Origin of the sequence: Ancylobacter lacus (assembly GCF_018390635.1) — a bacterium.
GTDB classification, from domain to species: Bacteria; Pseudomonadota; Alphaproteobacteria; order Rhizobiales; family Xanthobacteraceae; genus Ancylobacter; species Ancylobacter lacus.
The window spans coordinates 1-55,899 of sequence record NZ_JAHBGE010000011.1; the positions used below are offsets into that span (position 1 = coordinate 1).

The 55,899-nt window shown below is 68.8% G+C and carries 56 protein-coding genes and 1 pseudogene (1 of these 57 only partly in view); 25 read left to right on the plus strand and 32 right to left on the minus strand.

The window, feature by feature from the left end; all coding sequences use genetic code 11:
- Window positions 1–104: 104 nt before the first annotated feature.
- On the minus strand, window positions 105–488 hold the full coding sequence (locus tag KHC27_RS03125; RefSeq protein WP_213334926.1) for a response regulator: 384 nt from the start codon (window positions 486–488) through the stop codon (window positions 105–107).
- Window positions 489–719: 231 nt separating this feature from the next.
- Between KHC27_RS03125 and KHC27_RS03130 the strand changes: the two genes are divergently transcribed.
- Entirely contained in the window at window positions 720–1,388 is a 669-nt protein-coding gene (locus tag KHC27_RS03130) for a protein phosphatase CheZ (protein ID WP_343210819.1), read from the plus strand.
- A gap of 69 nt (window positions 1,389–1,457) precedes the next feature.
- On the opposite strand, the gene KHC27_RS03135 is transcribed toward KHC27_RS03130, so the two are convergent.
- The 24 genes from KHC27_RS03135 to motA form a co-directional block, all read right to left on the minus strand.
- A complete protein-coding gene (locus KHC27_RS03135) occupies window positions 1,458–2,024 on the minus strand; it encodes a lytic transglycosylase domain-containing protein (RefSeq protein WP_213334929.1) in 567 nt (188 codons plus the stop codon).
- Window positions 1,984–3,345 carry a flagellar hook-length control protein FliK gene (gene fliK / locus KHC27_RS03140; RefSeq protein ID WP_213334932.1) on the minus strand — a complete coding sequence of 454 codons (1,362 nt, stop codon included), beginning with the start codon at window positions 3,343–3,345 and terminating at the stop codon, window positions 1,984–1,986. Before fliK ends, KHC27_RS03135 begins: the two co-directional genes overlap by 41 nt.
- A complete protein-coding gene (locus KHC27_RS03145) occupies window positions 3,342–7,022 on the minus strand; it encodes a hypothetical protein (protein ID WP_213334935.1) in 3,681 nt (1,226 codons plus the stop codon). The genes fliK and KHC27_RS03145 overlap by 4 nt, the downstream gene beginning before the upstream one ends.
- A complete protein-coding gene (locus KHC27_RS03150; protein WP_213334938.1) occupies window positions 7,019–8,392 on the minus strand; it encodes a MotB family protein in 1,374 nt (457 codons plus the stop codon). Before KHC27_RS03150 ends, KHC27_RS03145 begins: the two co-directional genes overlap by 4 nt.
- Window positions 8,393–8,396: 4 nt before the next feature.
- The gene (locus KHC27_RS03155) at window positions 8,397–9,011 is read right to left on the minus strand and encodes a hypothetical protein (RefSeq protein ID WP_213334942.1); all 615 of its coding nucleotides are present in this window, start codon (window positions 9,009–9,011) and stop codon (window positions 8,397–8,399) included.
- Complete coding sequence (gene fliF, locus KHC27_RS03160; protein WP_213334945.1) at window positions 9,008–10,657, minus strand: flagellar basal-body MS-ring/collar protein FliF; 1,650 nt, start codon at window positions 10,655–10,657, stop codon at window positions 9,008–9,010. Before fliF ends, KHC27_RS03155 begins: the two co-directional genes overlap by 4 nt.
- Window positions 10,658–10,985: 328 nt before the next feature.
- Window positions 10,986–12,239: a flagellin N-terminal helical domain-containing protein gene (locus KHC27_RS03165; protein ID WP_213334949.1), complete on the minus strand. Its 1,254-nt coding sequence runs from the start codon at window positions 12,237–12,239 to the stop codon at window positions 10,986–10,988.
- A 283-nt stretch (window positions 12,240–12,522) separates the two neighbouring features.
- The gene (fliP, locus tag KHC27_RS03170; RefSeq protein WP_246518806.1) at window positions 12,523–13,215 is read right to left on the minus strand and encodes a flagellar type III secretion system pore protein FliP; all 693 of its coding nucleotides are present in this window, start codon (window positions 13,213–13,215) and stop codon (window positions 12,523–12,525) included.
- A gap of 74 nt (window positions 13,216–13,289) precedes the next feature.
- Window positions 13,290–13,799, minus strand: a complete 510-nt coding sequence (locus tag KHC27_RS03175; RefSeq protein ID WP_213334953.1) for a flagellar basal body-associated FliL family protein — start codon at window positions 13,797–13,799, stop codon at window positions 13,290–13,292.
- Between the two features lie 155 nt (window positions 13,800–13,954).
- On the minus strand, window positions 13,955–14,680 hold the full coding sequence (locus tag KHC27_RS03180) for a flagellar basal body L-ring protein FlgH (protein ID WP_213334955.1): 726 nt from the start codon (window positions 14,678–14,680) through the stop codon (window positions 13,955–13,957).
- The gene (locus tag KHC27_RS21490) at window positions 14,677–15,435 is read right to left on the minus strand and encodes a MotE family protein (protein ID WP_246518790.1); all 759 of its coding nucleotides are present in this window, start codon (window positions 15,433–15,435) and stop codon (window positions 14,677–14,679) included. The genes KHC27_RS03180 and KHC27_RS21490 overlap by 4 nt, the downstream gene beginning before the upstream one ends.
- 26 nt (window positions 15,436–15,461) lie before the next feature.
- Window positions 15,462–16,556 (minus strand): flagellar basal body P-ring protein FlgI, encoded by a 1,095-nt coding sequence (gene flgI, locus KHC27_RS03190; protein WP_213334956.1) that lies wholly within the window; start codon window positions 16,554–16,556, stop codon window positions 15,462–15,464.
- Window positions 16,556–17,137: a flagellar basal body P-ring formation chaperone FlgA gene (gene flgA / locus KHC27_RS03195; RefSeq protein ID WP_213334957.1), complete on the minus strand. Its 582-nt coding sequence runs from the start codon at window positions 17,135–17,137 to the stop codon at window positions 16,556–16,558. The genes flgI and flgA overlap by 1 nt, the downstream gene beginning before the upstream one ends.
- A gap of 14 nt (window positions 17,138–17,151) precedes the next feature.
- Window positions 17,152–17,940, minus strand: a complete 789-nt coding sequence (flgG, locus tag KHC27_RS03200) for a flagellar basal-body rod protein FlgG (protein WP_213334959.1) — start codon at window positions 17,938–17,940, stop codon at window positions 17,152–17,154.
- Between the two features lie 167 nt (window positions 17,941–18,107).
- Window positions 18,108–18,404, minus strand: coding sequence for a flagellar hook-basal body complex protein FliE (locus KHC27_RS03205; protein WP_213334961.1), 297 nt, complete (start codon window positions 18,402–18,404; stop codon window positions 18,108–18,110).
- A complete protein-coding gene (gene flgC, locus KHC27_RS03210; RefSeq protein ID WP_213335216.1) occupies window positions 18,404–18,823 on the minus strand; it encodes a flagellar basal body rod protein FlgC in 420 nt (139 codons plus the stop codon). Before flgC ends, KHC27_RS03205 begins: the two co-directional genes overlap by 1 nt.
- Before the next feature lie 2 nt (window positions 18,824–18,825).
- Window positions 18,826–19,209: a flagellar basal body rod protein FlgB gene (gene flgB / locus KHC27_RS03215; RefSeq protein ID WP_213334964.1), complete on the minus strand. Its 384-nt coding sequence runs from the start codon at window positions 19,207–19,209 to the stop codon at window positions 18,826–18,828.
- A gap of 84 nt (window positions 19,210–19,293) precedes the next feature.
- Entirely contained in the window at window positions 19,294–19,752 is a 459-nt protein-coding gene (locus KHC27_RS03220) for a hypothetical protein (protein ID WP_213334967.1), read from the minus strand.
- Window positions 19,739–20,815, minus strand: a complete 1,077-nt coding sequence (gene flhB, locus KHC27_RS03225; RefSeq protein ID WP_213334968.1) for a flagellar biosynthesis protein FlhB — start codon at window positions 20,813–20,815, stop codon at window positions 19,739–19,741. Before flhB ends, KHC27_RS03220 begins: the two co-directional genes overlap by 14 nt.
- 8 nt (window positions 20,816–20,823) lie before the next feature.
- Entirely contained in the window at window positions 20,824–21,849 is a 1,026-nt protein-coding gene (locus KHC27_RS03230) for a flagellar motor switch protein FliG (RefSeq protein WP_213334970.1), read from the minus strand.
- A gap of 10 nt (window positions 21,850–21,859) precedes the next feature.
- On the minus strand, window positions 21,860–22,147 hold the full coding sequence (gene fliN, locus KHC27_RS03235; protein WP_246518807.1) for a flagellar motor switch protein FliN: 288 nt from the start codon (window positions 22,145–22,147) through the stop codon (window positions 21,860–21,862).
- Window positions 22,148–22,209: 62 nt separating this feature from the next.
- The gene (locus KHC27_RS03240) at window positions 22,210–22,524 is read right to left on the minus strand and encodes a hypothetical protein (protein WP_213334974.1); all 315 of its coding nucleotides are present in this window, start codon (window positions 22,522–22,524) and stop codon (window positions 22,210–22,212) included.
- The gene (locus KHC27_RS03245; protein WP_213334976.1) at window positions 22,505–23,440 is read right to left on the minus strand and encodes a flagellar motor switch protein FliM; all 936 of its coding nucleotides are present in this window, start codon (window positions 23,438–23,440) and stop codon (window positions 22,505–22,507) included. The genes KHC27_RS03240 and KHC27_RS03245 overlap by 20 nt, the downstream gene beginning before the upstream one ends.
- Window position 23,441: 1 nt before the next feature.
- Complete coding sequence (motA, locus tag KHC27_RS03250; protein WP_213334978.1) at window positions 23,442–24,326, minus strand: flagellar motor stator protein MotA; 885 nt, start codon at window positions 24,324–24,326, stop codon at window positions 23,442–23,444.
- 155 nt (window positions 24,327–24,481) lie between these two features.
- Here motA and KHC27_RS03255 point away from each other — a divergent pair, with 155 nt between their 5' ends.
- From KHC27_RS03255 to KHC27_RS03365, 23 genes are all read left to right on the plus strand, one after another.
- Window positions 24,482–25,249 (plus strand): DUF1217 domain-containing protein, encoded by a 768-nt coding sequence (locus tag KHC27_RS03255; RefSeq protein ID WP_213334981.1) that lies wholly within the window; start codon window positions 24,482–24,484, stop codon window positions 25,247–25,249.
- Window positions 25,250–25,253: 4 nt separating this feature from the next.
- Window positions 25,254–25,976: a flagellar basal-body rod protein FlgF gene (flgF, locus tag KHC27_RS03260; protein ID WP_213334984.1), complete on the plus strand. Its 723-nt coding sequence runs from the start codon at window positions 25,254–25,256 to the stop codon at window positions 25,974–25,976.
- 1 nt (window position 25,977) lies between these two features.
- The gene (fliI, locus tag KHC27_RS03265; protein WP_213334987.1) at window positions 25,978–27,303 is read left to right on the plus strand and encodes a flagellar protein export ATPase FliI; all 1,326 of its coding nucleotides are present in this window, start codon (window positions 25,978–25,980) and stop codon (window positions 27,301–27,303) included.
- 83 nt (window positions 27,304–27,386) lie between these two features.
- Window positions 27,387–28,643: a flagellar hook protein FlgE gene (locus tag KHC27_RS03270; protein WP_213334989.1), complete on the plus strand. Its 1,257-nt coding sequence runs from the start codon at window positions 27,387–27,389 to the stop codon at window positions 28,641–28,643.
- Window positions 28,644–28,650: 7 nt separating this feature from the next.
- Window positions 28,651–30,105 carry a flagellar hook-associated protein FlgK gene (flgK, locus tag KHC27_RS03275; protein WP_213334991.1) on the plus strand — a complete coding sequence of 485 codons (1,455 nt, stop codon included), beginning with the start codon at window positions 28,651–28,653 and terminating at the stop codon, window positions 30,103–30,105.
- 1 nt (window position 30,106) lies between these two features.
- Entirely contained in the window at window positions 30,107–31,156 is a 1,050-nt protein-coding gene (locus KHC27_RS03280) for a flagellar hook-associated family protein (protein ID WP_213334993.1), read from the plus strand.
- Window positions 31,157–31,174: 18 nt separating this feature from the next.
- Window positions 31,175–31,522 carry a flagellar biosynthesis regulator FlaF gene (flaF, locus tag KHC27_RS03285; RefSeq protein ID WP_213334995.1) on the plus strand — a complete coding sequence of 116 codons (348 nt, stop codon included), beginning with the start codon at window positions 31,175–31,177 and terminating at the stop codon, window positions 31,520–31,522.
- A gap of 7 nt (window positions 31,523–31,529) precedes the next feature.
- The gene (flbT, locus tag KHC27_RS03290; protein ID WP_213334997.1) at window positions 31,530–31,925 is read left to right on the plus strand and encodes a flagellar biosynthesis repressor FlbT; all 396 of its coding nucleotides are present in this window, start codon (window positions 31,530–31,532) and stop codon (window positions 31,923–31,925) included.
- An 11-nt stretch (window positions 31,926–31,936) separates the two neighbouring features.
- Entirely contained in the window at window positions 31,937–32,356 is a 420-nt protein-coding gene (gene flgD, locus KHC27_RS03295; protein ID WP_213334999.1) for a flagellar hook assembly protein FlgD, read from the plus strand.
- On the plus strand, window positions 32,356–32,622 hold the full coding sequence (gene fliQ, locus KHC27_RS03300) for a flagellar biosynthesis protein FliQ (RefSeq protein ID WP_213335001.1): 267 nt from the start codon (window positions 32,356–32,358) through the stop codon (window positions 32,620–32,622). The genes flgD and fliQ overlap by 1 nt, the downstream gene beginning before the upstream one ends.
- A gap of 4 nt (window positions 32,623–32,626) precedes the next feature.
- On the plus strand, window positions 32,627–34,726 hold the full coding sequence (gene flhA, locus KHC27_RS03305) for a flagellar biosynthesis protein FlhA (RefSeq protein ID WP_213335004.1): 2,100 nt from the start codon (window positions 32,627–32,629) through the stop codon (window positions 34,724–34,726).
- Window positions 34,723–35,478 carry a flagellar biosynthetic protein FliR gene (locus KHC27_RS03310; RefSeq protein WP_213335006.1) on the plus strand — a complete coding sequence of 252 codons (756 nt, stop codon included), beginning with the start codon at window positions 34,723–34,725 and terminating at the stop codon, window positions 35,476–35,478. The genes flhA and KHC27_RS03310 overlap by 4 nt, the downstream gene beginning before the upstream one ends.
- Before the next feature lie 2 nt (window positions 35,479–35,480).
- Window positions 35,481–35,879 (plus strand): hypothetical protein, encoded by a 399-nt coding sequence (locus KHC27_RS03315; protein ID WP_213335009.1) that lies wholly within the window; start codon window positions 35,481–35,483, stop codon window positions 35,877–35,879.
- 39 nt (window positions 35,880–35,918) lie between these two features.
- On the plus strand, window positions 35,919–36,398 hold the full coding sequence (locus KHC27_RS03320; RefSeq protein ID WP_213335011.1) for a rod-binding protein: 480 nt from the start codon (window positions 35,919–35,921) through the stop codon (window positions 36,396–36,398).
- A complete protein-coding gene (locus KHC27_RS03325) occupies window positions 36,398–36,829 on the plus strand; it encodes a hypothetical protein (RefSeq protein ID WP_246518795.1) in 432 nt (143 codons plus the stop codon). The genes KHC27_RS03320 and KHC27_RS03325 overlap by 1 nt, the downstream gene beginning before the upstream one ends.
- Window positions 36,826–37,389, plus strand: coding sequence for a hypothetical protein (locus KHC27_RS03330; protein ID WP_213335013.1), 564 nt, complete (start codon window positions 36,826–36,828; stop codon window positions 37,387–37,389). Before KHC27_RS03325 ends, KHC27_RS03330 begins: the two co-directional genes overlap by 4 nt.
- A gap of 20 nt (window positions 37,390–37,409) precedes the next feature.
- Window positions 37,410–39,083: a methyl-accepting chemotaxis protein gene (locus tag KHC27_RS03335; RefSeq protein ID WP_213335015.1), complete on the plus strand. Its 1,674-nt coding sequence runs from the start codon at window positions 37,410–37,412 to the stop codon at window positions 39,081–39,083.
- A gap of 61 nt (window positions 39,084–39,144) precedes the next feature.
- Window positions 39,145–41,835, plus strand: coding sequence for a hybrid sensor histidine kinase/response regulator (locus tag KHC27_RS03340; protein WP_213335017.1), 2,691 nt, complete (start codon window positions 39,145–39,147; stop codon window positions 41,833–41,835).
- Window positions 41,832–42,302, plus strand: a complete 471-nt coding sequence (locus KHC27_RS03345) for a chemotaxis protein CheW (RefSeq protein ID WP_213335019.1) — start codon at window positions 41,832–41,834, stop codon at window positions 42,300–42,302. The genes KHC27_RS03340 and KHC27_RS03345 overlap by 4 nt, the downstream gene beginning before the upstream one ends.
- A 26-nt stretch (window positions 42,303–42,328) precedes the next feature.
- Complete coding sequence (locus KHC27_RS03350; RefSeq protein ID WP_213335023.1) at window positions 42,329–42,709, plus strand: response regulator; 381 nt, start codon at window positions 42,329–42,331, stop codon at window positions 42,707–42,709.
- The gene (locus KHC27_RS03355) at window positions 42,706–43,908 is read left to right on the plus strand and encodes a protein-glutamate methylesterase/protein-glutamine glutaminase (protein WP_213335025.1); all 1,203 of its coding nucleotides are present in this window, start codon (window positions 42,706–42,708) and stop codon (window positions 43,906–43,908) included. The genes KHC27_RS03350 and KHC27_RS03355 overlap by 4 nt, the downstream gene beginning before the upstream one ends.
- Window positions 43,905–44,756: a CheR family methyltransferase gene (locus KHC27_RS03360; RefSeq protein ID WP_213335028.1), complete on the plus strand. Its 852-nt coding sequence runs from the start codon at window positions 43,905–43,907 to the stop codon at window positions 44,754–44,756. The genes KHC27_RS03355 and KHC27_RS03360 overlap by 4 nt, the downstream gene beginning before the upstream one ends.
- Before the next feature lie 231 nt (window positions 44,757–44,987).
- Window positions 44,988–45,746, plus strand: a complete 759-nt coding sequence (locus KHC27_RS03365; RefSeq protein ID WP_213335031.1) for a DeoR/GlpR family DNA-binding transcription regulator — start codon at window positions 44,988–44,990, stop codon at window positions 45,744–45,746.
- A 41-nt stretch (window positions 45,747–45,787) separates the two neighbouring features.
- On the opposite strand, the gene KHC27_RS03370 is transcribed toward KHC27_RS03365, so the two are convergent.
- From KHC27_RS03370 to ptsP, 7 genes and pseudogenes are all read right to left on the minus strand, one after another.
- A complete protein-coding gene (locus tag KHC27_RS03370) occupies window positions 45,788–48,232 on the minus strand; it encodes a GcvT family protein (protein ID WP_213335034.1) in 2,445 nt (814 codons plus the stop codon).
- Between the two features lie 245 nt (window positions 48,233–48,477).
- Window positions 48,478–49,344, minus strand: a complete 867-nt coding sequence (locus KHC27_RS03375; protein WP_213335222.1) for a phosphotransferase — start codon at window positions 49,342–49,344, stop codon at window positions 48,478–48,480.
- 185 nt (window positions 49,345–49,529) lie between these two features.
- A complete protein-coding gene (locus KHC27_RS03380) occupies window positions 49,530–50,159 on the minus strand; it encodes a nitroreductase family protein (RefSeq protein WP_213335037.1) in 630 nt (209 codons plus the stop codon).
- A 108-nt stretch (window positions 50,160–50,267) separates the two neighbouring features.
- A complete protein-coding gene (locus KHC27_RS21495; RefSeq protein ID WP_343210820.1) occupies window positions 50,268–51,782 on the minus strand; it encodes a PTS fructose transporter subunit IIC in 1,515 nt (504 codons plus the stop codon).
- A gap of 77 nt (window positions 51,783–51,859) precedes the next feature.
- A pseudogene (locus tag KHC27_RS21980) lies at window positions 51,860–52,024 on the minus strand (PTS sugar transporter subunit IIB); the annotation flags it as partial.
- Between the two features lie 36 nt (window positions 52,025–52,060).
- Window positions 52,061–53,041: a 1-phosphofructokinase gene (gene pfkB / locus KHC27_RS03390; protein ID WP_213335039.1), complete on the minus strand. Its 981-nt coding sequence runs from the start codon at window positions 53,039–53,041 to the stop codon at window positions 52,061–52,063.
- Window positions 53,038–55,566: a phosphoenolpyruvate--protein phosphotransferase gene (ptsP, locus tag KHC27_RS03395; protein ID WP_213335041.1), complete on the minus strand. Its 2,529-nt coding sequence runs from the start codon at window positions 55,564–55,566 to the stop codon at window positions 53,038–53,040. Before ptsP ends, pfkB begins: the two co-directional genes overlap by 4 nt.
- A 174-nt stretch (window positions 55,567–55,740) precedes the next feature.
- On the opposite strand from ptsP, the gene KHC27_RS03400 reads away from it, so the two are divergent.
- Window positions 55,741–55,899, plus strand: partial view of a LacI family DNA-binding transcriptional regulator gene (locus KHC27_RS03400; protein WP_213335043.1) — the start only. It continues 831 nt past the right edge of the window; the window shows 159 of its 990 coding nt (coding positions 1–159); the start codon lies at window positions 55,741–55,743; its stop codon lies off the right edge, out of view.

A 55,899-nucleotide genomic window follows, 5' to 3' on the forward strand; every position in this document is an offset into this window, starting at 1 on the left:
CACCTCCGAAGCAGTGCCTCAACCTAGCATAATCAGGGGTTTTCACACAGCCTCGAGCCCGAAGAGGCCGTGGCGCGCGGGCAGATGGTGGCAGGGCCGTAGGCTCAGTTCTCGAAGACCGTCTCGATCTTGCTTTTGAGTGTCTGCGCGTTGAACGGCTTGACGATGTAATTGTTCACGCCGGCTTTCTTGGCGGCGATCACGTTTTCCGACTTGGCTTCGGCCGTGACCATGATGAAGGGCAGCGCATTGAGGCTGGCGTCGTCGCGGACCTGCTTCAGAAGTTCATAGCCGGTCATCGGCTCCATGTTCCAGTCCGAGATCACCAGGCCGTATTGCCGCTCCTTGAGCTTGCTGAGGGCTTCGGTGCCGTCGGCGGCCTCGTCGACATCCTCAAAACCGATCTGCTTGAGCAGGTTGCGTATGATACGCACCATGGTCTTGTAATCGTCGACCACAAGAACCGGCATCGACAAATCCACAGCCATAGCAAGCTCCGTCCTTATGGCGCATCTGATTTCTATGACGAGTTGATCCTCGCCATGATTCCCGAAGTTTGTAGCAATTCGTCCCTTGCGTGAAGCTTGCACGCCTACTAGGGGGCTACTTTCAAAATAGACTTGGCTTGGCCTATATAAGCTGAGTGATTATTCCTCAGCATGGGGTTGTCCATGTCCATGAACCGCCGGCCCTTTCGTATTGAAATCTGTGACCGCAAGGTGGCCGCGCTGCCTCAGGGCGCGGCTCCACCCACCGAGGGCGGCATGTCCGCCCATGTCGACCGCATCGTCGCGGAGCTGCACGACCTGCGCAGCGCCGTCTCCAAATTCGACCGCCGATGCCCGGAGATGGACCCGCAATGCGCCCGTCAGGCCCTGTGGGTCGGCATCGAGGCCATCAAGGAAGCGATCGACAACACCAAGATCGAGCTCGCCACCATCCACCATGGCAGCTCCAAGGGCGCCAAGATCGACCAGGCAACCGACGAGCTCGGCGCCGTGGTGGTCGACACCGAAGCCGCGACGGAAGAAATTCTGCAGGCCGCGGAATTCATCGACGCCACCGCGATCAGCCTTGCCAAGCAGCTGGAAGGTGAGCAGCGGCAGATGCTGCTGGAGCTGCACGCCCGGGCGACGCGGATCTTCGAATCCTGCAATTTCCAGGACATCACCGGCCAGCGCATCCGCAAGGTGGTGGACCTCATCCAGTTCGTGGAAGAGCGCGTGGCGCGCATGGCCGACATCTGGGGCGGGACGGAAGAGGTGCAGCGGATCGCCACCAGCCTCTCGAGCGAGCGCAGCGGCGACAGCGCCCTGCTCAACGGCCCCGCGCTCGCGACCGACGAGAATGTCGTGTCGCAGGACGATATCGACTCCCTGTTCGCCTGACGGCGATCCGGTCCGCGGCGGCGGACCGGCTGCCCCGGGGTGCCGGATCGCGCAGCCGGCGCCTGCCCTTCAGCCGCAAAAGGCCTTCGACGCCGGCGTCCAGCTGCCGAAGCCCGAGCGCACCAGATTGCGCATCACAGCACATACATATTTCTTCTGGGCGGGATCGTTGTCCGGTCCGGCGTTGTAGCGCGCCGCCGCCAGGGTCCAGCTTCCATGCTGCCGCTTCAGCTCGGCGAGAAAGCGGGCGGCGTAATCCACATTCTGCTGCGGGTCGAACATGTCCGCCACGGAGCGGAAGCGCTCGCCGTGCCAGCGATGGTTGATCTGCATGCAGCCGAGATCCACCAGCTGCACGCCCTGCTGCCGAAACTGGGCAAGCCTGCGTATGCCGTCCTGCACGCTGGTCGCGACATAGCTGCGCCCGGCCGCGTTCATCGCGAGCGGCTGCAACGTGCCGGCGCCGCCGGTTTCCGTCAGCCCGACCGCATAGAGGATGGCCAGCGGCACGCCATAGCGGGCCGAGGCCGCGGCCATGGCGCTCTCGCACGGCCCGTTCGGGTTGACGGCGAAGGCCGGTGTCGCAAGGCTCAGGCTAGAAGCGAGAGCGGCGATGATCGTGCGGCGCAGGGTCATCCTGTCCTCCCTCATCCGGGGTGCCGGCAAGGCCGGCGACGTCAAAATTGCGGCCCTGCACGGGCTCGGGGCGGCGGACACGCCAGGCCACGGCATCGTGGCCGGTCAGCGTCGCGGCCGGTCCGGCCCCGGCGATGACGAGATCGACCGCGCCGAAGCCATCGCCGCCGAGCTGGGCGAGCAGACCCTCGCGGTCGTCTTCCAGCAGGCGCGCGGTTTCCGGCCGCACCGCCCGCACCCGCACCTCCAGCCCGTCGCGCCCGCTGCGCAGCCGCACGGTCACCATGCCGAGCTCGACCGGGTGGAGCTGGATTTCAAGAATGCGCACCGGCCCGCCCACGGCGCCGAATTCCGCCGCCGCCGGCACGGCCGCGCCGCTGCGCGCGATCGCCTCGCCGAGCTGGGCGGCCGGGGTCGCGGCGGCGAGATCGACCACGAAGCTGCGCGGCTGGGCCGCCAGCGGCGGCAGAGCCGCGCCCACAGGGCCTGCGGCGCCGGACAGCGGGGCCATTCCGTCGAGCGCCCGCTGCGTCGCCTCGGCGTCGATCCGGCGGCGCACGGCGTGCAGATCGGCCGGTCGGCCCGGCACCCCTTCGGGTGGCGCGCGCCCGGGGGAGCCGGCACGCGGTGGGGGCGAGGGGAGCGCTGCGGCAAAGGCGCCGGTGTCGCTTCCCACCGGGGCGAAATGGGTTTCGCGCGTCACCACCGTGGCGCGCAGCGGCATGAGGGGCTCCTCCGCCTCCGGCGCTTCGGCGGTGTCCGCGACGGGAATATCGTCCGCCTCCGCCGGATCGGCCGGCTCGGCGGTGTCGGGTAGCGGGGCGGGCGTGCCGCGGGGCCGGCCGCCCTCGGCGAGGGCCATTGCCGCGGCCTCCGCCGCGCGCTGGAGGTCGTCCGGGGGCGGCTCGCCGGCCGCCGGGTCCGCCTCTCCGTCGTCGGCAGCGGACATGTCGCCCGCACCCTGCCCCTCCTCCTCCGCGCGCCAGAGGTGGCCCGCCGGCCCGGCCGCCGCGGCGGCGGCCTCCCGCGCGGCGGGGGAGAGACCGGCCGGGGAGGACGGACCCCGGTCGAGCCGATGCTCGCCGCAGCGCTCCGCCAGAAGCCCCGCGCACACCGAGGCCCGGCTGTGGGACAGCCGGCGCAGCATGTCGCCCGTGGCGCCCTCCTCCGGTTCGGCGGCGGCGGCGGTGTCCGGTCCGCCCCCGCCGGCGATGTCGTCGAGCAGGCGGTCGAAGTCCCGCCGGGCGCGCCCGTCCGGTTCCGCCGTCACCTCGCCGTTCCCCGGCACCGGACGGGCGCCGGACGAAACCACCGGGATCATTGCGGCGCCTCCTGAAGCAGGGTGTCGATCTTCTGCAGCATGCCCTGCGCCTTGGCGAGGCTGGGCGGCAGCGGTCCATCCGCGGCCGAGGCCACGGTGGCAGGCGGCACGGCCGCGGGGGCGGGCGCCCCTGCCGCGGATGCCGGCACCACGGGGGGAGCGCCCGGCACACCCGGCACGCGCGGCGCGGCCGGCGTCACGGGCGCCGGTACCGCCCGAGCCAGGGGAGGCGGTGAGGGTGCAGGCGCGGCCGGCGCGGCAACCGGCGGCGGGGAGACGACGCTGACCTCCGGCGCGCGGCGGATCGTCTCCGCCGAGGCCACGGCGGCCGCGAGGAGGGCCGCGTCGCTGCGCGACAGCCGCTCGACCGCGATGGTGCCGAGTTCGGCCAGCGCCTGGTCGAAACCCTCCGCCGAGGTGGCCAGCGCCGCGCCGTGATAGAGCCGCGCCCGGTCCGCGACGAGGCTTCCGGGCACCGCCTCCTGCGTCACCCGGTCGGCCACCCGCTGCGCCGTGCGCGTCTTGCCCTGGACGATGGACGCCTTGGCGATCATCAGCGCGATATCGAGCCGGCTGTCGACATCCAGCGGCCCCAGCAGGTCCTCCAGATGTGCCATACCGTCATCCTCATGCACGAAGTTCATGCGGGTGATGGCCGAAGCGAAGCGCTGGCGGAAATTGCCGGCATAGACGGAGTGACGGAAGCGGATGAGATAGGCCGAGCTCAGCCGCTCGAAGGTGCGCACGTCGTTGGCCTGCGCCGCCACCAGGATCTGGCGGCGCAGCGCGCCCTCCTCCACCAGCGTACCGGGCGCGACCAGCCGGGCCTCGGTCAGCAGGTTGCCGGCCCGGGCGGGATCGCGGCGCACCCACAGCGCGGCCTGGGCCAGCGCGACATGGCCGGCAAGGCTCGGCGGCAGTTTCTTCACGTCGATCTCGCCGAGCAGCTTGATGGCGTCGCTCTCGCGGCCTTCGAGAAAGGCGAGGCTGCCGAGCAGCAGCCGCTCGTCGATCGCCGGCAGCGGCGTCTGCTTCAGCACCGCGCGCAGCACGCGGGGATTTCCCCCGCTCAGGGCGAAGATGACCAGCGCCCGCGCGTTGCGCGGATCCTGCCAGGCTGACGGATCGGCCTTGAGGAACTGGCGCTGGATCTGCGCCAGAAGCTCGTTCTGGGTATCGACGGCATAGGTCTTGCCGGTGGCGATGCGGTCCTGCAGGCGCTGGAGCTGGCGCACCGCGATGTAGAGCGCCGGGGCGGAGGACTCCGGGAGGGGCGGCACCGCGGTCTCGCCCGCGGCCGTTTCCGCCGGCTTGGCGCCTTCCGGCGCGGCGGAACCCTCCTTGGCCGGCGCGGCATGCTCCTGGGCGGCATGCTCCTGAGCGCCGGATGTTGTGACACCAGCCTCCTTGGCACCAGCCTCCTGAGTGCCGGGTTCCTTGGCGGCAGGCTCCTTGGCGCCGGCTTCCGGCGCACCCGCGGCGGGCTCGTGTGCGACGGAATCCCTGGCACCGGATTCCTGTGCGACGTGCGAGGCGGCCTCTGCCGACGCGGCCGGGGCGGAAGACTGGTCCGGGGCCGGCGCGGCGGCGGGCTCCGCGGCGGGGGCGCCTGCGGCCGGAACAGCGGGAGCGGCCGCGGCCGGGGTGGCCGGGGCAGCAGCGGGTTCGGCGGCCGCGAGCCGCGTCTCGCCCGCGTCCGCGCCGCCCTCGCCCGAAGCGGTCGGCGGGTTCGCCTGCGACGAGGGGTTCGGCACGCTGCCGGCTTCCGGGGCGGGCGGGGGCGATGCCTCCGCGACCTTCGCGGCTGCCGGCTCCACAGGGCCCGAAGCGGCACGGACGCCCGCTGCCTCGGCCGACGGCTCCGGCGCCGCCGCGACGGGGACCGCCGGCGTGTCCCCGCCAGCCGGCGCGGCGTCAGGCCTCAGGGCCGGAGCCACGGGCCCAGCGGTGCCGGGCTCGCGCGGCGGCGCCTGTCCGCCCATGTCGAGGGAAGCCGCAGGCTCGGTGGCCGGAACGGCTGCCGCGGTGCGGGAGGAGGCGACGATCTCGGCCACGCGGCCGTCCGACGGCGACGCGGCTGTGGTATCGGCGGCTGCGGTCTCGGCGGCTGCGGCCGGCGCCGGCACTGCCTCGGCAACGGGCGCCGTTTGGGGCGCCGTTTGGGGCGCGGCTTGCGCGGCGGACGGCGGCACGGCTTCCGCCGGGGTGTTCGAGGGATGGAGTTCCGGCCCCGGAGGGGTGCCGGCCTTCGGCTCGCCCGCCGCCAGCACCACGGGTTCAGCCTCCGGCGGCACGGCGACGCCGGCTTGCGCCGAAGCGACGACCTCGGATGTCCGCTCGGGAAGGAGGGCCGGAACCTGGCTCGGCTCATGCTGTTCCGGCCGGGGGGCGGCTTCGGGAGCCGCCGGGGTGGCGTCGGCCATCTGGACGCTGCCGGTCGTTTCCGGCCGTTCGGGCATCTCCGGCATCTGGAGCTGCGGCAGCGACACCGGCTCGACGGGCTCGGCCGGGGCGGGCGCCACCGCGACGGCGCCGGACGCCTCGACCGGCGCCACAGCGGAGGCCCCAGGAGCGAGCGAAGCGGCAGGGGCAACAGAAGCAGCCGGGACGGCAGGAGCAGCCGCGGCCACCGTCGTCGCGGGACCGGCAGCAATGGTGGCGTCAGCGGGAGCCGCCGCCGCGGCAGAAGCGGCAGCGGGTGCGGCTGTAGCGGGTGCGGCGACGACGGGAACGGCGGCAGCCACAGCCTTGGCGGGAGGCACAGGCGCGGCAGGCGCAATCGGCGCGGCCGGCGGGGTGTCCGCGCGGGGCTGCGGCGCGGCCTCCGGGGGCGGCGCGGCGGCCGCCATGGGTTCGGGCGAAACCGCATCGGCGGCGACCGCCAGCCGCGCCGGGGCCTCGGCCGAGACAGGCCCGGCCGCGGGCGTCGCCGCGGCAACGGCGGTGTCGGCGTCCGGTGCCGGCTGCACGCCGGAATACAGCAGGAAGGCCGCCACCCAGTTGGCGTCGGGCTGGCCGACATCCATCAGCGGCATCGAGGCCAGCCCCTCGTCAAGGGTCGCGAAGGCGTCGAAGCCCTGCGGCATGGGCGGAATCGGCAGCTCCAGCGGCGTGCCAGCCTCCCCCGCATCGGCCTTCAGCGAGGCGTCGAGCGCGGCAAAGGATTTGAGATCGGCGGAGACCGGCACGCGCTGCGGGAAGATCGGCTCCCGCGCCGCCAGCTCGTTGAGATCGGCGAAATCCGCCTCATCCGCGAAGGCAATGCCCCCCGGGCCGGATTCGACGGCACCGGGACCGGTGGCGACATGGGCGGCGCCGGGATGCCCGGCCTGCGGGAGGGCCGCCGCCAGGGCGGTATCCGGCGCCGCGCCGTCCTCGGCGCCCAGGTCGGACGGACGGGGGAGCGGCAGCGGCGACGTCGCCGGCAGAGCCAGCCGTGCCGGCCGGGCGGTGCGCGGGCGCACCCCGGCCGCCGTCGTGCCGGCCGGGCGGGAAGGCCGGCCCGCGCGTGCCTCGGGGCGCAGCTCGGACCATGGATCGCCGCCGGCCGCGGCGTCCGCCGGGGCCGCATCGGGCGCGGCCTCCTGCGCCACGGCACGGAACGCCGTCAGCACCGGCGCCGCACCGGAGAGCCCGATCAGCAGGCAGCTTGCGGCAAAGGCCCCCGCCCGCCTCATGTCGCGGGCTCGCGCAGCAGGATTTCGATGCGCCGGTTCTCCGGCGCGTTGGGGTCCGCCGGGTTCTTGGGATCCCGGTCGGCGAAGCCCTCGATCGAGCCGATGCGCTTTTCGTCGAGGCCGCCGCGCACCAGCATGTAATGGGCGATGTTGGCGCGGGCGGCGGAAAGCTGCCAGTTGTCGTAATTGGCCGAGCGGAACGGGCGCGCATCGGTATGGCCCCGGATGATCACATCACCGGGCCGTTTGGCGAGGGTGGCGGCAATACGCGCCATCGCCTTCACGAGGCGGGCGTCCGGCACGGCGGAGCCGACCGGGAACATGCTGAAGTCGATGTCGTCGGTCATGCTGATCATCAGCCCCTCGCGGGTACCGCGCACCTCGACCTGCGGGCCGGCGCCGTTGCCGAGGCTCTGCCGCAGGTCCGCCTGCACCTCCTGGCGCAGCGCCTGAACCGCAGCGGCCCGCATCGCCGCGGCGTTCGCCGCATTCGCCGCGTTGGCGGTCGCCTGCGGCGCCGCGCCGGGCTGGGCAGTGCCGGCGGGGGCGGGACCGGGCTGCGCCGTGCCGGTGGCCGCGGCCCCCGTCGCGGGCTTGGCAGCGGCCGCGGGGGGAAGCTGGCCGGGCCCGATCTGGCCGGATGAGGCTTTGGCGGAGGCAGGGGTGCTGGAGGCCGGGGCGCTGGTGGCCGGCTTGCCGGCGACCGGACCGGACGGAACCGGAACAGCGTTCGAGCCGCCGGGGGGTGGATTGCCGCTGCGCGGCGCCGCTGCATCGGGGTCCGGGCCGTCCGGCGCGTCGAGCTTGCCGGGAGAGCCCGGCTTGTCGGTGAGCGCCCGGGGGCTGGACGCCATCTGCCAGTACACCGGGTCGAAGGGGTCGCGGTGCGCGTCGCCGCTCCCGGTGCCGGGGGCGCCGTTCTCGCCGATCGCGGCATCGGGGGTGGTGGCGGCGTTGGGCGGTGCCAGCGCGGAAATCTCCGCCAGCACGGCATAGGGGTCCTGGAACAGCGCGCGCTCGCGCTTGCCCTGCTGCACGTCGTCGCCGGCGCCGGTGTTCTCGCCGGCGGTGGCGCGAAGGGTCGACATGCGGTCGCCGTCGGCCGATGTGCCCTCGTCCTTCACGTCCTCCGGATCGTTCAGGCCGCGACGCTCGCTGATGGCGTCGGCGAGATTGACCGGGTTGAAGTAGTTGGCGATGGCCTTGCGGACTTCCTTGTCGGTGGCGTTGATGAGCCACATGATGAGGAAGAACGCCATCATCGCCGTCATGAAGTCGGCATGCGCGACCTTCCACGCGCTGGAGTGAGCCTCGTGCTCCTCGTCCTCGTGGCGCTTGATGATGATCAGGTCGTGGTGCTGTTCGCTCATGGCGTCACTCGTCGCCCGTGCCGAGCCGCGACAGCCAGACACCCATCTGGGTCTCGATCACCGTCGCGCCGAACCGCACCCGCACGTCGGCGCTCTCCGCCGGCTCGTAGGAGATGCGCGCGGTGTCGCCGAAGCGGGTGCGGAGCTGGTCGAGCAGATCGGCCGAGCCGGAGATGGCGATGGCCGCGCCGTCGGTGCGCAGGGCCGCCGCGATCAGCGCGTGCAGCTCCGCCAGCATGCGCTCGCCGAGGCCACGGGCGATGAAGGGGCGCACCAGACCCGCCAGCGTACCGGCGATGTCCGCCTCCAGCGCCGCGAGGCCGACCTCCAGCAGTTCGGCGAGCCGCTCGCTCTCCTGGCGCGTCCAGGCCTTGCGGTCCTCCTGCCGCTGCGCCTCGTGCCGCTGCGCCTCCTCGGCGCGCTGACGCTCGAAGGCGGCGTGCGCGGCGGCCTCGCCTTCGCGGCGGCCGCGGGCGAGCGCCTCGGCCACCAGCGTGTCGACGTCCGGCGCCGGCGGCGGCGGCGGCGCCGTGACATCCTCGAGCTCGACCGCGAGCTGGTGGAGCGAGCGCGGCACCGAATAGTCCGGCAGGTGAAGGGCGATGGCGTGCATGGTCACTGACGGCTCTCCTGCCGCAGCCACTGCCGCAGGATGGCGGCGGCCTGTTCCTCGTCAAAGTCGATGATCTGCTCGAGCCGTTTCTGCGGCGACCGGTTCAGCTTGCTGGTGATGTCCTCGATCAGGTTCACCGGACCGGCTGCAGCGGGCAGCACCTCCGTTCCACTCTCGGCGGTGCCGAGTTCGCCCGCGGCGCCCGCCGCCAGGAGCGCGACCTCCATGCTCTCTTCCTGCTCCGGCCGGGCCACGATGGCACGCACGGCAGGACGCAGGCCGAACCAGATGAGCAGGATGGAGACCACGAGGATGATGAGGGCGTTGAACACCGTCCCGGCCTGGCGGAGGAGGATCTGGGTCCAGTCGAGCGGCGGAATGGGCTCCATCGTGTTGCCGCCATCGGCGAAGGCGACGGCGGAAACCTTGAGCTTGTCGCCACGCTCCTTGTCGAAGCCGGACGCGGCGGCGACGAGCTGCTCGATGTCGTAGATCTGGGTCTCGACCGGCACGGCCTCCTTGCCGTCCTTGGCCTCGCCGGGCGGCGCGAGGCGGTCGCGGTTCACCAGGATCGCGATGGAGAGGCTCTGGATGGTGAAGCCCTCGCGCACGGTCTCGGTGGTGCGGGTCGAGATCTCGAAATTGGTCAGTTCCTCGCGGCGGTTGTTCTGCTCGTTGGAGTCGTTGCCGCCCGTCCCCTGGCCCTGCTGCGCCGGCAGGTTCTGCTGCACCGTGGTGGGCGGGGTCTTGCTGCGGTTCTGCGAGGTCCCGGCCTCCTTGATGACCCGCACCGAACGCTCGGTGCGCGAGGCCGGATCGAAAGTCGTCTCGTTGGTGCGCACCTTGTCGGTGTCGAGCCGCGAGGTGACGCTGATCTCGAAATTGCCGATGCCGAGATAGGGCGTCAGGGCGCGGCGGATCTTGGCCTCGGTTTCGCGGTTGATCTGCTCCTGCACCACCACCTTCTTGCCGGCGGCCGCATTGTTGGGATCATCCCCGGAGGCGAGGATGGCGCCGTCGGTGTTGAGCACGGTCACGGCGTCGAGCTTCATGCCCGGCAGCGCCGAGGCCACGAGGTGGCGGATCGCTTCCGCCGTCGAGGAACCGTCGAGGTCCTCGGTGCGGATGACGACCGAAGCGGAGGCCTGCTGCTGGTCGCGCCGGAAGGAGCTGCGATCCGGCAGGACGATGTGGACCCGCGCCGCCCGGATGCCCTTCATGGTCTGGATCGTGCGGGCCAGCTCGCCTTCCAGCGCCCGGACCCGGGTCACGTCCTGCATGAAGGAGGTGAGCCCCAGCGACTGCACGTCGTTGAAGAGTTCATAGCCGGAGCTGGTGCTCTGCGGCAGGCCCTTCTCGGCCAGCAGCATGCGCGCCCGCGCGGTGTCGGACGGCGCGACGAGCACCGCGGTGCCGTCGGAGCTGACGTCGAAGGAAAGCCCGGCATCCTTCAGCGCGCCGCCGATGCGGGTGACGTCCTCGCGGTTGAGATTGGCGTAGAGCGTCTCGCTGGCCGGGCGGCTGAGGTAATAGGCGCCGAGGCCGATGGTGGCGAGGACGGTGAGACCGATGAGGGCGAGGGCGACGAGGCGCCGGGCCCCCAACTGGAGCAGGTTGCTCAGGAGCATGTCGAGCTGCTGACGACCGATCATGGGTCTTTTCGCTCCGAGACGTCGCCGTCATGGCGATCAATGTGGTCAGAGAGAGAGGCGGACGCTCCGGGTGGGGGCGACCTGGAGCGTCCGCCATGACGCCGCCGCCGCCCCGGGGTGAGGAGGGCCTGGCGACGGGGCAGCGCGGGGGCAGCCGCGACGGCGGTGGTCGGGCTGAGGACCACCGTGCCCAGCCCCACCATCCCGCGATGAGCTTGCACGGGGATTGCGCGGCCTCGGGCCAGAAAGAAAAAGGCCACGCTCCGAGGAGCGTGGCCCAGTGCGCCTTGGCGGCGGGGTAGACACGAGGGAGTTCGCTGCTGACGGATCAGCCGCGGAACAGGGTCAGAACGCTCTGCGAGCTGGAGTTGGCGATGCCCAGCGACTGAACGGCGAGCTGCTGCTGAGTCTGCAGCGCCTTCAGCTTGGTCGACTCCTCTTCCATGTTCGCGTCAACGAGCGCGCCGATGGCGCGGTTGTTGGCGTCCTGGAGGGACTGCACGAAGTTCGACTGCGACTCGATACGGCTCGAGGTCGAACCCAGGGTGGTCGAAGCTTCGGTGAGGTCCGTGAGGGCCGAATCGACGATCGAGGTGTAGTTCGCCAGCTTGGCCAGGTCGGCCTTGCTCGCGGAGAGGCCCGAGATATCGATGTCCGCCACCGAGCTCACGGTCGCGACGCCCTCGGAGGTCGCCGCCACGCGGGACTTGTCGAGAATGCCGAGACTGTTGGTGCCCGAGGCGCCCAGCGAGTTCTTCAGCGCCAGCACGGCGCCGTTCAGGGCGGTCTTCTTGGAGGCTTCGGCCGTGGCGATGGCCGAGTCCTTGGTGTTCTTCGCGGTGGCATAGGCGGTGTCGCGGGTGGCGACAGCCGCCGCGTCCATCGCGCTGCCGGCGAAGGCGGTGTCCGCCGCGGCGACGGCCGTGTCATAGGCGGTCGTGGCCGTGGTGGAGGCCGTGGAGAAGGCGGTGTCGGCGGTGGTCTTGGCGGTCGAATAGGTCGCCGAGGCCGTCGTCACCGCAGCAGCGACCGCCGTGTGCACGGTGGTGTTGCTGTCGTACAGCTTGAAGCTGCTGGTATCGATGTCGATCGTGTCCACCTGCACGGCGTCGCCGGTGCGGGAGAACGACGCCACCATCGACTTGGTCGCGTTGTAGTTGGCAGCGCTGGAGTCGACCGACAGCCAGTTGGAACCGGAGATGACGGTGCTGTTCGCGTTGCTCTTGATCTGGCTGAGCAGGCTGGTGATTTCAGTCTGCAGCTTCTTGCGGTCCGCGTCGGGAGACGCCGCCGTGATCAGCTTTTCCTTGACCTTCTGGAGAGCGGTGCGCGCGGTGTCGAGACCGGTGTTGACGGTGTCGACGGAAGACTTGGCGAGGCCGAGAGAGTCCTTCACCGCGCCGAGCGCGCCGTTGTCCGAACGGGTCGTGGTAGCGATCGACCAGTAGGCCGCGTTGTCGGCCGCCGAATTGACGCGGAGACCGGTGGAAACGTGGTTGTTGGTCTGGTCGAGGCTGGAATTGATCGTCCGCAGGGTCTGGAGAGCGACCATGGAGGACGAATTGGTCATCAGGCTGGTCATATCGAAATGTCCCTATGAGTGAGAAAACTGGGGACATACCGGGCTTACACCGGCATGGCGGGAGCGGCATCATGCCTTTGCGGGAAGAACCGGCCCGTCTGGATCGGGGCTTCCCCTGTTCGCCTTTGGAGCGAACCAACCTGCCATGGAAATCACGATGCCCGAGCAAGCTTGCGCCAGGCTTGCGCCCCTCCGCACCCGGGATGACAGCGGCACCGGACGGAATCGAAAGGGGCGGCGCCGGACCGGCACCGCCCCTTTTTCCGACGAAACGGATGAGCCCTCAGAAGAAGGACCGCACGAGACCGCCGACCAGAAGGTTCCACCCGTCGATCAGGATGAAGAACAGGATCTTGAACGGCAGTGCGATCACCGCGGGGGGCATCATCATCATGCCCATCGACATGACCAGCGTCGCCACGATCATGTCGATGATGAGGAACGGCAACACGATCAGGAAGCCGATCTCGAAGCCGCGCCGCAGTTCGGAGATCATGAAGGCCGGGATCAGGATGCGCAGCTCGATCTTGTCCGCCGTCTCGGAAGGGGGCTGTCCGCCTTCGGCGGCAAGGTCGGCGAAGGTGCGCAGGTCCTTTTCGCGCACGTGGGCCTGCATGAACTCCCGGAACGGCTCGGCGATCTTGGCGAACGCCTCCTCCTCGCTGATCTGGTTCTGGGTGAGCGGCTGGACGCCTTCCTTCCAGGCCCGCTCGAAGGTGGGCCCCATGACGTAGAACGTCATGAAGAGCGCCAGCGAGATCATCACCAGATTGCCCGGCGTCGATTGCAGCCCGATGCCGGAGCGCAGGAAGGACAAGGCAATGACGAAGCGGGTGAAGCTGGTCACCATGATCAGCAGCCCGGGGGCCACCGACAGCACGGTGAGGAGGGCCACCATCTGGACGATGCGGCCCGACGCCGCCGCGCCCCCGCTGTCCTGCAGGATCTGGGAGAGGCTGGGCGCGCTCTGCGCCATGGCAGGGCCGGCAAGGGCGAGGAAGACGGGGACGAGCCCAAGGCTTCCCGCCAGCCGTGGCAGGGTCGGACGGCTCATTGCACCACCATCGTTTCGAGGACCAGTTCCTGGATCTTGCCGTCGCCGCGCTGGATCGCGCGTTCGTTGAGATCCTCGCGCAGATGCAGCAGGCCGCTGGGACCCTCGAGCTGGCTGAGGGTGACGGTGCGCAGGTAGACCACCATGTCCTCGCGGATCTGGGCGGCCGTGACGTCGGGATGGGGCAGCTCGCCCTTCTTGAAGATGATGCCCGCCTCGAGCCGGACGAAGATGCCGCTCGGCGCCGCCAGATTGGCGATGACCGGCTTCAGCTCCTGCAGGATCGTGTCCTTGTCGGAATAGGCGAGCTTCTCGGCTTCGGAGGCCGGCGGCTCTGCCTTCGTCTTTTCCGCGACGATCTGCTCGACCGTCGAGGCGAGCTTGATGCCGAGACCGCCGCCCGTTCCCGCCGACAGCAGCGTCAGGACGAGGAGCGCCAGGATGACGCTGCCGGCGCCGCTGCGGCTCGGCGCCGGTTCGGCCTTGGCAATGGGAGCCTTCGCCATGGATGTCCACTCTTCTCAAAACGGCGCCGCGGCCGGGAGCCTGCGCGGGCTCCTGGCCCGCTGCCGGCGTTCCGCCCGGCGACCGCCGGCATGGGAGGCGGCGGGGGCGGTGTTGGCGGGGGCGAAGATGTTCCGCCCGGCGATGTCGAGCCGGTTCACCACGGCGCCACGACGTCATAGATGCGCTGGCCCCAGGCCGGCTGCTGGAAGTCGTTCAGGCGGCCGCGGCCGGCATAGGAGATGCGGGCCTCGGCGATCTTCTCGTAGGGGATGATGTTCTGGCCGGTGATGTCGAGCGGGTTCACCATGCCGGCGATGTTCAGCACGCGGACCTCGTAATTGACGAGGATCTCCTGCGACCCGCTGATCATCAGGTTGCCGTTCGGCAGAACGTCGGTCACCACCGCCGCCACCGACAGCTTCAGCTTTTCGGAGCGGTCGATATTGCCCTTGCCCTTGGTGCTGGTGTCGGAATTGATGTCGAGATTGGCATCCGCCTTGGCGTCGGAGCCGGACCAGCCGAAGCCCGAGGCCGAACCGTCGAGACCGATGCCGGCCTTGGACTTCGCCGCGCGCGAACGCTCGGTCGCGTTGTCGAACTGGGCCTGGTCGTTCATCTGGATGGTCACGGTCAGCACGTCGCCAACCCGCGTCGCCCGCACCGTGCGGTAGATGCTCTGGGTGTTCTGGTCCCAGATGGAGCCGAAGCTGCGCTTGGCCGGCGCCTGGAAGGCGATCGGGATCGGGTCGGTCTGCGGCTCGATGCCGTAGCCGACCGGAGTCAGGGACGGGCCGTTGGCCAGGCTGTCATACTTGTCGGTCTGGCAACCGGCGAGGGCAAGCGCGGACAGGGCGGCGAGGCTGAGCGTGAGACGGCTCATGATGATTTCCCATCGGCAGGCGTGCGGCGGGCGATGCCGACCATGGTGCCGGTCAGGCGTGCGGCCCGGGCGGGGTCCATCTCGTTGAGGATCGCGCTCGCGACACGCGGGCTGAGCTTGGCGAGGATGGCGGCGGCGGGGTCATCCCCCATGGCCGACATCTGGGCGGCGGCGGCGTCGGGGCGCATCTGCGAGAAGACGGCGATGACCGCACCATCCGCCCGCTTCAGGAACTCCTCGCGGCGGGTCAGCCAGGCCTCGTACTCGGCCCGCTTGGCCTCGAGCTTGGCGAGACGCTCCTCGATGTCCTTTTCCATCGCGCTGAGCGCCGCCTTCTGGCGGGCAAAGCGGGCATCGCTGAGGGCATCGGCGATGCTGCGGCAGTATTGGGCGGCGTTTTCCTCGACCCCGGCGGGATCACCGCCCGGCGCCGCGCCGGCGGCCAGAGCCGCGGCCGGCGCTCCGCCCGCGTCCTGGGCACGGGCTTCGCCGGGCACGAGGAAGCTGCCGAGCAGGATCGCCATCACCAGCCCCAGCATCCCGGGCACGGGGGAATCCGGGTGGAGCGGCAGCACCGGGGCGTCCTCCGGCGACGAGGCGGCGGGGCGCGGCTGGTAGCGCCAGGAGTCGTCCTCCTCGACCTCCTCGGCAGGCGTTTCGGCCCCGAGCCGCAGAAGCGCGGCGGCGATGAAGCCCATGCACCCGCCGGCCATGTAGACGAAGAGGTAAGGCAGCAGGTTGAGAACGGTGGTCATGCTGGGTTCTCCCGGGAACGTACCGGTCACTGGACGACGAGTTCGGCCTGGAGCGCGCCGGATGTCTTGATGGCCTGAAGGACGGAGATGATGTCGCTGGGCTTCATGCCCATGCGATTGAGGCCCTGGACGAGCGTCTGCAGGTCGGTGCCCCGCACGATGGAGAGGTACCCACCCGCTTCCTCGGCCTGCACGTCCGTGCGCGGAACCACGGTGGTCCGCCCGTCCGAGAAGGGCTCCGGCTGCGACACGATGGGCGTTTCGGTGACGCGGACCGTCAGGTTGCCCTGCGTCACCGCGACCGTGGAAATCTGCACGTTCCGGCCGATCACCACGGTGCCGGACCTCTGGTCCACCACCACCCGCGCCGGTGTATCCGGGTCCACCGTCAGTTCCCCGATGCTGGCGAGGAACCGCGTCGGGCTGAACCGGGCGGGACGGCGCACCACGACGGTGCGGAAGTCGCGCTCCTGCGCCAGCGGGCCGACACCCTTGGAGGGGTAGCGCTGGTTGATCGCGTCCGCGATGCGGGTGGCCGTGGTGTAGTCCGGGTTGTTCAGCTCGAGCACATATTCGCCGAGTTCGGCGAGCTGGCCGGGCACCGGCCGTTCGACAAGGGCGCCGTTCGGGATGCGGCCCGAGGTGGGCACGCCCTGGGTCAGGCTTTCGGCCTGGCCTTCGACCACGAAACCCGTCACCACGATCTGGCCCTGGGCGACGGCATAGGTCTGCCCGTCGCTGCTGTTGAGCTGCGTCACCAGCAGGGTTCCGCCCTTGAGCGAGGAGGCATCGCCCAGCGAGGCGATGCTGACATCGACCCGGGAGCCGACGCCGGCGAAGGCCGGCAGATTGGCCGTCACCGCCACCGCCGCGACGTTGCGCGCCCGCAGCGGCACCCGCGTGCTGATGCCCATGCGGTCCAGCATCGACTGCAGGGTCTGCTCGGTGAAGGGCGCGTTGCGCAGCGTATCGCCGGTGCCCTGAAGGCCGATGACGAGACCGTAGCCGAGGAGCTGGTTGTCGCGCACGCCCTGCACGCTCGAAATGTCCTTGATCCGCGTCGCGGCGTCGGCTGGCAGCGCGGAGATGACAAGGGCGAGGAGGAGAAGGAGGGCGCGCATCACTGGAAACCCACCTTCACGCTGCCATCGGCCTGCACCACGCCGGTGACCATCTGTCCGGTGTCGGCATTCTTCAGGCGGATGGTGGCGCCGAGCACGCCGTTCTCCAGCGGCACGCCGACCGCGGTGATGCGGAGGCCGTCCTGCTCGAAGCGGATCTGGGTCGCGGTGCCGCGGACCACGAGCTTGGGCTCGGTCACGGCGTTCACCGGGACCGGCACATCCGGCCCCAGCACCCGCTTGGCCACCTTGCCGGTGAGCTGCTCGCGGCGCGTGGCGATGGGATAGCGGTTCGCGACCGACGCCGGGAACGGCTTTTCGGTGATCATGCCTTCGCTGATGATCTCCCCGGGGGCGATCGAGGTGACGAGGACGGGCAGCGTCAGCGTCAGCCCCGCGGCCGCCTCGGGAACGGCGACGTTCGCCGGGCTCGCCGCGGCATCCGGCATCGCCGCCGCGACGGGCGGCACGTAGGGAAACACGGGAAAGGCGGTTCCGGCGTCCTGCGCCGGCACCGCGCCTGTCGAAAGGGCGAGCGCCAGCACCGCGGCGAGGGCCGCGCCGGTCATCGAGCGAAGCATCGAGGCGGTCCTTGCTAGCGGATGCCCTTGGAGACCGTGGCGGCCATTTCGTCGGCGGCCTGGATCACCTTGGAGTTCATCTCATAGGCGCGCTGCGCCGATATCAGCTCGGTGATTTCCTTCACCGGGTCGACGTTGGAATTCTCGAGATAGCCCTGGTGGATCTTGCCGAAACCTTCCGCCGCCGCGACACCCGTGATGGGCTGCCCCGACGCCGAGGTCTCGCGGTAGAGGTTGTTGCCGACCGGCTCGAGGCCGGCGTCATTGGCGAAATTCGACAGGCTGAGCTGGCCGAGCTGCTGCGGCAACGCCTGACCGGCGGTCTTGGCGTAGATCTCGCCGGATTCGTTGATGACGATCTCCACCGTGTTGGTGGGAAAGGTGATCGCCGGCTCCACCACATAGCCGTCATTGGTCACGAGCTGGCCGTCCGGTCCCTTGTTGAAGGAACCCGCCCGGGTATAGAGCGTCTCGCCGGTCGGCCCGGTGATGCGGAACCAGCCGCGCCCGTTGACGGCGATGTCCAGCGGATTGCCGGTCTGTGCCAGCGGCCCCTGGATGTGCAGGTTGCGCACGCCCACGGTGCGCACGCCGAGGCCGATCAGCGCGCCATCCGGGATGGGAAGGCCGCCGTCGACATTCGGCACGCCCTGGGCGCGCTCGGCCTGATAGAGCAGGTCGGAGAACTCGGCGCGGGCGCGCTTGAAGCCCGTGGTGTTGATGTTCGCGATGTTGTTCGCGATCACTTCCACATTGGTCTGCTGAGCGCTCATGCCCGTGGCGGCGATGGCCAGTGCCTTCATGTCGATGTTCCTGGGGCGTAAGTGAGCGGAACGAATTGCGGCCCGCGTGAAGAAAGCGCGTCGCGTCGATGTGCCGGGCGTTCGCGCCAGCCGGCAGCCCGGCAGGCGTGGGCCCGCAGGCGATCGGCTCCGCGTGCGTCAATCCGGTCGGCGGATCGGCGGCACGCTCAGATCTGCATCCGCGAGATTTCCTGATAGGCGGCGACCACCTTGTCGCGCACCGCCAGGGCGGTCTGCAGCGTCTGCTCGGCGGACAGGATGGCTTCCACCACATGCTGCACCGAGGCCTTGCCCTCGATGCCGGTGATGGCGGTCGCTTCCGCCCCCTTGATCGCGTTGACGGCCTGACCGGAGACATCGGCCAGCACGTCGGAAAACTGTGTGCCGGCGACCGGCGTGGCGGCAGGCCCCGCCGGCGGTGAGGCGTTGCGCAGGGTGCCGACGGCGTTGAGTGCGTCGATCATTAGCCGGCCCTCAGAAGATCGATGGTTTGGGAGATCATGGAACGCGCCTGCTTGATCATCTGCAGGTTCGCGGAATAGGAGCGGCCGGCCTCGCGCATGTCGGCCATTTCGAGCATGACGTTGACGTTCGGCATCTTGACGTTGCCGTCGGCGTCGGCGGCGGGGTTACCGGGGTCATGCTCGATGGCGAACGGCGTCTGCTGGTCGGTGCCGAGCGACGTCACCGCCACGGCGGTGGCGCCCATCGCGCGATCGAAGTTGGCGCCGAACTCGACCGTCTTGCGCACGTAAGGATCGGCACCCGGCGCGGAGCCGGTGGAGCGGGCGTTGGCGATGTTCTCCGCCACCACCCGCATCCGGGTGGACTGGGCGACGAGGCCGCTGCCGGCAATCTGCGTTATGGACTTCAGCGGATCGATCATCAGGCGGTCCTCACGCTGGCGAGCACCATCCGGTGGAAGGCGCGCACGATGCTCGTGTTCAGATTGAAGGTGCGGGCGACCTCGTCGGCCTTGAACATCTCCTGGTCGAGGCTCACCGAGTTGCCGGATTCCGTCACCTGGGCATCCCGCAGCTCCGAGACCCGGAAGTCGCTGCCTTCCAGCGCCGCCATGTCGATATGGCCGGGGCTGGTGCGGACGGTGGCGAGATGCGTGCGGTCGAGCACGGTCGAAAACGGCTCGACATCCCGCGCGAGATAGCCTGGCGTATTGGCATTGGCGACGTTCGCGGCGATCGTCGCCTGGCGCACGGAGGCCCAGCCGGCCTGGCGCGAAGCGAGATCAAACAGGAATATCTTGTCCAAGCTGGTCTCCCTCGTCTGATGGGGCGACACTAGGCGCAGAACCTTGCACGAAGCTGGCGGGCGGGCGGCGAGGCCGAAAGGGCCTCAGTTGCTGGCAATCCGCGCCGAGGCCAGCGCCGCTCCGAAGCGGCGCAGGTTGTCGTCGGGCGTTCCCGGCCCGGCGGGAAACGCGATCCGGTCGATATGGACCCCGATGGCGGTGTCGCCGAACTCGACGCGGAAAGCGGCCTCGATCGCCTCTTCCCGGAAGTGCATGTCGATGCTGACATTGGGGGGAAAGCCCCACTCCGTCTCCATCGTCGCATGGCGGGCGTAGCGCACCCGGCCCGGCTTCATGAACAGTTCCGCCGAGGAGGCGACGAGGTCCTCGATGTTCGCGTCCTGGCTGCGGCTGATATAGGCCATCACCACGCCGGCATTGGTCAGGCAGAGTTCCGCCAGGAAGCCGCGGAGCGTTTCCGCCAGCATCTGCTCGAAGGGCAGAAGGGCGAGCTCCGGCAGGGATTGTCTCTCGAGGTGATGGGCACCGTCACCTTTGCGCATGTCCGCCTCGCGAATAGATGAAGTGCAATATCTTCGCGACCGGCCTGTAGAATTCCGGCGGAATCCACTGGTCGACCTGGACCGCTTCATACATGGCGCGCGCGAGGGCACGATCCTCCACCACGGGGACGCCGTTGCTCTCGGCGATCTCGCGGATCTTCAGCGCCACCAGATCGACGCCCTTGGCCACGATCAGCGGCGCCCCACCCTTCTGGCGGTCGTACTGGATGGCGATGGCGTAGTGGGTGGGGTTGGCGATCACCACCGACGCCTTGGGCACCGCGTTCATCATGCGTCGCCGGGCGCGCTCCATGGCGAGGGAGCGCATCCGCGCCTTGACCATCGGGTCGCCTTCCATCTGCTTGAACTCCTCCTTGACCTCCTGCTTGGTCATGCGCAGCTCGGCGCGCCAGTGCAGGCGGGACCAGACCAGATCGAGGCAGACCAGCACGATGGTGCCGACGCACACCGCCGACACCAGCCGCACCGCCAGCTGGAGGAGGATCGCCGGCAGCAGCACGGGGTCGGCCGAAAGCGCCGACACCACCTCCCCGCGGGCCGAATACAGCAGGATGCTGCAGACCAGGCCGATGGCGCCGAACTTGAAGAGCGACTTGAGGAAGTCGACATGGCCCTGCTTTCCGAAGATGCGGGACCAGCCGGCGGCGGGCGAGATGCGCGAGGCCTGCGGGCGGATGCGCTCGCCCACGATGCTGGGGGCGTTCTGGACCAGCGACGCGACGAGGCCGGCCGCCCCCAGCACCAGCACCACCGGGAGCAGGAACCGGGCGGCGGCGCCGAGCAGCATCCAGAACAGCGCGACGGCATCCTCGCCGGTGGACAGCGGGAAGCCGGCGGGATCGTCCAGCAGACGGGAGAGCCCGTCCGCCAGCATCCCCGCCTGGGGCTGCATGAAGAACGACAGGCTGGCAAGAATGCCGAGAAGCGAGGCGAACAGCGTCGCCTCGCGCGAGAAGGGAACATTACCCTTCTCCACGGCGTCGGCGATCTTCTTCTCGCTCGCTTCCTCGGTCTTGCTCTCCTTGTCGGTATCACCGGACATGAGGTGCCCTAGCGCACATAGGCATCGTCTTCGTTGCCCGAGTTCAGTTCGATTTCGCCGCGGCCCGCCATTTCAAGGGCGAGATCGGTGATGAGACGGCGCGCCTCGGCAACATCGCGCTGCGAGGATGGCTCGCTGCCCAGCAGTTCCTGCTCGACCATGCGCCGCACGCGCGAACCCAGCGACTGCAGGATGATCTCGCGGAACTCGGGGTCGGTCCCCTTCAGCGCCAGCACGGTGCGGTCGTTCGGCACCTGATCGAACAGCGAGGTCCGGGCGCGGGGCGCCAGCGTGATGATGTCGTCGAAGGTGAACAGCAGGCCCTTCAGGATCTCGGCCGACTTCGGACGGCTGCCGGCGAGGCTGCTGAGCACGTTCTCCATGTCGTCGCGCTCCATCTTGTTGATGATGTCGGCGATGCGGGCATGGGTGTCGGCGCCGGCGTTGCGCGCCAGGTTCATCATGAAGTCTTCGTGGATGGTGTCCTCAATGATCCGCATCGTCTCGTCGACGATCGGCTTGAAGGCCAGCATCCGCCGCATCACCCCGTTGCGCATGTCCTCGGGCAGGTGGCTCATCACCTTGGCGGCGCAGGAGGGCTTCACCTTGGACAGGATCAGCGCCGCGATCTGCGGGTGCTCCTTCAGGATGTAGGTGGCGATGGTGTTTTCGGCGACGCCGGAGATCCGATCCCAGATCGAGTGATGCGCCTGACCCAGCACATCGTTCATGATCTCGACGACCTTCTCCGGCGGCAGCACCCCGCTGAGCATCCGCTCCACATCCGCCGTGCTGCCGACCAGATGGGCGCCGGCGGCGAACTGGGTGGCGAACTCCTCCACCGCCAGTTCGACCTGCGGGGTCGAGACCGGCCGCAGCTCCGCGATGGCGCGGGTGACTGTCTTGATCTCCTCCGGGTCGAAATGCTTCATGAGCCGGCTCGCCATGGGCTTGCCCATGGCCATCAGCAGCGCGGCCACGCGGTCCGCACCCTGGAGCGGGCGGGAGACGATCCTCTGGGGGGCGGCGGCCATGGGCGCAGCCTCAGCGCGGAACTTCGCCGCCGGCCGCACCCACGATCTCGGTGAGCGATACGCCGAAGCGGGAGCTGTCCTCATCCACCACGACGACCTCGCCGCGCGCGATGATGCGACCATTGACGACGACGTCGACCGGCTCGCCGACGCGATGGTCGAGCGGGACGATGGCGCCGCGGCCGAGCTTCATGAGCTGGGCGACCGGCAGATTGGCCGAGCCGAGCACGACCTGCAGCGTCACCGGCACGCGCAGCAGCGATTCGAGGCCGCGCCCGGAGCCGAAATTCTCTTCCAGCGTGCCGGCACGCGGCGTTTCGGCGGAAGCGGCGATGCCGTCGGGGGAAAAGGTTGAGGTGTTCACGGCTCGAACTCCAGATTCGTGCGCGGACGCGGCGGACGGGAGGCGCCGAAGCGCTGGTCCATCTCGCCAATGATGTGCTCGGCGGCCTCGATGCGGTCGCACAGGGCGAGCAGCAGTTCCTGGCTGTCGCGGTTGAGCAGCGAGACGGCCTGATGGGCGCTGGACAGCGCGTCAGCGCTCTCGCGCAGCGCGACCCGATAGTCGCGCTGGCACGCCGTCAGCGTGTCGAGCTTGAGGTACATGATGATCACGCAGGCGCTCGTCACCACGAGGGAGACGAACAGCACGGCGTCAGCGGGGGAGAATATCATCGAGGAACTCCTGATCGAGATCGACCGCATCTTCGATACGCAAGACATAAGCGCCCTCGGCTTGCCCGAGGCTGCACCAGAACAGGGGCTGGTCGGGGCTCCCCAGCTTCACCTTGCTGCGCGGGGTCGCCTGCAGGGCCAGAACCTGGCCCACCTTCAGCGCCGCCACGTCGCCGAGCGCGATCTCACGCTCCTCGAGCACCGCCCGCAGGCGGACCTCGGTGCGCTGGACCTCGCCGCGGATGTGCTTGGTCCACACCGGGTCGCGCGGGGACGATTCGCCGGCCGCCGTGCTGGCCAGCTGCTGGCGCATCGGGGTGAGCGCGCCCTGCGGGATGAGCACGAACATCTCGCCGCCGCGGTTGATCGCCTGGAGCAGGAACTTGGCGCAGACGCACTGGTTGCTCCGCCGGCCGATCACCGCGAAGTCCATGCGCGTCTCCTGGCGCTGGAACTTGAAGCTCGCTTTGCTGACCAGGGCGAAGCAGGCCTGCAGGGCCTTGGCGGCCTGTTCGAACAGCGCCTGGGCGATGCGGATCTCGATGTTCGAGAACGAACGCTCGTCCTCGACCGGCGCTTCGGAACCGTCGGCGCCGAACAGCACCTCCACCATGGTGAAGACGAAATCCCGGTCGAAGCCGACGATCACCTGGCTGTCCCATTCCGGTGAATGGAACACGCCGGCAATGGCGTTGCCCTCGTAGCTGTCGAGCACGTCGCCCACCCGGGCGATCTCGACGGTGGAGAGGGAATAATAGGCCTGCGACGCGGCAAGGACCCGGAGGCTGTCGGCGCAGTGCGTCGCGAGGCGGTCGAAGATCACATGCAGCATCGGCAGCTTGTCGAGCGACAGGCCGGCGGCATCGAGCAGAAGGTCGCGAATGTCGCGGGGAGCGGTGACGGCGGTGGCTTTCATGTCACGCCGCCTGCTGCATGGCCGCGACAGACGGCACGTTGGAGATGGCCTCGCTCTCGACCTCGTCGATGGTCGGGCGGTCGGCGCCGGAGATGGTCTTGCGGCCATGCTCCAGCGCGATCTGCGGCAGGGCCCCGTTCATGTAGGCGATGAGCGACTGCTTCACGATGATGAAGGGCTGCACCTGCTTCTCCCGCGTCATCTTGATCTTGGTGGCGAGCGGAGACAGCACCGCATACGACATGAAGATGCCGACGAAGGTGCCGATCAGCGCCGAGCCGATGTAGTGGCCGAGGATCTCGGGCGACTGGTCGATGGCGCCCATGGCCTTCACGATGCCGAGCACCGCCGCGCAGATGCCGAGCGCCGGCAGCGCTTCGGCCACCGTGCTGACCGCGCCGGCGGGCTTGGTCTTGTGCTTCTTCACCGTCGAGATTTCCTGCTCCATCAGCGCCTCGATCTCGTGGGAGCGGGCATTGCCGATGACGATGAGGCGGGCGTAGTCGCAGATGTACTGCGTCAGCTCCTTGTCCTTCAGGATCGTCGGGAAGTGCTGGAACAGGGTCGAGTTCTGCGGGTCGTCGATATGACCTTCGACCTCGTTGCGCGGCCGGGTGCGAAGTTCCCGCATCAGCGCATAGAGCAGGCCGAGCAGCGCGAGGAAGTCCTTGCGCTTGGGCGCCTTGTTGCCCACCGCCTGGACGATGCTCGCACCGGTGTCCTTGATGGTCGACAGCGGGTTGGCGATGATGAAGGTGCCGATCGCGATACCGCCGATGATGACGAACTCGAACGGCTGCCAGATCACCTCGATATGGCCGCCCATGGCCATGAAGCCTCCGAGAAGGGAGGCGATGCCTACGATCAAACCAATTAAGACGCCCATTCGAAGCCCTCCGCTGTCCCTGCCGGTCTAGGCGGGCAAGGTTGCGCGGAGCTTGAGTCCGCCCGGCGGGGCGGCGCCGAAGGGGAAATGGAAAGGCAGGTCCGAGCAAGCTTCGCCCGTCAGGTTCAGCCGGATGCTCCCGGGGGAACCGCCAAATGGACACGACATTTGCGAGCTACCAGTCGCTGTCACGCGATCTCGCGCGCACGTTGAAGCTCAAGAGCGCCGAACCCAGCGTGGCGCTCGAAACCAAGTTCTACAAGGCCAACATCGGGCAGATCAAAAGCATCGATGACTTCCTGAAGAACACGCGCGTCTTCACCTACGCGATGAAGGCCTTCGGGCTGGAGGACATGGCCTTCGCCAAGGGCTATATGCGCAAGGTGCTGCAGGGCGGCGTCACGGATTCGTCCTCCTTCGCCAACCGCCTGAACGACGACCGTTTCGTCGCCTTCGCCAAGGCGTTCGATTTCAAGCAGTACGGCGCCCTGACGACGAGCCGGACCGAAGCCGTCACGCCGGTCGTGGACAAATATGTCCGCCAGTCCCTCGAGACCGACCTGGGAGCCGAGAACCAGGGGCTGCGGCTCGCGCTCTATTTCAAGCGCGAGGCCCCGAACGTGAAATCCGCCTACGGGCTGCTCGGCGACGCGGCGCTGTGGAAGGTCGTGAAGACGCTCTACGATTTTCCCGATGCCATGGCCAATGCCGACATCGCCAAGCAGGCCAGCGCCGTGAAGGCCCGGCTGAACGTGGCCGACCTCAAGGATCCGGTCAAACTCGATCGCCTCATCAGCCGCTTCACCGCGAAATGGGACGCCGCGAACGGCATCGCCGACAGCAGCGTCACCTCCCTGTTCGCCCGCAACAACACCCGGCTGGATATCGGAATGACGCTGATTTCACTCAAGTACGGAGGCTGATGTCGTGTCGTCAGGACTCTATGTCGCCCTTTCCGCGCAGATGGCGATGGAACGGCGCTTGAACACCATCGCCAGCAATGTCGCCAACATGAACACGCCGGGATATCGCGCGGAGGAGATCAAGTTCTCGGCGCTGCTCTCGAAGGCCGGCAAGGCCGAGGTCGCCTACAGCAGTGCCAATGAGAGCTACACCTCGACCCGGGCGGGACAGGTGACCTACACCGGCAACCCGCTCGACGTCGCGCCGCAGGGCGACGCCTGGTTCGCCGTGCAGACGCCGGCCGGACGCGCCTATACGCGTGACGGCCGCCTCCAGATGTCGGCCACGGGCGAGCTGAAGACCGTCGACAACTTCCCGATGCTCGATGCCGGCGGAACCATGCTGATGCTGGACCCCGCCGGCGGCGCCCCGACGATCGGTGCCGATGGCGCCATCACCCAGGGCGGCAACATCGTCGGTTCGATCGGGCTGTACCAGATTCCGGCCAGCGCGAAGCTGACCCGGAACGGCGCCTCGACGGTCATCCCCGACAAGCCCGCCCAGGCGGTGCAGGACTTCAGCGCGGTGGGCGTGCGCCAGGGCTACGTCGAAGGCTCGAATGTGGAGCCGATCCAGGAAATGAGCCGGCTGATCATGGTGCAGCGCGCCTTCGAGATGGCGGCCTCCGCCGTGCAGCTGAACGAGGACAGCACGTCCGAGGCCATCCGCTCGCTGGGACCCGCGTGACATGACCAATGCCTTGCTGAAGCTGCACGACGAGGTGCTCGCCGGGCTCGAGGAAGTGCCGCTGGTCCGGGTCGGCGGCTCGGTGTGCGAGGTCACGCCGACCTATCTCAGGGTCAACGGCCTCTCCCAACACCTCAGGCTCGGCGAGCGGGTTTCGCTCCAGCTCGCCGACCGCGCGGTGATCGGCGAGGTGGTGCGCCTCGACACCGGCGGCGCGACCGTGAAGCCCTTCGACGAGCGCACCGCCATCGGCATCGGCGCGGAGGCGTGGCGCGCCGGCGCGCTGGCCTTCCGCCCGCATTCAAGCTGGAAAGGCCGGGTCATCAGCGCGCTGGGCCTGCCGCTCGATGGCAAGGGCAGCCTTCCGCTGGGCGAGTGGCGCATGCCGCTCGACGGCGAGCCGCCGGATGCCATGAGCCGCGCCCGGATCGAGAAGCCGCTGCGCACCGGCGTGCGGGTGATCGACCTGTTCACCCCCATGTGCCAGGGCCAGCGTCTCGGCATCTTCGCCGGCTCGGGCGTGGGCAAGTCAACCCTGCTCTCGATGCTGGCCCGCTGCGAGGGCTTCGACACGGTCGTCGTTGCCCTGGTCGGCGAGCGCGGCCGTGAGGTCCGCGAGTTCCTCGAAGGCCCGCTGGCGCCGAACCGGCACCGTGCCGTGGTCGTGGTGGCGACCTCGGACGAGAGCGCGATGGTGCGCCGTCTGGCGCCGCAGGCCGGCCTCGCCGTGGCCGAGTACTTCCGCGATCGCGGCGAATCCGTGCTGCTGATCGTCGACAGCGTCACCCGCTACGCCCATGCCGCCCGCGACGTCGCGCTCGCCGCCGGCGAGCCGGCGGTGGCGCGCGGCTACGCACCCAGCGTGTTCAGCGCCCTGCCCCGCCTGCTGGAGCGGGCCGGCCCGGGCCTTGAAGGCACCGGCTCGATCTCGGCGGTGTTCTCGGTGCTGGTCGACGGCGACGACCACAACGATCCCGTGGCCGACGCCATCCGCGGCACGCTGGACGGCCACATCGTGCTCGACCGCGCGATCGCCGACCAGGGCCGCTTTCCCGCCGTCAACATCCTCGGATCGGTCTCCCGTCTCGCCGATCTGGTGTGGAGCCACGACCAGCGCGAACTCATCCGCAAGCTGCGGAGCCTGATCTCGCGGTTCGAGGACACCCGGGACCTGCGCCTGCTGGGTGGCTACACCCCCGGCAGCGACCACGAACTCGACCAGGCCGTGGCGGTGGTGCCGAAGATCTACGACGCCCTTCGTCAGCTCGCCGACGCGCCCCCGAGCCGCGATGCCTTCGCCGAACTGGCCCAGGCCATACGCGGCTGACCCACGCCAGTTTCGCACAAGCCTTTCATCGTCAATTGGCACCGGCTCCGATGGCCGGAGCATCACCGCCGCAGGAGTCTTCCATGAGCCTTTACGGCACGCTGCGCACCGGCGTTTCCGGCATGACGGCACAGTCCAGCAAGCTCGGCACCGTCGCCGACAACATCGCCAACTCCAACACGGCCGGGTACAAGCGGGCCTCCACCGAGTTCTCGAGCCTGCTGGAGCAGGGTCCGATCGGCGAGTACCAGTCGGGTTCGGTGGAAACGCGTATGCGCTACGCGATCTCCCAGCAGGGAGCCATGAACTACTCGACGTCCAACACCGATCTCGCGGTGCAGGGCAACGGCTTCTTCCTGGTGTCCGACACCGCCGGCACCTCGTATCTCACCCGCGCCGGCGCCTTCAAGGTGGACGCCTCCACCGGCAACCTCGTCAATACCGCCGGCTTCACGCTGATGGGCTACGACATCAGCAACGGCGCCCCGGATATGGTGCTCAACGGCGCCGGCGCGCTGGAGCCGGTGAACATCTCCGCCACGCGTCTGGCCGCCACGCCCTCGACCAAGGGCGCCTTCGCCGCCAACCTGCCCGCCGCGGCGGACGTGGTGGCGGGATCGACCCCGGCCAACAACGTTGCCGGCAGCTCCTATTCCCAGAAGTCCTCGCTGGTTGCCTTCGACAATGTCGGCAACAAGGTCACGCTGGACATCTACCTCACGAAGACCAGCGCCAGCCCGATCAGCTGGCAGATGTCGGTGTTCGACCGGGCCGCCGCGCCGGCCACCGGCACCTTCCCCTATTCGTCCGGCCCGCTGGCGACGACGGCGCTGAACTTCGACGAGAGGGGCGCCCTGACCTCGGTCCCGAGTCTCAGCCTCGCCGTGCCGAATGGCCAGCCGCTGACCCTCGACCTCACGGGAATGAGCCAGCTCGCGACCTCCTACACGCCGCTCTCCGCCACGGTGGACGGCAAGGCGCCCAGCGCCGTCGCCAGCATCCGCATCGACAAGGACGGCACGGTCAACGCCATCGACCAGAACGGCATGTCGAACGCGCTCTACAAGGTGCCGCTGGCCTTCGTCACCTGCCCGGACAATCTCAATCCGCGGGCGGGCAACGTGTTCGAGGTGACGGACGGCTCCGGCGCGATCCAGATCGGCACCGCCGACACGGGCGGGCTTGGGTCCATCGTCTCCGGCGCCACCGAGGCCTCGACCGTCGATGTCGCCACGGAGCTGACCGAGATGATCGTCGCGCAGCGGGACTACACCGCCAACTCCAAGGTGTTCCAGACCGGGACGGAGCTTCTCGACACCCTCCTGAGCCTCAAGCGGTGATGTCATCATGAGCCTGTCGCTCGCCCTCAACACCGCGCGTTCCTCGATCTTCGCGACCTCGACGCAGATCGAGACGACGTCCCGGAACATCGCAGGTGCCAGCGATGCCGGCAGCTCGCGCAAGATCGCCGTCACCACCACGAGCGCTACTGGCGGCGCCTATGTCGTCTCGATCTCGCGGGCCGTCGACACCGAACTCTATTCCCGCATGATCGGCGCGACCTCCAGCACGGCCGATCAGCAGGCCGTGCTGGAAGGTCTCGACCGGCTTCAGGCGGTGGTCGGTGATCCCACCAGCGAAACCTCGGTCGGTGCGCGGATCGGCAAGCTCGACGACGCGCTGGTGAAATACGCGAACGCGCCGGACGAGCCGGCGCTCGGCAGCGCCCTTGTCGTCACCGCACGCGATCTCGCCACCACGCTCAACAGCGCCAGCGCCTCGGTGCAGACGGTGCGGACCGAAGCGGACACCGCCATGGCCCGCTCCGTGGCCCGGGTGAACGATCTGCTCGGCCAGTTCGAGGCGGAGAATACCGCCGTGGTGCGGGGCACCTCGCTCGGCGCCGACGTGACGGACGCGCTCGACCGCCGCGACGGCATCCTGTCGAAGATCGCGGAGGAGATGGGTGTCACCACCCACACCCGCGGCAATAACGACATGGTCATCTATACCGACAGCGGCGTCACGCTGTTCGAAACCCGGCCACGGACCGTCGCCTTCCGGGAGACGCCCATCTACCAGCCGGGCACGGTCGGGAATGCGGTGACCGTCGACGGCGTCGAGGTGACCGGGGCCGAAGCGGCCATGCCGCTCAGCTCGGGCCGCCTGGTCGGACTGGCGACGCTGCGCGACGACGTCACCGTGACGTTCCAGACCCAGCTCGACGAGACCGCCCGCGGCCTGATCGACGCCTTCGCCGAGAAGGACCGCACCGGGGCTGGCGGTCCGCCGCGGCCGGGCCTGTTCACCGCCGGCAGCACCAGCCTGCCCGCCGTGGCGACAGGGCTTGCCAGCCGCATCGCCGTCGCCGCCGCCGTCGACCCCAGTCGCGGCGGGTCGACCTCCGTGCTGCGCGACGGCGGCATCAACGGCGCGGCCTATGTGGCCAACACATCGGGCAATGCCGGCTATGCGACCACGCTCAACAGCCTGCACGACACGCTCGACGCCGTCCGCGGCTTCGATGTCGCGAGCCAGCTCGACCCGAAGCAGAGCCTGAAGGACTTCAGCTCGGCCTCGATCGGCTGGTTGTCCGGGGTCCGGCAGAACATCTCGGCCAGCGTCGACAGCAACAAGGCCCTGCTGGCCCACGCCTCGAACGCGCTGTCCAACGCGACCGGCATCAACATGGACGACGAATACGCCCGGCAGCTCGAGCTGGAGCGCAGCTACCAGGCCTCCTCGAAGCTGATCGCCGTGATCAGCGGCCTGTTCGACACTCTCATGCAGTCGGTGAGGTGACATGCGCACCACCTTCATTTCCACACAGAGCCTTTCCAACGCCCCGCGTTCGGCGCTGCCGCGGCTTCAGGCCGAACTGTCCGACACCAGCACCGAGATCACCACCGGCCGCTACGCCGATGTCGGCAAGCAGCTCGGCGTCAGCACGGCGGAAAGCGTGCAGCTCCGGCTGGAGCAGGCGGCGCTCAGCTCGCTGAAGGACGGCAACGCCTCGGCGACCGCGCAGATCGACCGGACCCAGACCGCCCTGGCGGATATCCGCTCCGGCGCGGATTCCTTCCTGCAGCAGCTACTGGCGGTCACCGGAACCGGGGGCTCCGGCGCGGTGCTGCAGCAGCAGGCGAGCGGCATCCTCAACGACCTCACCGACACGCTCAACGTCACGGATGGCCGGCGCTACCTCTTCGGCGGGCTCAACAGCGGCGAAAAGCCCGTCGCCGCGCTGGCCGAAGGACCCGGCGCCGCGATCTCGGCCGCCTTCGCCAAGCGCTTCGGTCTCGATCCCGCCTCGCCGCAGACCGACCCGAAGGTCAAGGATATCACCGCCGCCGGCATGGCGGACTTCATCGACAAGGACCTTGCCGGCTTCTTCGACGAGGCAGGCTGGTCGGCGACCTGGTCCAACGGATCCAGCGAGAACCGCACCGCGACCATCGGGCTCAGCGAGCGCGTGGAGGTTTCGGCCAACGCCAATGAGCCAGCCATGCGCAAGCTGGCGATGGCATACACCATGGTGGCGACGCTGGGCACGCAAGCCCTGAGTGCTCCGGCGCTGCAGACCGTGATCGACCGTTCCCGCTCGCTGGTGGGGACGTCGCTCAGCGAACTCACCGCGGTCGGCGCCCGCCTCGGGGCGGCGCAGAACCGGATCGACGCCTCCAACGAGATGATGCAACGGGCGCAGGACGTGGTGCAGCGCCGGCTGTCGGCCCTCGAATCCGTCGACACCGCCGAAGCGAAGACCCGCTTCGACACCCTCTCGACCCAGATCGAGATGTCTTACTCCCTGACGTCTCGAATACTCAAAATGTCCATCCTCAACTACGTCTAACCGAAGGATTGAGGCGTCATGTACAGGTTTTCCTATGCCGACATCCTGGGCGACTCTGGCGCCGAAGGGCGCGAGGAGGAACGTCTCGCCCTCGATCACGCCATCGAGCTGCTGACCCGCGCCGAGAAGAGCGGCCCCTCCTCCGTCGAGGCCGCGCAGGCGGTGCTTTACCTCCAGAAGCTGTGGGGGTTCCTGATCCGCGATCTCTCGGACCCGCACAACGAGCTGGCCGACAGCCTGCGCGCGAACCTCATCTCGATCGGCCTCTGGATCATCAAGGAGGCCGACCAGATCGTACAGGAAAGGTCGACCAACTTTTCCGGGCTGATCGACGTCAACCGCACCATCCGCGACGGGCTGAGGTAATCCCACCATGCAGATCACGCTGAAACCCGGCGAGCGAATCTTCCTCAACGGCGCCGTCATACGGGTCGACCGCAAGGTGACCATCGAATTGATGAATGACGTGGCGTTCCTGCTGGAAAGCCACGTGCTGCAGGTGGAGGACACCACCACGCCGATGCGCCAGCTCTACTTCATCGTGCAGACGATGCTGATCGAGCCACGCAAGGAAGCCGCGGCCCGCAAGCTGTTCCGCGAGCAGCTCGCCGGTCTCATGGTCAGCTTCCAGAGCGAATCCATCGTGGTCGCGCTGGCTCAGGTCGGCAGCTTCGTCGACGCCGGGCGCCTGTTCGACGCCCTGCGCACGATCCGCCGCCTGTTCCTGGTCGAGGCCACCATCCTGGGCGGCACGCCCAAAGCGGCCTGAAAGGCAGCCCCATGACGAGCGTTTCCCCCCTGACGAGCACCTCGGGCCCCACGTCGACCTCGGCGACCAAGGCCGACACGAAGGCCGACGTGAAGGCCGCCAGCCTCGACTACACCGCCTTCCTGCGTCTCCTCATCGCCCAGATGAAGAACCAGGATCCGACCAAGCCGATGGATTCCACCGCCTATATGAGCCAGCTCGCCTCCTTCTCGCAGGTGGAGCAGAGCGTCTCGACCAATTCGAAGCTCGATTCCCTGCTGACCTCGTCGGCGCTGCAGACCGCCGACAACGCCATCGGCCGCAACGTGACGAGCGCCGACGGAACGATCTCCGGCCGGGTCGCCTCGGTCCGCATCACCTCGGAGGCGCCGGTGGCGACCCTCACCGATGGACGGGAAGTCACGCTCGGCGCGGGCGTGCGGCTCTCCTGATGAACGAGGCCGACGCCCTCGACCTCGTCCAGTCGGCGATCTGGACGATCATCATCGCCGCGGGACCCGCCGTCGGGGTGGCCATGCTGGTCGGAATCGCCATCGCGCTCCTGCAGGCGCTGACGCAAATCCAGGAGGTGACCCTCACCTTCATCCCGAAGATCATCGCCGTGCTCGTCGTCACGGCCCTGACCGGCACCTTCATCGGCCAGCAGATCCTCGCCTTCACCGAGGAGGTGTACGGCCGCATCAGCACGGGCTTCTGACCAGATGAGCGAGATCGGACTGCTAAACGCGCCTGCCGGCGCTCCTGCCGAACGCAACTCGCGCCGCGACGTCGCCTTTGCCGGCGGCATCGTCGCGATCCTGGCCATCCTGTTCCTGCCCATCCCGCCGGCGATGATCGACATCGGGCTTGCCCTGTCGATCGCGCTCTCGGTTCTGATCCTGATGGTGGCGCTGTGGATCCAGAAGCCGCTGGACTTCTCCTCATTTCCCACCGTGCTGCTGATCGCCACGCTGCTGCGCCTCGCGCTCGGCATCGGCACCACCCGCCTCATCCTCGCCCATGGCGGCGACGGGGTGACGGCCGCCGGCCACATCATCCATGGCTTTTCGCAGCTGGTGATGAGCGGTGACTTCGTCATCGGCATCGTCGTCTTCGCGATCCTGATCACCGTCAACTTCCTCGTCATCACCAAGGGCGCCACCCGCATCGCGGAAGTGGGCGCGCGCTTCACCCTCGACGCCATCCCCGGCAAGCAGATGGCGATCGACGCCGACCTCAATGCCGGGCTGATCGACGACAAGGAGGCCCAGCGCCGCCGCGCCGAGCTGGAGGAGGAAAGCGCGTTCTTCGGCTCGATGGACGGCGCCTCCAAGTTCGTCCGCGGCGAGGCGATGGCCAGCCTCATCATCATCGCGGTCAACATCTTCGGCGGCATCATCATCGGCGTCACCCGCCACGGCCTGCCGCTGAGAGAGGCGGCGGACGTCTTCACCCGGCTCTCGGTCGGCGACGGTCTCGTCTCGCAGATCCCCGCCCTCATCGTGTCGCTGGCGGCGGGCCTGCTCGTCTCGAAGGGCGGCACCCGCGGTTCGGCGGAAAAGGCCGTGCTGGGCCAGCTCGGCGCCTATCCCCGCGCCCTCTACGTCGCCTCCGCCCTGCTGTGCGCGCTGGCGCTGGTTCCCGGCCTGCCCTTCCTGCCGTTCGCGATCCTGGGCGGGCTGATGACCTTCGTCGGCTACACCATTCCCCGCCAGCTCGCCCGCAAGCAGCAGGAGGAGCGCGCCCGCGAGCAGGTGCAGCAGCAGCAGATCGCCGCGGAGGCGAAGGACTCGGTGAAGGAGTCGCTGCGCACCCACGAGATCGAGATCGCCGTTGGCAAGCAGCTCGCCACGGCCGTGCTGCGCAACCCGCCGGAGCTGGCTCACCGCATCGGCAAGATGCGGCGCAAATTCGCCGAGCGTTACGGCTTCGTGGTGCCGGAGGTGAAGGTCAGCGAGAGCCTCACCGTGCCGAGCAAAAGCTACCAGATCAAGATGCACGGCACCGTGGTCACCTCCCACGAGATGCGGATCGGCGAACTGATGGTCGTGATCGGCGACGGGCCGAAGCCGGACGTGCCCGGCGACGAGGTGCGCGAGCCGGCCTTCGGCATGCGCAGCATGTGGGTGTCCGAAGCCTATGCCGGCGAAGTCAAGCGCGAAGGCTTCACCGCCGTGGACTCCCTCTCGGTGATGCTCACCCATCTCAGCGAGGTCATCTCGAACAACCTGGCGCAGCTGCTGTCCTACAAGGACATGCGCGCGCTGCTTGATCGGCTGGATCCCGAATACAAGCGGCTGATCGAGGACATCTGCCCGGCACAGATCTCCTTCTCCGGCCTTCAGGCCGTCCTCAAGCTGCTGCTGGCGGAGCGCGTCTCGATCCGCAACCTTCATCTCATCCTGGAAGCGGTCGCCGAGATCGTGCCGCACGCCCGGCGTTCCGAACAGGTGGTGGAGCATGTCCGCATGCGCATGGCGCAGCAGATCTGCGGCGACCTCTCCAATGGCGGCACGCTGAACGTGCTGCGGCTCGGCGGCAAATGGGACATCACCTTCCACGAAAGCCTGAAGCGCGATGCCAAGGGCGAGGTGGTCGAGTTCGACATCGACCCGCGGCTCGTGGAGCAGTTCGGCACCGAAGCCTCCGGCGCCATCCGCGAGCGGATGAAGACCGGCGGAAACTTCGCCCTGGTCACCTCGCCCGACGCCCGGCCCTATGTGCGGATGATCGTCGAGCGCATGTTCCCCTCGCTGCCGGTGCTGTCCCACGTCGAGATCGCCCGCGGGGTCGAGATTCATTCGCTCGGAACGATCTCGTGACCGCGCTCGCGGACGCCTTCTTCATCGAGGCCTTCCTCATCTTCTGCCGCATCGGCGCCTGCCTCATGCTGATGCCCGCCATCTCGAGCGGCCGAATCCCGATGCATGTGCGGCTGTTCCTTTCCCTTGGCATTTCGCTTGGGCTGCTGCCGCTGCTCGGCCCCCGCGTGGGGCTGAGCGTGGCCGATGGCGGCCTGCCCGGACTGATCGGTGCCATCTTCGCGGAGCTGTTGGTCGGGGGGATGATCGGCCTGTTCGCGCGGCTCTTCCTCCTCGCGCTGCAGACCATGGGAACGGCGGTGGCCCAGTCCATCGGCCTTGCGACACCTGCCGGCATGGGCATCGAGGAAGACGCGATGCTGCCGGAGGTAACGACGCTGTTCACCCTCACCGGCGCCGTCCTGCTGTTCGCGACCGGCCAGCACTGGGCGATGCTGCGGGCGCTGATCGAATCCTACGACGGCATTCCCGCCGGTGCGGGACTGGCGCCGGTGCGATCCCTTTCCATGCTGGTCGACCAGCTCAGCCTGACCTTCACCGTCGCGCTCCGGCTTTCCGGACCGTTCCTGATCTACTCGATCATCTTCAATTTTGCGGTTGGCATCACCAACAAGCTGGTACCGCAGATCCCGGTCTACTTCATCGCGATGCCCTTCATCACCGCGGGCGGGTTGCTGCTGCTGCATTCCACGATCGACGACATTCTCGTCCAGTTCATGGCGGCATTCACCGCCTGGCTCCAGGCGATCTGACCATGAAAAGACTGCGGAAGGCCCGCCGGATCGAGGAACTGCACGCCCGCATCCACCAGCTCGCGGAACACCGGCTGGCGGCCCTCGAACGGCGAAAGGCCGAAACGGAGCGCGACCGCGCCGCCGTGCTGGCGACGCTCGCCGACGACCGGCTCGGCCCCGTTCTGGTGACCTATGCCGCCAACAGGCTGCGCCGCATCGACGCCGACATCCAGCGCCTGGAGACCGAGAGGGCGGCCGAAGCCGCCATCGTCCAGCGCGATGCGCTGCGGCTCAAGCGTGCGGAACGGCTGACGGCCAGGGCGGACCTCGCCGTCCGGGCCGACATGGAAAAGAAGAACCTCGACGACATCCTCGAGGCCCTCGCTGCCGCAGGGGGAGCAAGCCTCCCGCCAGCTTGACCGGCGAGAGTGGCACCAACCACTCAACGGTCGAGCCCCATGAGCATCAAACCTCCCTCCGACCTCATCCTGGACGTCGTGAAGGCCGCGGACCCGAACAAGGCACAGGCGATTGCCCTGCGCCTGAAGCAGATGGGCGGGCCGGGGAATGCCGATACACTTCAGTTCGCCGACGCGCTCGGGCAGACGGAGCCGAACCCGCCGGCGGCTCTGGCCGGCGGCAGCCCCCTCAGCGGCGTGACGGCCGGCGCGCTCAGCAACGCGACCGCGCTCTCCGCGTCGAGCGGCAGCGGCCGCGCGGGCGAGGCGCATCGACGCTTCGAGGCCATGGTTCTCTCGAATTTCGTCGAGTCGATGCTGCCCAAGTCGAATGCAACCCTGTTCGGCGCCGGTACGGCAGGTCAGGTCTGGCGATCCATGCTCGCGGAGCGGATCGCCAACGAGGTCGCGCAGGCCGGCGGCATCGGCCTTGCCGAACGGCTTGGTTCGGCGCGTACCAACACCAGCGGAGCCGCCTGATGGTCACCCCCGTTCCCCAGCTTGCATCCTTCGAGCTCGGCTTCGAGCGCATGGCCCCGGTCGGCAGTCCGGCGGTGGCAACGTCCATGCTGCACGGGCTGCTCGATCGGCTCGAGGAAGCCATCGACGAAGAGACCTCGGGCCTTGAGCGTCGCGCCGCGCTGGACTTCACCGAGATCAGCCGCCGCAAGAGCCGCAGCCTGCTCGAACTGAGCCGCGCCACGCGGGCGCTGCCGCAGGCGATGGATGGCCGGCTGCTGGAACGGCTGGCCCGGCTGCGCGCCAAGCTGCTGCGCAACCAGGAGCTGCTCGGCATCCATCTCGCCGCCGCCCAGGAAGTGGCCGGCATTCTCGGCAGCGCCATCCGCTATGCCGATTCGGACGGGACCTATTCGTCCGCGCCGCACGCCAGCGGACCCGCCGCCCGATGATCAAGATCCTCGTGATCGGACTGTGGGTCTGCGCCGTGACGCTGATGTCGAGCTATGGCGGCGCCCGCTGGGCAGCCGGCACCCCGCTCAAGACGGAGGAGAAGTACCTCCAGGGGCTCGAATACCGGCGGCTCGACCCGATCAACGTACCCATGATCATCGACGGCGACGTCAAGGGCTATGTCGTTGCCCGCCTCGTCATGACCGCCGACGCAGAACTTCTGCACAGGCTCCCGATCGAGCCGCAGATTTTCCTGATCAACGAAGCGTTCGACGAAATCTACATGCACGCCCGGATCGAATTCGGCCAGCTCGCCAAATACAATCTCAACGAGATCATGGAGAAGATCAAATCCCGTACGAATGAGAGGCTGAAAGGCCCTGTCGTTCAGGATGTTCTCGTCGACGCCATCAACTACATCGACAAGACAGAGATACGCTCTCTGGCGCAGAAATCGCGCAGCAGCAAGCCTGAAACAAGCAAGACGGCGTCAAGTGGATCCGGGTCCGCGCCTTCCACGACCGACCATGGCGCCAAACCCGAAAACAGCTCGCATTGATCCAGACTGGATACCCGAACATGAAGATCATCGGTAAAATCTACGCCATCGTGGCCGTGCTCGGTGTCGCAACCGCTACCGTGAGCGGGCTGTCGATCTACACGCTGAAGCGCCAGAGCCAGTTGAACGAGGAACTCGACGTCAGCGCCCAGCGCGCCTTCCTGGCCGAGCGCATGAATGGCCTCGTCAGCGCGGTAGTGATGGACGCCCGCGGCATCTACATGTCCTCCGACGCCGCCGCCGCGAAACCGTTCGCCGCCGGCATGCAGCGCAGCCTCGACGATCTGAGGAGCGTGTTCGGCCAGGCCGGCGAGCTTGCGGACGACAAGGATCGGTTCGCCTTCAAGGACGTTGCCAAGGACGTGACGAAGTTCCTGGAGTTCCGTACGGAAACCGTGCGGCTGGCGCAGACCGAAGGCCCGCAGGCCGCCAACGCCCAGGGTAACAACGACGCCAACCGGTCAAACCGCAAGGCCCTTCAGAGCTCGCTGAACGCGCATGTCGAGCATGTCCGCGCGGCGCTCGACCCGTTGCGTCAGCAGGTCGAAGACTTCGGCCAGTTGGCCATCACCATGATCATCGGCGCGAGCGTCGCCGGCCTTCTCCTGGCGATCGGCATCGCCCTGCTCATCGGCATCAGGACCCTCAGCCGGCCGATCATGCGGGTGTCCCAGACCCTCAAGACCGTCGCGTCCGGCAATCTCGACGTCGCGGTCGAAGACCATCCCGGCACCGACGAGGTGGGCGACCTCTGGCGCACCACCGGCGAGCTGCTGGTCACCCTCAAGGAAGCCGCCCGGCTCCGCGCCGATCAGGAGGCCCAGGCGGGACGCCTGGAAATGGAAAAGCGCGCCGCGATGCGTGAGCTGGCCGAGCGTTTCGATAGCGAAGTCTCGGGCGTGGTGCAGTCCGTCGCCGCCGCGGTGACCCAGCTCGAGCACTCCGCCTCCTCGATGAGCTCGTCCGCCGACGAAACCAGCCGCCAGTCCACCGTGGTCGCGGCAGCGGCCGAACAGGCGACCAGCAACGTCCAGATCGCCGCCTCCGCCGCGGAAGAACTCGCCGCCTCGGTTCGCGAAATCGGGCAGCAGGTGTCCTCCGCCGCGAAGATCGCCGGCGAAGCCACCGATCAGGCCAGCAGCACCGCCGAGGTGGTCCGGGGCCTTGCCGCCAGCGCCCAGCGCATCGGCCAGGTGGTGAACCTCATCACCGACATCGCCTCGCAGACCAACCTGCTCGCGCTCAACGCCACCATCGAGGCGGCACGCGCCGGCGAAGCGGGCCGCGGCTTCGCGGTGGTGGCGCAGGAGGTGAAGACCCTGGCGGAACAGACCTCCAAGGCGACCGACGAGATCTCCTCGCACATTGCCGCGGTGCAGGGCGCCACCAACAATGTGGTGCAGGCGATCGAGGGCATCTCCGGCACGATCCGCCGGATCGACGAGATCTCCGGCGCCATCGCCACCTCGATCGACGAGCAGGGCGCCGCGACAGGGGAAATCGCCCAGAACGTCCATCAGGCGGCGCAGGGCACCCAGGAAGTCTCGGCCAGCATCTCCTCGGTCAGCACGGCCGCGGCCGACACCGGCCGGGTCTCCAGCGAAATCGTTCGCTCGGCGGCCGAGCTGTCCGCGCAGGCCAACCGGCTGCGCCGCCAGGTCGACACCTTCGTGGAACGCGTCAGGGCCGCCTGACGCCTCTCGCCGGCCCCGCTGCCGGTTTCCCCATCGCTTCCCGTCGCACGCGAGACCCGCCATGGACGATTTGCTTCGCGAGTTCCTGACCGAAACCAATGAGAGCCTCGACATGGCCGATGTCGAGCTGGTCAAGTTCGAGCTCGATCCCAACAACAGCGAAATCCTGAACAACATCTTCCGTCTCGTGCACACCATCAAGGGCACGTGCGGCTTCATCGGGCTGCCCCGTCTTGCCGGCATCGCCCACGCCGCCGAAACCCTGATGGACCGGTTCCGCGAGGGCATGCCGGTGACCACCGAGGCGGTCGGCCTGGTGATGCGGTCGATCGACCGGATCAAGCTGGTTCTGGCCGAGATCGAGCGCAATGACGGCGTCGAACCCGCCGGGGATGACAGCGATCTGATCGCCGAGCTTGAGGCGCAGGCCTCGGGTGCCGCACCACGGCCTTCGGCGCCGGCCCCGCGGCCGGCCGCGCCCGCGCCCGCACCCGCGCCGCGGGTCAATGCTGTCGCGGCGCCGGCGCCGGAGCGCCCGATCCTGCCCGGCGAGGTATCGCTTGAGGAACTGGAGCGGGTCTTCCGCGAGACCAAAGCCGAAACCGGCCCGCTTTCGGCTGCCGGCGGCGTGGCGGCACCGCTCTCCCCGGCGCAGGGCGCCAACGATGCCAAGACCCCGGCCGTCAACCACGAATCCTCGGTTTCCTCTCAGACGATCCGCGTCAATGTCGGGGTGCTGGAGCACCTGATGACGATGGTCTCGGAGCTGGTGCTCACCCGCAACCAGCTGATGGAGATCAGCCGGCGCAACGAGGACCAGGACTACAAGGGGCCCCTGCAGCGCCTGTCCAATGTGACGGGCGAACTGCAGGAAGTGGTCATGCGCACGCGCATGCAGCCCATCGGCAATGCCTGGCAGAAGCTGCCCCGCATCGTGCGCGACCTCGCCCAGGAACTCGGCAAGCACATCGAGCTTGAACAGCACGGCGCCGAAACCGAGCTGGACCGCCAGGTCCTCGACCAGATCAAGGATCCGCTCACGCACATGGTCCGCAACTCGGCGGATCACGGGCTGGAGACACCTGCCGCACGCCGGGCCGCCGGCAAGCCGGAGAAAGGCACGATCCGCCTGTCCGCCTATCACGAGGGCGGCCACGTCATCCTCGAAATCTCCGACGACGGTCGCGGCCTCGATGTCGACCGCATCAAGGCGAAGGCGATCGAGAACGGCCTGTGCACTGAGGCCGATGCCGCCCGGATGAGCGACACCCAGATCTACCGCTTCATCTTCCACGCCGGACTTTCGACGGCGGCGGCGGTGACGAGCGTCTCCGGTCGCGGCGTCGGCATGGATGTCGTGCGCTGCAATATCGAGGCGATCGGCGGCACGGTCGACGTCCGTTCGAAGCGCGGCCAGGGCTCCACCTTCACAATCAAGATTCCGCTCACGCTCGCCATCGTGCCGGCGCTCATCGTGGAATCGACCGGCGAGCGCTTCGCCCTGCCGCAGACCTCCGTCGTGGAACTGGTGCGGGTCCGCTCCGGCTCCGAGCATGCCATGTGCTTCATCAAGCACGCGCATGTGCTGCGGCTGCGGGATCGGCTGCTGCCGATCATCGATCTCGGCGCCGTGCTCGGCCTCTCCTGCCATTATGGCGAACGGCCGGAAGGTGAGCTGATCGCGGTGATGCAGGTCGGCAGCCAGCGTTTCGGCGTCGTGCTCGACAGCGTGTCGCACACCGAGGAAATCGTGGTGAAGCCGCTGTCGACGGTTCTGCGCGGTGCCTCGCTGGTCTCCGGCAGCACCATTCTCGGCGACGGACGGGTGATCATGATCATCGACCCCAACGGCCTTGCCCAGATCGCGGCGTCGCGCGCCGAGAAGACGGGCGAAGCTTCCGAGGCCGCACGCGCCACCGACGACCGGCAGCAATCCGCCAGCCTCTCGCTGCTGCTGTGCCGCGCCGGCGCCCAGGGCATCAAGGCGGTGCCGCTCTCCCTCGTCACCCGGCTCGAGGAACTCGACACCGGGCAGATCGAGGAGGTCAGCGGACGGTCCGTGGTGCAGTACCGCGGCACCCTCATCCCGATCGTCTACGCCAATGCGGAAGTGGAGCGTCGCACCTCCGGCCGGCAGCCGCTCCTCATCTTCTCCGAGGGCGCGCGGACCATGGGCCTCGTCGTCGACGAGATCGTCGACATCGTCGAGACCACGCTCGATCTCCAGCTCTCCTCCGGCGCGCCGGAGATCATGGGTGGCGCGATCATCAACGACATCGCCACCGAGGTGCTGGACGTCGCCTACTACCTCGAACATGCCTTCGGCGACTGGTTCGACATTCCGATGACCCGCCGCAATGCCGGCCCGCCCGCGCGCCTGCTTCTGGTGGACGACAACGCGTTCTACCGGGCGATGCTGGAGCCGGTGCTGAAGGGCAATGGCTACCTCGTCACCACCTGCGCGTCGGCGGACGAGGCGCTGCAGCGGCTTTCCGGTGACGACCGCTTCGACGCGGTGGTGAGCGAAGTCGACATGCACGGCATGGATGGCTTCCGCTTCGCCCAGCATGTGCGCGACGAGCTGCACATGGAGAACCTGCCGATCATCGCGGTGGCGACCGCGCAGAGCGCCGACTCCATCGAGCGCGGCCGCCAGGCCGGCTTCACCGACTACGTCGCGAAGTTCGATCGCCCCGGCCTCATCGCCGCGCTGCGCGAATTCGCCCATCACTCCGAGGAGAAGGCCGCATGAGCCAGACCCACATCTCTTCTCTGGACCGCCACGACGCGCGCCAATACGTGACGGTACGCATCGGAGGCCAGCTCTTCGGCCTTCCGATCTCGTCCGTGAACGAGGTTTTCGCCCCCGACAACATCACCCGCGTGCCGCTCGCGTCGTTCGAGATCGACGGGGTGCTGAACCTGCGTGGCCGCATCGTGACCATGATCGACATGCGTCGCCTGCTGGGGCTGCGCGACAGCATCGCCGCCCCGATGGCGGTCGGCATCGAACGCGCCGGCGAGGCCTTCGCCCTTCTCATCGACGATGTCGGCGACGTGCTGCTGCTCGACGACAGCACGCTCGAGGTCAACCCGACTAACCTCGACGACGAATGGATGGGCTTCGTCGACGGGGTCCACCGCCTCTCCGGCGAACTGATGCTGGTGCTCGACGTCGAGCGCACGCTCGCCCGCATCGGCGTCGCTCACGCCGCCTGACGCAAACGAACCACGGGAAAACTCCCATGAAAACCTGCCTTGTGGTGGATGATTCCGCCGTCGTCCGCAAAGTCGTGCGCGGCATGCTGGAACGCTGGTCCTTCGACGTCCAGGAGGCCGACAACGGCGAGCGCGCGCTGCAGCGCTGCTCCGGCAGCATGCCGGACGGCATCGTGCTCGACTGGAACATGCCGGTCACCGACGGGCTGCAGTTCCTCGAGCGGCTGCGCGCGAGCGAGGGGGGCTCCGCCCCCAAGGTCATCTTCTGCACGACGATGAACGAGATCGACCACATCGCGCGGGCACTGTCGCTCGGTGCCGACGAGTACATCATGAAGCCGTTCGACGAGGACATCCTCCGGGAAAAGCTCGAAGAGGTCGGCCTGCTGGAGAAACCCGCTCCATGACCGCCAATGCCGCCTCCGCTCCGCCAACATCCGCCGGCGCCGCTCCCATCAAGGTCATGATCGTGGACGACTCGGTGTTCATCCGGGGTCTGCTGTCGAATTGGCTGAGCGAAAGCGGCGAGTTCCAGGTCGTCGCCAGTCATGCAAATGGCCGGCGGGCGGCGGACGACGTGCAGCGTGCCCAGCCCGACCTGGTCATTCTGGACCTCGAGATGCCCCAGATGGATGGCCTCACCGCCCTCCCTCTCATCCTCGAACGCAAGGCCGGCACGGCGGTGCTGGTCGCTTCCGCGCTCACCCGCCGGGGTGCGGAAGTCAGCCTGCGGGCGCTGACGCTCGGAGCCGCCGATTACATTCCCAAGCCGGACGCCGCCCGCGGCGTCGCCGCCGCCGACGAATTCCGCAGCGAGCTGCTCGCGAAAGCAAGGAGCCTCGGTGCCCGCGCCCGCCGGCGCGGGATTCCGCGTCCGCCAATCGGCCCCGCGGCCGTCAGCACCGCCGCACCGGCGGCCGTGGCCTCTACGACGGCCTTCGCGCCCGCTCCGGCGGTGGTGGCCTCCGGCCCCGAGAGCGCGCCCGCCACGCCGCGGCGGATGCGACCCTTCTCGATGATGCCGGTCGGTATTCTCGCGATCGGCAGTTCCACCGGCGGGCCCCAGGCGCTTACACGGCTCTTCGCCGACGTCGGACCGTATATCGGCAGCATCCCGGTGGTGCTGGTCCAGCACATGCCGGCCACCTTCACCCCTATCCTTGCCGAGCATATCGCCCGCGCCTCGGGGCGGCCCTGTGCCGAGGGACGCGACGGCGAGGCGATCCGGCCGGGGCAGATCTATGTCGCCCCCGGCGGCCTCCACATGAAGCTCGTGAAGGAAAACGGGCAGGTCCTCATTCGCCTGAACGAGGAGCCGCCGGTGAACTTCTGCCGTCCGGCCGTCGACCCGCTGTTCGATTCGGTCGCGGCGCTCTACGGGACGGCCGCGCTCGGCGTGGTGCTGACGGGCATGGGCGCCGACGGGGCCAAGGGCGCCGTGCGCATCGCCGACAGCGGCGGCAGCATCCTCGCCCAGGATGAAGAAAGCAGTGTCGTTTGGGGCATGCCGGGCGCGACCTTCGCCGCGGGAGCCTGCGCGGCCGTTCTCCCGATCGCCGACATCGGCCGACGGGTGACGCGCCTCGTGACAGGGGGACGGGAATGATATCCGCCAGCGATTATGATTTTCTCAGCCGGTTCCTGAAGATCAAGTCCGGCCTCGCTCTCTCCAAGGACAAGCAGTATCTGATCGAGAGTCGGCTCGATCCGGTGTTGCAGAAGTTCGGCCTGCCGGACATGAGCCGTCTCGTCGCCCAGCTGCGGGACGCTCCTCCCGCCCCGCTGGTCGAGGCGGTGGTGAATGCGATGACCACCAACGAGTCGCTGTTCTTCCGCGACAAGAGCCCGTTCGAGCTGCTGACGGCCACGATCCTCCCCGATCTGTGCCGCCGACGCCCGGCAGGCCAGCCTCTGCGGATCTGGTGTGCCGCGGCTTCGACGGGGCAGGAGCCCTACTCCATCGCGATGCTGCTTCAGGAAAATGCCCGCCTGCTTGGCGGCCGCAAGGTGGAGATCATCGCGACGGACCTCTCGACGGAGGTGATCGCCCGCGCCCAGCAGGGCATCTACAACCAGTTCGAGGTGCAGCGCGGTCTGCCGGTGCAGTACCTGCTGCGCTACTTCAAGAAAAATGGAGAACTCTGGCAGGTCTCGGACGATATACGCGCCATGGTGCGCTTCTCCAACCTGAACCTGCTGCAACCCTTCAGCCACCTCGGCATGTTCGACATCGTCTTTTGCCGCAATGTGCTGATCTATTTCGACATTCCGACCAAGGCCGAGATCCTCTCCCGCGTGGCGAAGGTGCTGACCAAGGATGGCTACCTGATCCTGGGTGGCGCCGAGACCGTGCTCGGCATCTCCAGCGACTTCGTGGCCGGACCGCAGCGTGGCTATTATATCCAGGCGGCGGCCGGGGCGGCGGCACCCGTGGCCTTCCGCGCGGCCGAATAGCCGCACCCTTGCCTGACAACCCTCGTCGCCGCTGCGGCGGAGCAAGGCCAGGCGCAGTCCGCGGTCAGGACCGAACCGGACGAGCGAGGCATTGGCGTTGCCTCGCCGGGGAGCATGATGCTCCGTGCCTTTTGTCGTTGCATTTCCCACAGAAAACCAAAATTCATGTGGGTACGATGCATGTGCGGCCGGCGATTTCCGGCCGCACGCCAGCGGTGAGAGGTCGAGGCCATGTCCCTGAAGCGGCAGAGCGACATTCTGCACGCCGTACGCGAGAGCGGCAGCTACAGCATCACCGATCTCGCGGAGCGACTGGCCGTCTCGACCGAAACGATCCGCCGCAACATCCGGCCGCTGATCGAGAACGGCTCCCTGCTTCGGTTCCATGGCGGCATCATGGACCCGGACCATCAGGACGAACCGCCGTTCCAGCGCCGCATGCAGGTGAACCGCGAGTCGAAACGCCGCGTTGCCGCCCTCGTCCGGGGCATGATCCACGACGGCGACAGCCTTATCCTCGACAACGGCACCACCACCACCTATGTCGCGGAGGCCTTGCGCGATCATTCCGGCCTCGTCGCCGTGACCAACTCGGCCCAGATTGCCTGCCGCCTGTCCTCGCGAAACAACAACCGTGTCTTCATGGCCGGCGGCGAGCTGAGCGGCGACGACGCCGCCGCCTTTGGCGCGGGGTCGCTGGATTTCCTGCGCCAGTTCGAGGTGAAATACGCCCTTATCTCGGTGGCCGGCGTCACCGGCCGCGGTGATCTCGTCGATTTCCATCTGTTCGAGGCCGAATTCTCACGTGCCGCCATGAAGCAGGCGCGGGAGACCTGGGTCATCGCCGATACCTCGAAGTTCGGCCGGGACGCGCCGGTCAGGGTCTGCGACCTCGCCGCGATCGACGTCATCGTGTCCGATGGCGCGCCGAGCCCGGAATTCGCCCGGCTCTGCCGGCAGGCGGATGTCCGTCTCGTCACCCCGCCCTAGGACCAGTCCCGGGCGACCGGCCATCCCCAGCCGCCCGCGCCTCAGCCGAACATGCGGGCCATGGCGGGGTCGTAGGGCGGCTCCAGATGCAACGTGCAGGGCACCCGCTCCGTCGCCACCTCCAGCTCATAACGGCCGGCGGCAAGCCAGGCCTCGTCCAGCCCGGCCTCCTTCTGCCGGACATAGCCCAGGCCCACCGGCCTTCCAAGCGTGTGGCCGAAGCCGCCGGAAGACAGCCAGCCCACCCGTTCGCCGTCGCGGTAGATGGTCTCGCGGCCGAGCAGCACGATGTCGGGGTCGTCCACCGTGAAGGTGCAGAGCATCTTCTTCAGCCGGGTGCCGCGCTGGGCCTCCAGCGCCTCGCGGCCGAGGAAAGGCACGTCGCCGCCCCGCACCGCCCAGCCGAGGCCGGCCTCGAACGGGGTATGGTCCGGCCCGATATCCGAGCCCCAGGCCCGGAACGCCTTTTCCAGCCGCAGGCTTTCGATGGCGCGGTAACCGGCATTGACGATGCCGGCCTCTGCCCCCGCCGCCATGAGCGCTTCATACACCGTGACGGCGAACTCCGTCGGCAGATGAAGTTCCCAGCCGAGTTCGCCGACATAGGACAGCCGGAGCGCCAGGGTCGGCGCGCCGGCGACACCGATCCGCCGCGCCCGCCCGAAAGGAAAGGCGGCGTCGGACACGTCTTCCCGCGTCAGCTTCACCAGCACCTCGCGCGCCTTAGGGCCAGCCAGCGTGAGCACGGCATAGGCCGAGGTGACGTCGACGAGATGGGCATCCAGCCCCGCGGGGATATGGCGACGGATCCAGCTGCGGTCATGGGTGGCCAGCGCGGTGCCGGAGACGATGTAGAATTCGCCCTCGCCCACCTTGGCCGCGGTGAGCTCGCACTGGATGCCGCCGCGCGGGTTCAGCATCGGGGCATAGACGAGGCTGCCGACTGGCCCGGAGACATCGGCGGCGGTGAGGTAGGCCAGCGCCGCCTCGGCATCCTGCCCGATGAGCTGGAACTTGCCGAAGGAACTCTGATCGATGACGACGACGCCCTCGCGCGCCGCCTTGTGCTCCCGCCCGACCGGGGCGAACCAGTTCGGCCGGCCGAAGGTGTGGCTGTCGGCGGCGGTCTCGCCCGGGGCGGCGAACCAGTTCGGCCGCTCCCAGCCCAGCTTCTCGCCGAACACCGCGCCCTGCGCCTTCAGCCGGTCGTAGAGCGGGGAGCGGCGCAGCGGACGGCCGCTGGCGTGCTCCTCATGCGGCCAGGCGATGGTGTAGTGCTTGCCATAGGCCTCCAGCGTGCGCTGGCGCACCCAGGAGACATCCTCGTGATTGCGGCCGAAGCGGCGGATGTCCACCGGCCAGAGATCGTAGGGCGGCTCGCCGCCGGCGACCCATTCCGCCAGAACCTTGCCGGCGCCACCGCCGGAGGCGATGCCGAAGGCGTTGAAGCCGGCGCCGACGAAGAAATTGGCCAACTCCGGCGCCTCGCCGAGGATGAAATTGCCGTCTGGCGTGAAGCTCTCCGGGCCGTTGATGAGCTGGCGCACGCCGGCCGTCTCCAGCGCCGGCACCCGGCCGAGGGCGAGCTCCATGATCGGCTCGAAGTGGTCGAAATTGGACGGCAGAAGCTGGAAGTCGAACGCCTTGGGAAAGCCGTCCACCGCCCAGGCGATGGGGTTCGGCTCATAGCCGCCCATGACGAGGCCGCCGACCTCCTCCTTGTAGTAGGTCAGCCGGTCGGGATCGCGCAGGGTGGGCAGGTTCGGGGTGACGCCGGGGATCGGCTCGGTGACCATGTACTGGTGCTCCACCGAGACCAGCGGCACATTGACCCCGGCGAGCCGGCCGACCTCGCGTGCCCACTGTCCCGCGCAGTTCACCACCACTTCGCAGGCGATGCGTCCCTCGCTGGTCTCCACCGCCACCACGCGTCCCGCCACCACCTCGATTCCGGTGACCGCGATATTCTCGATGAGGCGGGCGCCATGGGTGCGCGCGCCCTTGGCGAGGGACTGGGTGATGTCAGTCGGGTTGGCCTGGCCGTCGGTCGGCAGGAAGGCAGCGCCAACCACGTCGGAAATGTCCATCAGCGGCCACAGCGCCTGCGCCTCCTTCGGGGTGAGCAGGTGCATTTCGAGCCCGAAGGAGCGCGCCGTCGTGGCCTGCCGCTTCACCTCGGTCCAGCGTTCGGCATTGCAGGCCAGCCGCAGGCCGCCATTCATCTTCCAGCCGGTGGCGAGGCCGGTCTCGGCCTCCAGCGTGCGGTACAGCTTCACCGATTCGCCGAGAAGCTGGGTGATGTTGGCGGACGAGCGCAGCTGGCCGACCAGCCCCGCCGCATGCCAGGTGCTGCCGGAGGTGAGCTTGTGCCGCTCCAGCAGGACGACGTCCTTCACCCCCATCTTGGCGAGGTGATAGGCCGTGGAGGTGCCGATGATGCCGCCGCCTATGACGACGATGCGTGCCTGCGTCGGAAAAGCGGCCATTCCCTCACCCCATTGCCGGCGTCGCGCCCGGTGCGGCGCGCCTGCCCATTCCACGGCGCGGAAGTGTCGACCGGCTCACCGGACAAAGTCAACACAATCCCACATTATCCCTCAGAACACGTCACCCATACGCGGAAGCCGGACCGTCGCCTGAGCATGCGCAAGACGGCAACGCCAGGAAATGAGAGGCCGACACACCTACCTGAAGGTGTACGTGCGGCGCCGCACCTGTTGCGGTTATTGCGTTAGCCCGCGCCGCGGAGCACCGCCAGAGCGGCGTCGAAACGGGCGAGGTAGTCCTCGGTATAGGCGACATAGTCGAAGGCGATGTCGGAGCGCGTTTCCGACACCGCGCTCCAGAGCGCCTCGCGCAGCAGCGACGCGCACTTGAACGCCGCGAAACCGCGTCGCGCCGCCTCGCCCGGCTCCCCGCCGAAATAGGCGGCGAGCATCGCCTCCTCTTCCGCCGGGCCGAAACCATTGTTGGAGGCGAGGTTGGCGAGGTCGAACAGCGGGCTGTTGAGACCGGCATAGTCCCAGTCGAGCAGCCAGAGCCGTTCGCCGTCGTCGAACAGATTGGCGGCAAGCAGGTCGTTATGGCCGAACACGATGCTCACCGGGCCGACCAGCGCCTCGGTTTCCTCCGCTGCCGCGCGCAGGGCCGGAAGCCGTGCGGCGATCCGGCAGCCTTCCGCCTCCAGCGTCGCGAGATAGGAGCGGATGACCTGGAACACCCAGAAAGCCAGCACAGGCCCGCGGATATGGCGGGCGACCTCGCTGTGGCAGCGGCGGACGAGATCGACGATGCGCGGCAGCATGTCGGGGCGGCGCACATCCTCGGGTGTCAGCGATCGCCCGGGCAGGAAGCGGGTGACCATCACCCCCGGCGTCGAGAACACCACCTCGGGCGAGATGCCGGCGGCATGGGCGGCCTCGGCGGCGGCGAGCTCGTTGAATCGCATGACGCCGTGGACCGGAATATCCTCGCCGAAGCGCACGACATAACCGGCGGCACCGTCGATGACCCGGTAGTTCTTGTTGGTGATGCCGCCCGCGAGGGGGGCGACATCCACCTCGCCGCGGAAAATCGGCAGGGAGCGTATGCCCTCCATGGGATCGAACGCGGTCTTCGTCACCTGCCTCTCCAGCCCTCGTCCTCGGTCCAGCGAGAGTGGCGGCAAAGCCGGGCGCGCGCAACGGCGTGGCGGCCGCTCGAAGCACGATCCCACATGAAAGGTGGCTTTATGTGGAAATGAAGCGAGAGGGGCGCCGCTCGTGCGACGCCCCTCCGGCTCGATCAGACGGTGGTGACCAGCGCCTCGCGCGGCCGGCGCACTTTTTTCAGTCCGTCCAGCCAGTCCTCCCCGCTCTTGCGATAGCCGAGCGGCAGCAGGGTGACGGAACGCAGCCCCCTTTCGCGCAGCCCGAGAATGGCGTCGACCCCGTCGGGGTCGAACCCCTCCATCGGCGTGGCGTCGACCTCCTCGAAGGCGGCGGCGGCGATGGCGAGGCCAAAGGCGATATAGGCCTGCCGGGCGGCGTGCTGGTGGTTCGCCTCCGGGTCGCGACCGGGATAGCCGTCGAGAAGGCGCTGGCGATAGGCCTTCAGCCCCTCGGTCTCGCCGCCGCGCTCGGCGGCGATGCGGTCATAGACCTCGTTGATCCGCTCCGCGGTGTAGTTGTCCCACGCCGCGAAGACGAGGAGGTGAGAGGCGTCTACGATCTGGCTCTGGCCGTAGCCCACCTCCAGGATCTTCGCCCGTACCGCGGGGTCCTTCACGACGATGATCTCGAAGGGCTGCAACCCGCTCGAGGTCGGCGCGAGGCGGGCCGCCTCGAGGATGCGGTCCACTTTCTCTTCCGGCACCCGCTTGGCGGGGTCCATCTTCTTGGTCGCGTAGCGCCATTTCAGGCGGTCGAGCAACATGCCGTATCTCCTGCTGTCCATCGGGACGCCCCCCGACCTTGCGATCCCGCGGTAGCTGGATATACGGCGCTCTCGCCGCAAGCCGTGACGCTGCGTCAGAAGTGGAGCTTATTTCACGGCGAGCGCATCGACCGGCTTCTTCACCAGCCGCAAGGCCAGCGCCGTCACTACGCTGCCGACCACCAGGGCGACGACATAGCCGCCCAGATGCGACACCGCGTTGGGAATCGGCAGCACGAACACGCCGCCATGGGGCACCCGCAGCTCCGCGCCGATCGCCATGGAAATGCCCCCCGCCACCGCCGAGCCCAGTATCAGGCACGGCAGAACGCGGAAGGGATCGCGCGCCGCGAACGGGATGGCGCCCTCGGTGACGAAGGCAAGGCCGAGCACGGCGGCGGCGCTGCGCGCCTCGCGCTCATCGGCGGTGAACCGCTCGGGGAAGAACTGCGCCGCCAGCGCGAGACCGAGCGGAGGCGTCATGCCCGCCACCATAGCCGCCGCCATCGGAGTATAGACCTGGCTGGCGATGAGGCCGGTGGAGAAGGCATAGGCCGCCTTGTTGATCGGCCCGCCCATGTCGAACGCCATCATGCCGCCGATGAGGATGCCGAGCAGGATGGCGCTGGAGCCCTGCATGCCCTTCAGCCACTCGGTCAGCGCGGCGAGGAGCTGCGCGGTGGGTCCGCCCACGACATAGATCATGGCAAGGCCGGTGAGCAGCGAACCCAGGATCGGCAGGATCAGCACCGGCTTCAGGCCGGCGAGGTTGCGCGGCAGCTTGATGGAGCGGTTGAGGAAATCGGTGCCGTAACCGGCGATGAACCCGGCGATGATGCCGCCGAGGAAGCCGGCCGACAGATTGGCCGCCACCATGCCGCCGATCATGCCGGGGGCGAGGCCCGGACGGTCGGCGATGGAGAACGCGATATAACCCGCCAGCACCGGCACCATCAGCGCGAACGCGCCCTTCGCGCCGATCTGGAAGAGATCATAGGCGAGTGTGCCCTTGTGGGCGTCGTCATAGGCATAGATGCCGCCGAGCGCGAAGGCGATGGCGATCAGCAGCCCGCCCGCCACCACGAAGGGCAGCATGAAGGACACGCCGTTCATCAGGTGCTTGTAGGGGCCGGCCTTCACCGCCCGTTCGGCCTTGGCGGCGGCCGCGGCATCAGCAAGGCTGGCCCCCGCTCCGGCCATCACCGTGGCGTCGGCGAACGCCTTGCGGATAAGGCCCTGCCCGTCGGTGATCGCCGGCTTGGTGGGGGACTGGAACAGCTTCTTGCCGCCGAAACGGCCGAGATCAACCGGCCGGTCGGCGGCGATGATGACGAGATCGGCAGCGGCGATCTCCTCCGCCGTCAGCGCGTCCTGCGCGCCGACCGAGCCTTGCGTCTCCACCCGGATCGCATGGCCGAGCGCCTTGGCGGCATTGGCCAGCCCCTCCGCCGCCATGAAGGTGTGGGCGATACCCGTGGGACAGGAGGTGATCGCGACGATCTTCCGGGTCGCGCCGGCGGATGAGGCGGGCGCCGCGGCCGGGGGGGCGACCGCCGAGGGCGCCGCGGCGTCGAGGCGGCCCAGCGCACCGGCGGCGTCGGCGAAGACCTCCTCCAGCGACACCGCGCCTGGCGCGGCATCGTTCCGAAACGGCTGGCGTCGAGCTCGCCCGCCCCCACCAGCAGCACGGCATCGGCCGAGCCGATCTCGGCGGAGGTAAGAGCGCTCACCACGCCCTCGGGGGTGCGCACCTCGACGGCGAGAGCCTTGCCGAGCGCCCGGGCGGCCTTGCGCAGCGCCTCGGCGGCGAGCATGGCGTGGACGCTGGTGTCGGAGGATCCGACCACGGCGACGAACTGAGACATCGGTTCCTCCCCGGCGGGTCTTCGCCCGCCTCGGCTTCAGATGGGTGCGGGGGTTGATGCGGCGGCCGCCCAGCCCTCGGCCGGGGTGACGGCGACGGCGGCGGCGATGGACTCGACCGTGGTGCGCTCGGGCAGATGCGGACCCGGCCGTCCCAGCTTGGCAACGGCGAAGGCGGTGGCGCGGCGGGCCAGCGCGCCGAGGGGCAGCGCGTCGTGGAGGCCGGCGACGAGGCCGGCGACCATCGCATCCCCGGCACCGACCGAGCTGCCGCCGGTGACTTCCAGCGCCCCGGCATGCAGGGCCTCCCGGTCGGTCACGAACAGCGCGCCCTCGGCGCCGAGGGAGACCGCCACCAGACCGACGCCGGCGGCGTTGAGCCGGCGGGCAACACCCAGCAGGTCGGCGCGGTCGGTCAGCCGGCGCCCGGCCCAGACCTCCAGCTCATGGCGGTTCGGCTTGACGCAGAAGGGCATCTCCCCGGCCAGCGCCCGCGCCAGCGGAACGCCGCTGGTGTCGAGCACCACGCGGGCGCCGCGGGCGGCGAGGCGGGGTATGAGCCGGGCGTAGGCGCCGGGATCGAGCCCGTCCGGCACGCTGCCGGCCAGCACCGCCACCGTACCGTCGCCCACAAGGCCATCCAGAGCCGCCTCGACCGCGGCCAGCGCCGCCGGTCCGGGGCGCAGGCCCGGCAGGTTGATATCGGTGGTGTCGCCGGCCCGGCGGTCCACCAGCTTGATGTTGGTGCGGGTCTCGCCCGCCACCCGCAGGAAATGGTCGGCAATGCCCTTGGCTGCGAAGAGCGCGGTGAAGGGCGCCGCGTTGTCGGCGCCGAGCAGGCCCGCCGCCGCAACCGGCACGCCCCAGTCGGCGAGGCAGGAGGCGACATTCACGCCCTTGCCGCCGGCATCGTGGCGCACCCCGGCGGCGCGGTGCACCGCGCCGGGGGTGAGGGCGTCCAGCGTCACGGTCTGGTCGATCGCCGGGTTAAGGGTGAGGGTGACAACCGGCGTGCTCATGCCGCGATCTCTTCGGCCGCGGCAGCGTCCAGCGCACGCACCTCCTCGGCGGTCTCGCAGGCGAGCGCGGCGGCGGCGAGGGCGCGCAGCGCCGGCATCTCGCTGGCGCGCAGCCGCGCCTTCACCGCCGGCACCTCGCGCGGCGTCATCGACAGCTCGTGCACGCCGAGCCCGGCCAGCAGCGCCGCGCCGAACGGCTCGCCGGCGATGCCGCCGCAGACCCCGACCCAGCGACCATGCTTGTCAGCGCCGGAGACGGTGGCCTCGATCAGGCGGAGCACCGCCGGGTGGAGGCTGTCGACCTCCGGTGCAAGCTGCGGGTTCTGCCGGTCGATCGCCAGCGTGTACTGGGTGAGATCGTTGGTGCCGACCGAGAAGAAATCGGCGTGGCGGGCCAGCGATTCCGCCTGCAGCGCGGCGGCGGGCACCTCGATCATGATGCCGACCGGTATGGCCGGCGCCTCAAGCCCGGCCCGGATGCGCTCGCACACCGCCCGGAGCGCGATGAGCTCGCCGACCGAGGTGATCATCGGGAACATGATGAGAATCTCGGCACCCGTCTTCGCGGCGCGGTAGAGCGCGCGGAGCTGCGGCTCCAGAAGGTCCGGCCGACGCAGCAGCAGCCGGGCGCCGCGCACGCCGAGAAACGGGTTCTCCTCATGGGGCAGGTCGAGATGGGCCACCTGCTTGTCACCGCCGATGTCGAGCGCGCGCACGATGAGCTGGCGCCCGCCGAGCGCCTGGGACATGGCGCAGTAGATCTCGAACTGCTCATCCTCGCTCGGGGTCGCGCTGCGCTCGAGAAAGAGGAACTCGGTGCGCATCAGCCCCACCCCCTCGGCGCCCTGAGCGAGGGCGAAAGTGGCCTGGTCCGGCAGGTTGATATTGGCGCCGATGGCTATGTGCGTTCCGTCGCGAGTGCGGGCCGGAAGCGCACGGGCCTCGGCCTCGCGGGCGCGCTCGGCGGCCTTTCGTGCCTGCCAGGCTCGCGCCGAGGCGAGGTCCGCCTCGGCGGGCGCGAGATACAGCCGCCCGGTCTGGCCGTCGAGGATGGCTTCGGTACCGGCGGCGAGCTCCAGCGCGGCAGCCCCCGCCCCGACCACGGCGGGCAGGCCGAGGGTGCGGGCGAGGATGGCGGTATGCGAGGTCGGACCGCCCAGTGCGGTGACGAGGCCGATGACCCGCGCGGGATCGAGCCCGGCGGTGTCGGAGGGCGAGAGGTCGGGAGCGACGAGAATGCACGGCGCCGGCGGCAGGTCGCGCAGCGAGGCGGCCCGCAGAGCCGGGTCGATATTGCCCAGCACCCGGCGGCCGACGTCGCGCAGGTCGGCGGCGCGGCCGGCGAGCACCGGATTGCCCAGGGCGGCCAGCCGACCGGCCATGGCCTCGACCGTCTCGTTCCACGCCCAGGCAACCCCGTGCCCGTCCACCATCAACTGGCAGGCGCCGGTGATGAGGTCGGTGTCGGCGAGCAGTTCGGCCTGCGCCTTGAAGATGCCGGCATCGGCCGCGCCGAGCCGGCGGGCGGTGTCGTCGGCAAGGACGGTGAGCTGCTCGCGGGTGCGGGTGAGGGCCTGGTCAAGCAGCGTGGCGCCTTCGGCGAGGCCGACCGGCACATCCCGCACCGCCGGTGCACCGCCCTTCAGCACATGAAGCGGCCCGATGGCGAGGCCGGGGGCGGCGGCGACGCCGGACAGCGCCGGAGCCGCGCCCGGTGGGGTCCAGCCGCCGCGGGCCGCCTGCCGGGCGCGGCTGGCGGCAAGGGCGGCATCCGCCTTTTCCTGCGCGCTGAGGCTGGCAACCGTCTGACGCAGCGCCGCAAGCGCGGCCGTCGCATCCGGCCCGGCGGCGGAGAGCACCACCTCGTCCCCGGGCCGCAGACCGAGCTGCAGCAGAGCGATGAGGTTCTTCGCATCCGCCGCCTCGCCGCCATGGCGCACCCGCAACTGGGCGGTGAAGCGCTTGGCGGTGTCGACCCAGGCGGTGGCGGGGCGGGCATGAAGGCCGGTGGGATAGTCCACCGTCCACCGCACGCCGGGGCCGAGATCTTCCGCGGCCGCCACCGGCGGGGCGGCCGGCAGGTCGCTGCCGAGCGCGGCGGCGATGAGTCCGGCATCGGAGGTCATCATCAGCCGGCCGAGATGCTCGGGGTCCTGAAGCAGGCGGGTGAGGCGGCGCAGGATGGTGATGTGGGAATCGGACTGGGCGGCGATCGCCACGACCAGCCGGGCCGTCTGCCCCTCGTTCCACTCGACGCCCTCGGGCACCTGGAGGATGGCGATGCCGTTGCGCCGGACCATGTTGCGGTCCTCCCCCAAGCCATGGGGAATGGCGACGCCGCTGCCGAGGAAGGTGTTCGCCACCTTTTCGCGCTTCGCCATGCTGTCGGCATAGCCCGGATCGACGCAGCCGGCGGCGACCAGCATCTGCGCGGCCTCGGCGATGGCGGCGGCCTTGTCGGCCGGGCTGGCGGCGAGGCGGATCAACTCACGCGGCAGCAGATCACCCTCAGCGGTGAAGGACATGCGACACCTCCCTGACCTTTTGTAGCCCGACCACTTTGTTGCCCAAGTGGTATCGTTTCCACAAAGGATGTCAAAGGAAATTCATATTCCTGCAATGGCTTGGACGGAGCTGCGGCTTGAATGTGGCTAAAATCGCTTTAGGATGAAGCAGATGATTTGAAATCGATTGCAGCGATGACTGTCAACATAAAGGACGTCGCCCGCGCCGCGGGCGTATCCATCTCCACCGTATCGCGCGCGCTCGGCAAAGGGCCGGTCAGCGCGGAGGTGCGGGAGCAGGTACAGGCTGCCGTGAAGGCGACAGGCTACCGGCCCAATCTGTCGGCGCGGCGG

Excerpts from the sequence above, each read along its gene's own strand:
- KHC27_RS03370 (WP_213335034.1), bottom strand. The coding sequence starts at position 48,232 with ATGGCCGCTTTTCCGACGCAGGCACGCATCGTCGTCATAGGCGGCGGC.
- KHC27_RS03315 (WP_213335009.1), top strand. The coding sequence starts at position 35,481 with ATGAAAAGACTGCGGAAGGCCCGCCGGATCGAGGAACTGCACGCCCGC.
- KHC27_RS03135 (WP_213334929.1), bottom strand. The coding sequence starts at position 2,024 with ATGACCCTGCGCCGCACGATCATCGCCGCTCTCGCTTCTAGCCTGAGC.
- KHC27_RS03330 (WP_213335013.1), top strand. The coding sequence starts at position 36,826 with ATGATCAAGATCCTCGTGATCGGACTGTGGGTCTGCGCCGTGACGCTG.
- KHC27_RS03320 (WP_213335011.1), top strand. The coding sequence starts at position 35,919 with ATGAGCATCAAACCTCCCTCCGACCTCATCCTGGACGTCGTGAAGGCC.
- KHC27_RS03180 (WP_213334955.1), bottom strand. The coding sequence starts at position 14,680 with ATGAGCCGTCTCACGCTCAGCCTCGCCGCCCTGTCCGCGCTTGCCCTC.
- fliP (WP_246518806.1), bottom strand. The coding sequence starts at position 13,215 with ATGGCGCAGAGCGCGCCCAGCCTCTCCCAGATCCTGCAGGACAGCGGG.
- KHC27_RS03165 (WP_213334949.1), bottom strand. The coding sequence starts at position 12,239 with ATGACCAGCCTGATGACCAATTCGTCCTCCATGGTCGCTCTCCAGACC.
- flhA (WP_213335004.1), top strand. The coding sequence starts at position 32,627 with ATGAGCGAGATCGGACTGCTAAACGCGCCTGCCGGCGCTCCTGCCGAA.
- fliF (WP_213334945.1), bottom strand. The coding sequence starts at position 10,657 with ATGATCGGTCGTCAGCAGCTCGACATGCTCCTGAGCAACCTGCTCCAG.
- KHC27_RS03340 (WP_213335017.1), top strand. The coding sequence starts at position 39,145 with ATGGACGATTTGCTTCGCGAGTTCCTGACCGAAACCAATGAGAGCCTC.
- motA (WP_213334978.1), bottom strand. The coding sequence starts at position 24,326 with ATGGGCGTCTTAATTGGTTTGATCGTAGGCATCGCCTCCCTTCTCGGA.
- flhB (WP_213334968.1), bottom strand. The coding sequence starts at position 20,815 with ATGTCCGGTGATACCGACAAGGAGAGCAAGACCGAGGAAGCGAGCGAG.
- KHC27_RS03355 (WP_213335025.1), top strand. The coding sequence starts at position 42,706 with ATGACCGCCAATGCCGCCTCCGCTCCGCCAACATCCGCCGGCGCCGCT.
- KHC27_RS03280 (WP_213334993.1), top strand. The coding sequence starts at position 30,107 with ATGCGCACCACCTTCATTTCCACACAGAGCCTTTCCAACGCCCCGCGT.
- KHC27_RS03125 (WP_213334926.1), bottom strand. The coding sequence starts at position 488 with ATGGCTGTGGATTTGTCGATGCCGGTTCTTGTGGTCGACGATTACAAG.
- KHC27_RS03375 (WP_213335222.1), bottom strand. The coding sequence starts at position 49,344 with ATGGAGGGCATACGCTCCCTGCCGATTTTCCGCGGCGAGGTGGATGTC.
- flgG (WP_213334959.1), bottom strand. The coding sequence starts at position 17,940 with ATGAAGGCACTGGCCATCGCCGCCACGGGCATGAGCGCTCAGCAGACC.
- flgI (WP_213334956.1), bottom strand. The coding sequence starts at position 16,556 with ATGCGCGCCCTCCTTCTCCTCCTCGCCCTTGTCATCTCCGCGCTGCCA.
- KHC27_RS21490 (WP_246518790.1), bottom strand. The coding sequence starts at position 15,435 with ATGACCACCGTTCTCAACCTGCTGCCTTACCTCTTCGTCTACATGGCC.
- flaF (WP_213334995.1), top strand. The coding sequence starts at position 31,175 with ATGTACAGGTTTTCCTATGCCGACATCCTGGGCGACTCTGGCGCCGAA.
- flbT (WP_213334997.1), top strand. The coding sequence starts at position 31,530 with ATGCAGATCACGCTGAAACCCGGCGAGCGAATCTTCCTCAACGGCGCC.
- KHC27_RS03240 (WP_213334974.1), bottom strand. The coding sequence starts at position 22,524 with ATGATATTCTCCCCCGCTGACGCCGTGCTGTTCGTCTCCCTCGTGGTG.
- KHC27_RS03335 (WP_213335015.1), top strand. The coding sequence starts at position 37,410 with ATGAAGATCATCGGTAAAATCTACGCCATCGTGGCCGTGCTCGGTGTC.
- KHC27_RS03325 (WP_246518795.1), top strand. The coding sequence starts at position 36,398 with ATGGTCACCCCCGTTCCCCAGCTTGCATCCTTCGAGCTCGGCTTCGAG.
- KHC27_RS03145 (WP_213334935.1), bottom strand. The coding sequence starts at position 7,022 with ATGAGGCGGGCGGGGGCCTTTGCCGCAAGCTGCCTGCTGATCGGGCTC.
- fliQ (WP_213335001.1), top strand. The coding sequence starts at position 32,356 with ATGAACGAGGCCGACGCCCTCGACCTCGTCCAGTCGGCGATCTGGACG.
- ptsP (WP_213335041.1), bottom strand. The coding sequence starts at position 55,566 with ATGTCCTTCACCGCTGAGGGTGATCTGCTGCCGCGTGAGTTGATCCGC.
- KHC27_RS03175 (WP_213334953.1), bottom strand. The coding sequence starts at position 13,799 with ATGGCGAAGGCTCCCATTGCCAAGGCCGAACCGGCGCCGAGCCGCAGC.
- KHC27_RS03255 (WP_213334981.1), top strand. The coding sequence starts at position 24,482 with ATGGACACGACATTTGCGAGCTACCAGTCGCTGTCACGCGATCTCGCG.
- fliK (WP_213334932.1), bottom strand. The coding sequence starts at position 3,345 with ATGATCCCGGTGGTTTCGTCCGGCGCCCGTCCGGTGCCGGGGAACGGC.
- KHC27_RS03270 (WP_213334989.1), top strand. The coding sequence starts at position 27,387 with ATGAGCCTTTACGGCACGCTGCGCACCGGCGTTTCCGGCATGACGGCA.
- flgK (WP_213334991.1), top strand. The coding sequence starts at position 28,651 with ATGAGCCTGTCGCTCGCCCTCAACACCGCGCGTTCCTCGATCTTCGCG.
- KHC27_RS03345 (WP_213335019.1), top strand. The coding sequence starts at position 41,832 with ATGAGCCAGACCCACATCTCTTCTCTGGACCGCCACGACGCGCGCCAA.
- pfkB (WP_213335039.1), bottom strand. The coding sequence starts at position 53,041 with ATGAGCACGCCGGTTGTCACCCTCACCCTTAACCCGGCGATCGACCAG.
- flgA (WP_213334957.1), bottom strand. The coding sequence starts at position 17,137 with ATGCTTCGCTCGATGACCGGCGCGGCCCTCGCCGCGGTGCTGGCGCTC.
- KHC27_RS03245 (WP_213334976.1), bottom strand. The coding sequence starts at position 23,440 with ATGAAAGCCACCGCCGTCACCGCTCCCCGCGACATTCGCGACCTTCTG.
- KHC27_RS03205 (WP_213334961.1), bottom strand. The coding sequence starts at position 18,404 with ATGATCGACGCACTCAACGCCGTCGGCACCCTGCGCAACGCCTCACCG.
- KHC27_RS03350 (WP_213335023.1), top strand. The coding sequence starts at position 42,329 with ATGAAAACCTGCCTTGTGGTGGATGATTCCGCCGTCGTCCGCAAAGTC.
- KHC27_RS03220 (WP_213334967.1), bottom strand. The coding sequence starts at position 19,752 with ATGCGCAAAGGTGACGGTGCCCATCACCTCGAGAGACAATCCCTGCCG.
- KHC27_RS03365 (WP_213335031.1), top strand. The coding sequence starts at position 44,988 with ATGTCCCTGAAGCGGCAGAGCGACATTCTGCACGCCGTACGCGAGAGC.
- KHC27_RS03380 (WP_213335037.1), bottom strand. The coding sequence starts at position 50,159 with ATGTTGCTCGACCGCCTGAAATGGCGCTACGCGACCAAGAAGATGGAC.
- fliI (WP_213334987.1), top strand. The coding sequence starts at position 25,978 with ATGACCAATGCCTTGCTGAAGCTGCACGACGAGGTGCTCGCCGGGCTC.
- KHC27_RS03230 (WP_213334970.1), bottom strand. The coding sequence starts at position 21,849 with ATGGCCGCCGCCCCCCAGAGGATCGTCTCCCGCCCGCTCCAGGGTGCG.
- KHC27_RS03360 (WP_213335028.1), top strand. The coding sequence starts at position 43,905 with ATGATATCCGCCAGCGATTATGATTTTCTCAGCCGGTTCCTGAAGATC.
- flgD (WP_213334999.1), top strand. The coding sequence starts at position 31,937 with ATGACGAGCGTTTCCCCCCTGACGAGCACCTCGGGCCCCACGTCGACC.
- KHC27_RS03150 (WP_213334938.1), bottom strand. The coding sequence starts at position 8,392 with ATGAGCGAACAGCACCACGACCTGATCATCATCAAGCGCCACGAGGAC.